Below are 55,754 nucleotides of genomic sequence, written 5' to 3' on the forward strand. Positions count from 1 at the left end.
TGTAATCCAGCCGACTTCGACCATGCCAAGACCCTCCGCATTCTCGTGAAGTTGATAATACGCTTCCTGCAAAGTCAAATACTTCGACCCAGTCGCTCCGGGCTCATTCCTGCCTTTCGCTGCAGTGCGGCCCATAGACACCTGCGCGGATATAAAGCCGGCTTTCTCATGTCTGGGTAGTACAGGTGCGGGCGCTGTTTGCGTCCCGCAGCTGTCGTGCTTGCGCTTTGCGGCAAGCGTCAAGCTGGTGCTTCGGCCGGAGCCACAAATGTCATGCCAACTTTCTCCGCGATGGATAACACTGAAGGAATATCCGGTTCGCTGGGTTCCGGCAGTTCGCTTTGGCCCTCGGGAAGGGGTTGTCCGATTTCAGTGAAAAACCTGTCGTGCATGTGTCCGGGCGCGTTGATGATCAAGAGGCGGGCCGGCTTGTCTCCGACAGCTTGGAATGCGTGAACGGCCCCATCGGGAATTGCGACGTGATCGCCTGGACCAGCCAGGATTTCCTTGCCATCGACCATGAAACCAATCTCCCCATCGATGACATAGAACGCCTCTGTCTCGCCTGCGTGGTGGTTCGGCGGCGCACCGGCCCCTACCGGGACAAGGCATTCGACAAAGCAGAACTTGTCCATCGTCTCGGACGGAAAAGCATGGAACTTCATGAGTATGTTCAGAACGTTATAGGTGCGAGGGCGATCCAGCATCTTGATCCTCCTTGGGCTGATCGTTGGAACTGATCGCAGGCTACTCGCACGCAGATAATCTGTTAAATCGATAGATTGTATGATATCAATTGGTATGGCGAATTTATCCAGTTTCGATCTAAACCTTCTGCGTGTGCTCGATGCGCTGCTGATTGAGCATTCCACCGTTAGGGCTGGTGCGCGTTTGGGCCTGTCCCAGCCAGCCGTATCCGGAGCGCTGAAAAGGCTTCGCCTGTCTCTCGGCGACGAGTTGTTCTTTCGGAGCGGACAGACGCTCGAAGCGACCGAGTTCGCCCTCTCGCTCAAAGAACCGCTTCAAGATATTCTGAGCCGTGTCGAAGCGCTGATCCGCGCACAGGATGCGTTCGTCCCTGCGACCGCAGAACACAGTTTCCGGATTTCGGGCAGCGACTTCTTTGCTGAAATGCTCCTGCCAGCATTGGCCGAGCATTTGGCAGCACATGCTCCTTCACTGCGTGTTCACCTCGTTGACCTTGTCCCAGACGACCGTGTTGGCACCTTGGCAAGCCACGACGTAGATTTTGTCTTGCTCCCTGAAACGCCTTTGCCCGACTGGGCAGAAGGCCAACCGGTATTCAGCTCATCCTTCTCTGTCATTGCCAGGAAGGCTCATCCAAGGACAACCGAGCTTGCGCCAGGCGATGTCATGCCGCTCGATCTTTTCTGCGACCTGGGGCATGTCCTGTTTTCGACCGAAGGCAAACCAAAAGGCCTTGGGGATGAGGCCCTTGCGCGGATAGGGCGCGCACGTAGTGTGGCAATGACCATGCCATTTTTCTCTGGAGTATACCGCGCCGTCGCTGGTTCGGACCTCATTGCCTTGCTTCCAACCGCGTTGGCACATCGCGTTGCCAATTCAGCAAATCTCAATGTGTTTGAGCCTCCGATCCCCGTAGATCCGGCCCGCTTGGTTCTGATCTGGCACCGTCGGTTTTCTGAGAGTCCGCCACACCTATGGTTGAGAAGCCGGATAGCTGAGCTGTTGCACCCCTTGAATGTTTGAAGGAGGCAATGACAGCAGAGCGCTCAAGTGTCGATTTCGGGCTCGAAGCTGCAGTTCGCTGCACGTAGCGCGAACGTCTGTTTGGGCCGACATCACCACTGACAGTTTGGGCGGGAAGCAGACCTTTGCTGCGTTACAGGCCAAGGTCAGCTTTGCGGACAAACCTGCCATTCGCTGCAATACGGCGGTTTGCACGAAGTTGTGGTTCACGAAAAGCCTCTGTCTGCCATCGTAGGTGACAATCGTGACACCTTGGATCATGATCTGGGTTCTAAGTGGCCTAGGGAGTGAAAGGATGCTGATCCAAGTAGATGGGATTGACGTCAACTTCGAGGAACGCGGCTTAGGGTGGCCGATCCTCATGCTTCATGGCGGGTATCTAGACCATCGACACATGATGGACGAAATGGAGCCTGCGTTCCAACACCACGACGGATGGCATCGGTTATACCCCGACCTTCCTGCCCATGGACACACTCCCACCCTACCAAGACCAATGACTTTCGACGCAATCTTGGAGCACGTGATCAGGTTCATGGACGCCGTCGTGCCTGGGCAGCGATTTGCGGTTGCGGGAATGTCGGCCGGCGGACACCTTGCACGGGGGCTTGCAGCCAAATCCCCGGACAGACTTCTCGGTGTATTCATCAATGCCGCCCCTTTTGTCATTGACTATGAAAGGCGAGATCTACCCGAACCTTCGACGATTTTCGAAGAAGATGGGTTCGCAGATAAGGCGGGAGACAGAACTGATACGCTACGATTTCTTCAGCCAGTGCGCGACACCGCTCTTGTTGAGTGGGACACCTTATGCCTTCGTCCCGCGTTGTCCCTGCTTGACGAGGCGGCTGCTTTGGAAAGCTGGCAACCTGAAAACTATGCTTTCAGTTTTAATCCGGACGAGTCGGGCGTGCCGTTCTCTGCCCCATCACTAATACTTGCAGGCAGGCAAGATACCGTTGCCGGATACCGCGACACATGGAAGTCTGTTGAACATTTTCCGAGAGCAACGTTCGCTACTCTGGACGGCTGCGGACACTTTATCGCGCCAGCCAAAAGAAACCTATTCAGATCGCTAATCATTGACTGGCTGGAACGCATGGAGCGTGATGGTGGCGGGTAGTGTCCGCTCTGGGTCGAGTGCCGTCCAGCATTCAATGACTCTTGAAGGTCTGCTATGCGGGACGTAGCAGACCTTCAAACGGCCGCAGTGTCGCATCGAACCTCACCCACTTGTCGCGCGATCTCGGCGATATGACGGCCATCCGTTCCACAACATCCGCCCCAGACTTTGATATGCGGGAACCGTCGCGCGATTTCGGCCATCTGGCCCCCTAGCTCTTTCGGATCACCGTCTTCAAGATGACCTAGTTTGCAAAGATCGAGTGTTTCCATGGCGACGGCGTTCGGCATGAAGCCGCCCAGCCGGTTGGTCCAATCGCCAGCGGTCAGGGCCGGCGCGAACTCGGTCGGGTGCGTGCAGTTTATCATGTAATAAGCTGGCGCATTATCGATTGCAGCGTCAACGGTGGCAATTGCCTCTTCGAGGGTCTCGCCCCCTTTCAACTTTCCACCTTTTGCGATGAAGAAAGAAATGACGACCGGCATGTCCTCGGCCTTTGCGGCTTTCGCAAGGCCAATCGCCTCTTCGACGCTTGAAAAAGTCAAAGCACTGACAAGATCAGCACCGGCCTTTTTGAAGGTCTGAATTTGCTCGGAGTGGTAATCCTCCGCTTCGGCGACATTCGGGGTCCGACCGACATTGTAGGCGTCCCCTCGTGGGCCAATTACGCCGCCGACGAGCATCGGCGTTTCAGGGCTTTCGTATTCCTTGGCGATGTCTCTGTAGAACTCGATGCCACGGATGTTGATTTCTTCGAGGGCCTCACGGGAAAATCCGATCAATTCTCCCCAGTCGCGGCTTGCACGGTAATGTAGGCCCTCGTTGATGACGCCGAAACCGTTTTCAACAGCCGCCTCAACCAGCTTACGCTGATAGTCGGTTAGGCACGCCAGACCGCGTTTATCGTTGACCAGCTCGAAGGCACAGAAGTGTCGCAGCTCGAACCCGTCGACATATTGAAGCCAGGTCTCGAACCCACCTCCGCAGGTCATGTTCTGACCGTTCAACTGTGGCAAACTGTCTGCTTGTGACATATTAATTTTCTCCCTTGTCGCTTTGGAAAATGCGTCCGAATATGGTTTTGCTCCCTTGGTCGCAGGCGGAGGAGCCATTCTGATGCAGCTTTTCATCATACCACGAAATGCCGCATCACGCCGTTCAGCGGCAACTGAGGATATAGAGGCCCGTTGCTGCATCGGCCGCGCAAGGTGCCTTCGTTAAGGGCCTAAAACTGTAGCGCTTTTCACCCTTGGGCCCGGCTGCAAACCAGCCAACGATACGGGTTGCGAGCGCCGCTACGACCAGTCTCAGGTCAGACGTTTTGGTAGCGTGGGACAGGTATTTCTGAGCATGTGCCATAGTAGTCTTTCTTCGTTTTGGCTTCGATGAATGAGATCGATAAACCAACCATGCCGCACGGCTTTGATCTGGGGATAGTGCAGGAATTGGAGCGATCCCAATACAACTTCTGTACTAGACCCGCTCCCTGCGTAGCCCTTAGCATCACAGGCGAGGAGGATGCCGTTGTGAAACAGAAACCGTATGGTCTGATTTGCCCCATCACGCGTGCCTGCGAATTGCTCGAACCGCGCTGGACAATTGCGATCCTTGTCGGGCTGTGGTCGGGTGCGACCAAATTCAATGAGCTGCGGCGGGAGGTTGGCAGTATTTCCCCGACGCTACTCTCGCGCCGACTGAAAGAGCTTGAGCAACTCGGCCTTGTGGAGCGCGTCTCGGACCCTGCGACAGGGTCTGTGGACTACCTCAGGACCGAAACAGCCATCGCACTAGAGCCTGCGTTGAAAGCCTTGGGAGAATGGGCTCAGTGCCATGTTGACGCAGAAACAGTTATGGATTCGGGCAGTTCGGCCAGCCTCATGTGGGACATGCGAAAATATTTTGTCGTCGATGAACTGCCAAGGCGGCGTGTCGTCCTGCAATTTCGGTTTTCAGATGAACCGTCGGAATATGACCGCTACTGGGTGGTCATCCAGCCGGGTGCCCCCGTCGAGGTATGCACGTCGATTCCTGGCTACGATGTCGATCTCTATGTCGAAACCAGCGTGATTTCGTTGCTTGGCATCTTCATGGGACGTTCGACATTCGAAAGAGAGGAAGATCTGGGAGAGCTTTACTTTAGTGGCGACAAGCTTTTGTCGAAAACAATCAACCGCTGGCTACGCCCACACAATTACGCATCTTTCGATGGGATCAAACAGCTACCCGCCGATAGGCGTCGCGCGAAGCAAGCTGTGGGATAAGGTTCGTATGCCGACTACGCCGGGCAGGAGAGAACTGCTGCCTGCTCTGACGATCACAGGCCCAATCTCAAAAAAAACGGACGTTTCGTGTCCGCAGATATGCAGCCAAAGGAACGCTAAGGATACACACCCGATGGTTAATGCCAGTGGCAGTTCCTTGCGCTTGTTGGTCTCAAACGCTGCAAGGGGGAAGTGGAATGGCGCAATTTTCGGGGAAGTCAGTGTTAATAACGGGCGCAAGCGGCGGTCTCGGGCAACAACTAGCCGTGGATTTTGCACGCGAAGGTGCAAAAGTTGCTCTCAACTATCTGAATTCCTGGAAGATGGCAGAAGAAACGGCTTCCCGGATTGAAGCGGAAGGCGGCGAAGCAATCACCTGCCGAGCGAACATTTCCTCTGCCAGCGAGGTTGCCGCCATGGTTGATCGTGTTGTGGCGGAACATGGCGGGGTGGATGTTCTGATAAACAACGCCGGTCTTAGCCTCGATGCTCCCTTTCTGGAATTGAGCGAGGACGCATGGGATAGCGTGGTTGCCGTCAACCTTAAAGGACCCTTTCTTGTGTCGCAGGCTGTCGGGCATCATATGGTGGCTGCCAAGTGCGGGCGTATAGTAAATATCTCGGCAACGTCAGCCCTGCAGGCCAGAGTTGGAAACGCTAATTATGCTGCTTCGAAGGCTGGTCTGAACATGTTGACCCAGTGCAGTGCATGGCAGTTGAACTTAGTCCGTATGTTAACGTCAACACTGTTGCTTTGGGGTTCGTGGACAGCGATTTGGTTCGTCGGTTGTTTTCAACTGATGAAATTGCACAAGTTGAAGCCAACGTTCCATTGAAAAGATTAACATCATATCAGGAGACCTCGTCCTTCGTTGTAATGCTGGCGTCGGACACAGCTTCTTTCGTGACTGGTCAGACTATTCCTTTCGATGGGGGAAGGGTCATGCGCTGAACCTCGGCAGGTGTCGTTCGTCCATTACCGTAGGACAGCTCATTCGCCGAACGGTTAGAAGTATGGATGATCAATGACCGCGATGGGCTCATAGCTGCCGTTCGCTGCGAATGTCATGAAGGTCCGCTATGGGCCGATAACGGAACTTCGCTGCAGTGTGAGCCAAGGTCAGCCGTTCGGACAATTGCTGCCGTTTCAAGTACAAGACTGAATGGCCGTTTTCCGACATCCAGAGCATCTCAACGAGATATCAGAAACTAATGATCTTCCGCGCTTCGTGGGCGATCTCATGAACGATATCTGCTGCCGGTTGCACCTTTTGAACCATTGATACGCCCTGACCGCACCACATCGAAAGAGCCTCGATATCGCCCGTCGTTCCCGTATTCGGTGTCGTGCACGCATAGCGGTCGAGTTCACCTCTGCCCGGTGTGCTCGCGACGATCGCCCCTTCCCCCGGTCGTTGTCCTTGTTTGGGGCGCCCTGCAGCTTCCCATGCTTTTGTTGTCGAATTTTGCAGGGCGCGATGGGGCGCATTGGGCCAGCCGCCATCGAAAAGGTCGTCGTAGTAGCCGGTGTCCGTCTCGCAGGCATCAATGAGCCGCGCAACGTAGTCCGGGTGAATGCACGTTTCCTTTGCGGACAGAAACCGCGTGCCAATCCATGCAGCGGATGCCCCCAGAGCCATCGCGGCAGCGAGGCCCCGTCCATCGGCAATTCCCCCTGCCGCAATGACCGGCGTTTCACCGACGGCATCCACGACTGTCGGCACAAGTGCCATGGTCGATACCGTTCCACGAACATGGCCGCCTGCCTCCCAGCCCTGCGCGCAGATGGCGTGTGCGCCGTGGTCGACCGCTTCCACCGCACTTTCGGAATCCCAGGCCGTAAAGATCACTTTCGCGCCGCCGGACCGGGCGTGGGCAATGAAATCTGGCGCCCGCCCCCAGAATAGTGAGATCACGGGCACGCCTTCTTCCAAGCAGGCGTCGAGTTGTTCCATGCTCGGAAAATCCATGTTCAGGTTCACACCAAAAGGCGCGTCAGTCAGGGCTTTAACCCGGCGAACAAAGTCCTTCACGTCTTTCGCATCACCACGCCAGAGGGGAGCCAATCCCAAACCTCCCGCGTTTGATACGGCCGCCACTAGCTCCGGTGTCGTCGCACCGCCCATCGGAGCGAGTACGATAGGAAGCTTGATATTGACAAGGTCGCAGAACCGCGTCGGCATTCGATATTCTCCTGTTTTCAGTGCCCTGAGAAGATTACATTTGATCCGGATTGCGCAAGCGAACCGACTGAAGGGTCGAGGCTCTGCCGAAGCAGACATTCGCGTTTTGCGTAGCATTCAGTAGTTTTGGGCTCTAAGGCGACCTTTGCTGCGTGGCTTTTGAAAGACCGCCTTATGCCGCGAGTGACGATGTACTGTTTTAGCCTCGCGAAGCGATACTTCGGAGCGGAGAAGGTCAGCAACACCGGACTAGGTGTTCAGTCCCGGCATTTGGTGGATCGAATTTAGGATGAATCGATCAGGCTCTGAAGTCCATATCTTGCAGATGTATTCGTGAGGCGTCAGCCCGCTGAGAGTTTTGAGCCTGCGGGCAAAGTTGTAGGCTGCCATGAAGTCGGCAATCTGCATCGCAGCGACCTTCATCTTTTGGTTATTGGTGCTGACCCTAATTTTTTGACCGACAGAACATAGCCCGTCCAATCTTCCATTACCTTTCGTCTTTGTTCCAAAAGATCTGAACGTGCATATGACCGCTCAACGATACCTCCGATACGATGGCCCAACGTCATTTCAGCAACCTCGTAGGAGCACGCATTGGTATCCTGGACCCAAGTTCTGAAGGATGTCCTGAACCCGTGAGGGGTTCCTCCGACATCCATGACACGCAATGTTTTCTCGACGGCGACATTGGATATCGGGGATCCACTGCGGTAGCCGGGGAAAAGAAGATCCATCCCCATTTCTTTGCGTTGGAGCGCCATGTCGATCAGGGTTGGAACCAGCGGGACACGGAAGTCTGTGACCTTGCCTTTCTGTCCCTTGATCCTGTCGGCGGGGACTGTCCAGGTTGCGGTCTCGAAGTCGATCTCCGAGACACGGGCAGCCCGAGCTGCTTCCATGCGGACGCAGGTCAGGATGATCCAGCGGTTGCAGTCTCCTCCGACTGTCTTTGGGAGACGGGCATACAATTCGGGAATGTGCTGCCACTCGACTGAGGCCATATGTTGGACCTCATGGTGAACCACTCCAAGCGTTTCTCTGGCGGATTCAGTAAGGAAGGGATCTGTGGGGAAGCCCATGAGCTTGGCAGAGCGCAGGACAATTCTGGTTCTCTGGATTGCCTTCTCTGCGGTGGGGGGCTTGGTCTTCCAGATTGGCTTGAGGGCATCGACCACATCACGCTGGGTGATCTGGGAGGCACGCTTCTTGCCGAAGGCGGGGATCATGTAGAGATCGAGAGGACTGCGCCATCTGCCTCTGGCTCCATCCCCACGAAGCGAAGCCTTCTTGGCCTCGAAGACGATATCGACAAGTTCCGAGAATGTAGGGTCATCCCGTTTGCTCTCTTCAAGCCTCTCGGCTTTCTGTGCATCCCGGACATCTATGGGATCCTGCCCGGAGGCGAGGACCGTGGCCCAGGTGTCCCTGATCTTCCTGGCTTCGGCCAGGGTGACGATGGGCCAGTTGCCCAAACCCATCTCTCTGCGTTTACCGAGGTGGGAGTAGCGATAGACCCACTTGCCGGACTTTCCCTTCTTGACGAGAATGAGCCCTCTGCCATCCTGTAGCTTGCTGTCGGGAGCTTTCTGAATGGTGGCGTTGAAGAGCTTGCTCATCGAGTCGGTCCCCCAGCTGGTCCCCCAAGTGTCCTTGGGATCGCTATATCCTAGATGGTACGACATGAGACAAGTGAGCAGGTGTAAAAACCTGCAAATACTTGTAAATAAAGGGGTTTGGGGACGGGATGGGAGAAGATGGGACAGGAGGTCTATTCAGACCACCCGCACCATGGGCAGCGTGGACCGGCCTGGCGCCTGACGCCTGGCGGTGTTCCTGTAAGGCCTGTGCCGCACAAGGCCGGGCGGGCATCAATCCGGCAGGCATCAATCCGGGGCCGTAACCGCAAGATCGGGTCATGAACCTGGCCCCCTGACATGTGCCGCGGATCACCATGCTTCGACAGGTATCCGCGAATCGTTTTGCGCCTGTTCGGACCAACGATCCGCCATTGGATGCAATCGCTGACACCGCAGCCCATTGCACTGAAAGCGCGAACAATTGCCCTGGGGCAGGTGATCATGAAAACGTCATGATTGGGCGCGCGACCCAGGCTTGGCCTTGTTCCGCATATGGAAACGATACTTTGCGGCTGAAAGTCGAAAATATTGAAAAAAATCAAGTCATGATGCGATTTAGACCATTTCAGCGTTTAGATAGTGCCTGAACTGTTGCCAATTCTAAATTAAATTTTGGGGGCGATGCGGCCCTGCAGGCCAAATGTGGCGAAACTCTGGCTTTTCTTGGTTAAACTTTTGTTGGTGCTTTCAGGGCGTTGCGCTATCCACGGTGAAGACCCGCTGAGGGTGCAAGTCGATTGGACAAGAGGCGACTGCTGACCTGAACCGACCCATCAGGGTCGCAAGGCAAAGCTGTCCCAACCGTTGCTGAAGCCGGCCTGTTCCTGGTTGATGCTTGTCGAAAAACGGCTTGGGCCGGTGCGCTTTTGGCAGGTCCGGCCCCTTGCGTCCTGCCGCTCAGGCTGCGGCGCAAACGCGGGTGTCACGGTGCTGTTCCTGTCAGGGGACAGGCCAGTTGCAGATGTCGTGTCGGTGTCTGCCCCGTCGCGGCAGAGGAGCAAGGTTATGAACGTTGGAATTTCCAAGACTGTGACGACCGCTGCATCGCAACAACTGCATCGCGAGGTTCGGAAATGACTGTTTCGGGCACGAACGGAAACGATTTGATCAATACCGGTTACAACGGCGACCCCGAGGGGGACCGGATCGATGCCGGTGATGCCAGCCTTCCGGGCGCGCAGGGTGATGACGACCTGGTTCTGGCTGGAAATGGGAAAGATACCGTCTTTGCCGGGGCCGGCAATGACGAGATCCACGGTGGCAATGGCGATGACAAGCTATATGGCGAGACCGGCGACGATCTGATCTTTGGCGACAACGGCGATGATGTTCTGTCTGGCGGCAAGGGCAATGATACGCTGGACGGCGGCAACGGCTCCGACGTTCTGTACGGGGGATCGGGTAACGACCTGATGACAGGTGGCCAGGGGCCCGATGCGCTATACGGAGGCGCTGACCGCGACACATTCACGGGGATCACCGTCGGCGACAGGATCGACGGCGGCGAGTGTGGCGATGATTTCGACACGCTTGACCTGCGCGGCAGCGGTCCGCTGATCATATCCTATGACGCGCATGACCCGGAAAAAGGCACGATCACCTTTCTGGATGGCAACGGCAAGAGCATCGGCACCGCGAGTTTCACCGAGATCGAGAATGTCATCCCCTGCTTCACGCCCGAAACCGCCATTGCCACGATGCGCGGCGAGCGCCTGGTCAGGGAGTTGCGGCCAGGCGACAAGATCATCACCCGCGACAATGGATTTCAGGAAATCCGCTGGATCGGAACCACGACCTTGCATGCGGCCGATCTGATCCGTGCGCCGCATTTGCGGCCGATCCTGATCAGGCGCGGTGCGCTGGGTGACAACCTTCCCGAACGGGACATGATGGTCAGCCCGAACCATCGGATACTGGTCGGCAATGACAAGACCAGGCTGTATTTCGATGAAAGCGAAGTGCTGGTCGCGGCCAAGCACATGACCGGAACAGCCGGCGTGTCCGAGGTCGAGGTTCCGAAGATCACCTATACCCATTTCATGTTCGACCGGCATGAGGTTGTGCTGGCCAACGGGTGCTGGACCGAAAGTTTCCAGCCCGGCGATCACACGTTGCGCGGGATAGGCAATGCACAGCGCACCGAGATCCTGGAGCTTTTCCCGGAACTCAAGACGACACGGGGGCTGGCCGGCTATCACGCGGCCCGCACCACGCTCAAGCGCCACGAGGTCAGCCTCCTGACACGCTGAGAGCCACGGTTGCAGCTGCCCGGACCGTCTTTGTGATGGTACGGGCTTGACGGAGAGGGGGCAGGGGGCTGCGCCTTCTCCGAAAAACACGATTGGCCCGCAGGACAGGCGTCTTGCGGGCCATGTCATGTGAACCGAACGCCTCCGATCTCCGATCGTCATGCCGATCCGCCCGCGCGGCTGCCACCCGCCCGCGCCGCTGATCATGCGGCGGCGCGTGCGCGTGTTTGGCTGCTACCGCTACTGGCGCGCGCGCCAGCCGGCCCAATCCTCTGGCGTGTCCAGATCGGTGGTGGCGTGCCGGTCGGGCAGAGGAATGTGCAGAACCCTGTCGGCATGTCTGTGCAGGACATCCCGTGCCCCGCCATCACCCTGCACAGTGGCAAGTTCAGGGAACAGATCGGCGGGAAAGACCACCGGATGTCCGGGCTTTGCGTCATCATCTGTCGCGCGCAGGATCGCCGCGGGATGGGCGCTGTGCATGGCCTGCATCATGGCCAGGTCATTGGCGGTCAATTCGGGCAGATCGGCAGGCAGGATCATTGCGGCGGTTGTCTGATCCGGCAAGGCCGTGATCCCGGCCCGGATCGAGGCGCCCATGCCTTCCGCCGCATCCCTGACAAACACAGGGGTCACCGCCAATCCCGCCAGGCAGGCGGCACGGGGATGATCCGGCGCGGGCAGGGTGCACAGCACCGGACCCCGCGCCACGGACAAGGCGCGTTCCAGCAGGACCCGCAACAGGGGCTGGCCCGCGACCTCTTCCAGCAGCTTGTCGCCGCCCCGCATCCGGGCGGACGCACCTGCCGCAAGGATCAGGATCGCGCAGCCGGTCAAGCCCTTACCCCCGCATCCTTGCGCCATCCGCATCGAAAAGCGGGGTGGTGATCAGACGCGCGGGGCGCATCTGGCCCATGATCTCGATCTCGACCTCCAGCCCCGCCGCGGCGCGATCGGTCGGCACGAACCCCAGCGCGATCGACTTGCCCGCATGGTGGGCATAGCCGCCCGAGGTGCAGAAGCCCTGCACCTTGCCATCCAGCCAGATCGGCTCATAGGCGACGACATCCGCATCCAGCGCATCGACCTCGAAGGCGCAAAGCTTGCGTTTTGCACCGCGTTCACGTTCCTGTTCAGCCGCCGCACGGCCGATGAAATCCACGTTCTTCCGGAACGAGATGAAACGGTCCAGCCCGGTTTCCGCCGCCGTGTAATCGGGCGAAAACTCGTTCAGCCAGCTGCCGAAGAACTTGTCCAGACGCAGGCTCATCATCGCGCGCATGCCGAAGGGTTTCATGCCATGTTTCTGGCCTTCCTCCCACAGAACGGACCAGAGCGCGCGCTGCGCCATCGGATCGCAATAGATCTCATATCCCAGATCCCCGGTGTAGCTGACGCGCTGCACGGTGCAATCGGCCATGCCCACGGTCATCGGGCGCACATCCATGAAGGCCATGTCGCCGATATCGGTGCGCGTGCAGGCGGCCAGCACATCGCGCGCCTTTGGCCCCGCGATCTGGAACCCGGTCAGGCGGTCGCTGATATTCTCGACCCGGACACCCGCATCCGCATTCTGTTCGAACCAGCGCGTGTGATAGGCCTGCGCGCCATAGCTGGCGGTCAGCTGGAACCGGTCTTCGGCCAGGCAGGACACGGTGAAATCCCCGATCAGCCGCCCCTTGGGCGACAGCATCGGCGTCAGGCTCAGGCGTCCCGGCTGCGGGATGCGGCCTGCCATGATCCGGTCAAGCCAGGCGCGCGCGCCCGTGCCGGTCACAAGGTATTTGCCGAAATTCTGCACCTCGTTGATGCCCACACCCTCGCGCACGGCCTTGACCTCGCGCGCGGTGGCCGCGAAGGCGTTGGAGCGGCGGAAGCTGGGGGTCTCATAGCGCGGCTCGTCGCCTTGGGCGAAGTAGTTGACCACCTCCAGCCCGTATTGCGCGCCCCAGACGGCGCCCATCTTGTCGAAGACGTCATACATGGGTGTGGTGCGGAACGGGCGCGCGGCCGGCAGTTCTTCGTTCGGGTAGCTGATCGAAAACCGCTTCTGATAGTTCTCGATCACCTTGGGGCGGGTATAGCCCGGCGTGGTCCAGTTGCCGAACCGCGCGCAATCCATGGCGAAGGTGTCGCGCTCGGTCTCGCCCTCGATCATCCATTGCGCCAGCATCAGGCCGACACCGCCACCCTGGCTGAAGCCTGCCATGACGGCACAGGCCGACCAGTAGTTACGCATGCCCGGCACCGGCCCGACCAGCGGGTTGCCATCGGGGGCAAAGGTGAAGGGGCCGTGGATCACGGTCTTGACGCCCGCGCGTTCCAGGATCGGAAAGCGGCGATAGGCGAAAGCGATGCTGTCCTCGATCTTGTCCAGGTTGTCGGGCAGCAGCTCATGCCCGAAGGTCCAGGGCGTGCCATCCACGGCCCAGGGGCGGCAGGGCTGTTCGTAGAACCCGATGCACAGCCCGCGCCCTTCCTGGCGCAGATAGCTTTCGCCGGCCGGGTCCATCACATGCGGATGCTCGGTCGCGCGCTCGTAGATTTCGGGCAGATCATCGGTGACGATATACTGGTGCTCCATCGGGTGCAGCGGGAAATAGACGCCCGCCATGGCCCCCACTTCGCGCGCCCACAGACCGCCGGCGTTCACCACGTGTTCTGCATGGATCGTGCCCTTTTCGGTCACCACGTCCCAGGTGCCATCCGGGCGCTGGTTCGTCTCGATCACCTTGCAATGGGTCTCGATCGTGGCGCCGCCCATCTTGGCCGCGCGGGCATAGGCATGGGTGGTGCCCGAAGGGTCAAGATGCCCGTCAAGCGGATCGTAGAGGCCACCCACGATGCCATCCAGATTGGTGATCGGCGCGATCTTCGCGATCTCCTCGGGGCTTACGATCTCGGTCTCCAGGCCCATGTAGCGATGCTTGGCCCGTTCCGCGACCAGCATGTCGAAGCGTTCGCGATTATCGGCCAGGGTGACGCCACCCACGTGATGCAGGCCGCAGGACATGCCGGTGATCGCCTCAAGCTCCTTGTACAGGCGGATCGTATAGCCTTGCAGCGCCGCCATGTTGGTATCGCCGTTCAGCGTGTGAAAACCGCCCGCCGCATGCCAGGTGCTGCCCGATGTCAGTTCGGAGCGTTCGATCAGCATCACATCCGACCAGCCCAGCTTGGTCAGGTGATAAAGGACCGAACAGCCGACAACGCCGCCGCCGATCACGGCTACTCTGGTGGTGGTCTTCATGAAAGCATCCCCTGCTGATTTGCCGTCAGAGTTTGCCGGGCGCGGCAAAAGGGCAAGCAGGAACCCGACATTTTTCTGTCGTAAAAATCACCGCAGGGACAAGCCCGCCCCAAAGCGCGCGGCTTTCGCGGCTTAAAGCGGGCGGATCTTCAGCTTGGTGATGCGGTTGGCCTTGCGGCCCGTCACCTCGAAGCGGAACCCGTGAAAGCTGAAGACCTGACCCACGGCGGGAATCATCTGCGCCTCGTAGATCACCAGACCCGCCACGGTATTGGCCTCGTCATCGGGCAGGTTCCAGTCCATCGCGCGGTTCAGGTCGCGGATCGTCGTCGCGCCATCCACGCTGAAATGGCCATCCTTCAGCTTCTGCACCGCGTGTTCGGCGGCGGTGTCGAATTCGTCGGTGATCTCGCCCACGATTTCTTCCAGAATGTCTTCCAGCGTGATCAGGCCCTCAAGGCTGCCGTATTCATCCACCACCATCGCGAAATGGGTGCGGCGGCGCAGGAACTGGCGCATCTGGTCGTCCAGGGTCGTGGTGTCGGGGATGAAATAGGGCGGGCGCACCACGTCGAGGATCTTGAAATCCTTCAGCCCGTTGGGCGAGGGGGCAGGGCCGAACATCATCTTGTGCATCGCGCGCAGCAGATCCTTGGCATGGATCACGCCCACGATATTGTCGGGATCGCCCTGGTAGACCGGCAGTCGCGTATGGGCGCTGTCCAGCAATTGCTGCAACAGATCCTCGGGATCGCTTTCGGCATCCAGCATCTCGATCCGGCTGCGATGCAGCATGATCTCTTCGACCGTGCGCTCGCCCAGGTCCAGCGCGCCCAGGATCCGGTCCCGGTCCTCTTTCTGCACCACGCCTTCGGACTGGCCCAGATATAGCGCGCCCGCGATTTCCTCGCGCACGGCCAGGATATGGCTGTCGGGGTCGGTCTTGACCCCGAAAAGGCGCAGCACGCCGCGCACCAGCAGGCGCACCGCGCTGACCACCGGCGAGAACAGTTTGACCACCAGCTGGATCGGTGCCGACACCTTGGCGGCCGCCGTTTCGGCATTGGTGATCGCATAGGTCTTGGGCAGCACTTCCGCGAAGATCAGCACCAGCAAGGTCATCACCAGCGTGGCCACGGCCACACCGCTTTCCCCAAAGAGCCGCGTCAGCAGCGCCGTCGCCAGCGATGTGGCCAGGATATTGACCAGGTTGTTGCCCAGTAGCACCGACCCGATCAGCCGTTCGTTGTCCTCGGTGATCACCAGCGCGCGGGCCGCCCCCTTGGAACCCTTGTCGGCCTGCGCGCGCAATTTGCCGCGCGACGCGGCCGTCAGCGCGGTTTCACTGCCCGAAAAGAAGGCCGACATCACCAGCAACAGACCGATGCCACAGGCGGTGATCCAGAAAGCGGCGTCGAGTACCGAGGTATCCATCAAAAAAACTTCCCTGAGAGGTTCACAGCGTTATGGGGAGCAAGCGGCCCATGTTCAAGGGGCCGACATGCACGAGGCGGGCCAGCATCCTCAATCGCGGGCCAGCGGATGATGCTCCAGGACCAGCGCGCTCAGGCGTTCGTCCAGCACATGGGTGTAGATTTCTGTCGTGGCCACATCCGCATGCCCCAGCAAGGTCTGGATGGCGCGCAGATCCGCCCCGTTGGCCAGAAGATGCGTGGCGAAGGCATGCCGCAGCGTATGTGGCGTGACCTTGCCCGGTGACAGCCCGGCATGCACGGCCATGTCCTTGATCAGCTGATAGAAGCGGTGCCGCGTCAGATGGCCCGATCGCCCCGACGCGGGAAACAGATGCCGCGATGCGGGCTTGCCCTTGGCGCGGGCTGCCTCCTGCGCGGTGTCGCGCAGGCCCAGCCATGCGGTCAGCGCGGCACGGGCAGGGGGCGACAGCGGCACCATCCGTTCCTTGCCACCCTTGCCCAGGATCAGCAGCATCCGAGGATCGCCCCGCGCCGCCGAGACCGGCAGCGAGACAAGCTCGCTGACCCGCATCCCCGTGGCATACAGCAACTCCATCAGGCAGGTGTTGCGTACCCGGTCCTCGCGGCGCTGGCCCATCTCGCGGGCGGCGGCCAGAAGGCGATCGACCTCTTCGATGCTCAGGATCTTGGGCAGGCGCTGGTCGCGCCCCGGTCCGGTGATCTGGATGGCCGGATTGTCGGTGCGCCAGCCTTCCTCGAAAGCAAAGCGGTAAAGCTGCCGGATCGCCGACAGCCGCCGCGCCCGGGTGGATTTCGCCAGACCCTGCGCGTCGCAATGAATCAGATAGGCCTCGACATCGTCGCGGCTGGCAGAGGCGAAATCGGATCGCCCGTCAAGCCAGTCGGCAAAATCCTTCAGGTCGCGCCCATAGGCCAGCAGCGTGTTGGTGGCCGCCCCGAGTTCGGCGGCCTGCGCCTCCAGAAAGGTCGAGATCCAGCGTGCGCTGTCATGTCCGGTCATCCCCTCAACTCCGCGGTCCCATCAGGATCAGTTGCAGGGCGGCGCGCCGCGCGGTATCTTCCAGCCCGACCGCGCGCAGCGTGGCAAGCCCGCCCGCCAGGTCCACCAGCTCGCCCTCGGTGGCGCGCTGGATCATCCGGATGGTCTGCAGGATCGCCTCGCCCAGCCGTTGCGCGCGCAGCAGCTCGACCTGGGCCGGGGGCGGTGTCGTTGCGGCGAAACCCTCGCGGATGGCGGCTTGCAGCGGCCCTTCGGGTTGCATCCGGTCCGCCTGGCCGCGCGCGACCGCGGTTGCGAATGCCATGTCGGGATGCCTGTCACCCCTGGCAATGGCGGCCGCTTCGTAATCGGGGCCCAGCAAGGCAATCCGGTAGGAAAGCTGGTCCGCGGACCCTGCCAGCGCAATCCGTTCCAGCGCGGGGCTGTAAAGACTGGCAAAGGCCACGCCCAGATCCGCAGCCCCCATGGCCGCCCAGACAACCGGCAGGCTGGCCCCGACCGCGCCGGCATCGCCCGACCGGATCGCCGCGTCAAAGCGCTGCACGGCCTCGACGCGGTCCCACACCCCTCCCGAGGCGGCAGGCTTGCGTTCGGAATAAAGCCCCAGCAGCCGGTTCGGCGCAAGCGCGCCCGAGCTGGCCAGCCGCTCTGCCGCCTCGATCTGCGCGCGCCAGCCCGCCGTATCGCGCAGATCGGCGACGGCAAAGGCCCGCGGCAGCGGCGCGGTGATCAAAGGCTCTCCCAGGGCCTCATAAAGCCGGAACACCAGCGGGCTGGGTCTGACCGGCGCACGCGGCAGGGGCGTATCTTCCAGCAACTCAGGGTCCATGAAACGCGCCAGCAGATCGGCCTCGGTCTCGGGCATGGCGTCAAGCGCGCGGGCCGTGTCCAGCATCAGCATGGCCCCGTCCCAATCGCCCCGCCGCGCGCTGCAAAAGACCTGCGCGCCATAGGATGGCGACAGATGCGGCGCGCGCATCAGCGCGGCACAGGCGGTATCCTCGGCCCCGGTCAGCATGGTGGCGTCGAACCAGCGCGAAAACAGCGCCGGGTTCTCGGGTCCGGCCCGTTCCAGCAGCGCCTGCGCCGGTTCGACCGCCCCCAGCCGCATCAGCGCATCGACGCGGGCCTGCAGTAGAAGACTGTCACGCCCCGCATCCGGTGGGGCATCGGCCTCGGCCAGAAGCAGCGTGTAAAGCAGCCCCTGGATCGCGGGCAGTCCCAGCCGCCCCGGCTGGCTGATCAGATCAGCAAGATCGGCCGTAAGGCTGCCCTGCCACAGCGACAGCGGCAGGCCGGATACCGCACTGGGCAGCAGGCCCACCGCGTCCAGACCGGCCTGTTCAAGCGGGGTGACCGTGACATCGGGGCTCTGCGCGCTGTTGACCACGGGTGGCTCTGCCAGCGGGGCCAGGCCTTGTGGCGGCAGCCGTAGGGCGCCCTCGGGAAAGGCGGGGGCGGCCAGACCGCGCCCCCGATCCAGCCAGTCGATCGCCGACAGCGGTTGCGCGACCGGCTGGCTCAGGACGCTCAGTGCCGACAAGGGGGTGTCTTGCGCCGCGGCGCATAAGGGCCAGGCCAAAGCGCCGGCCAGGGCCGCTGTCGTGACAGAAGCCCGGATATTCCGAAATCCGGCCATGGTCCGGTCAATCGGCATCAAGCGTGACCGTGGACCGGATCTCCTGCTGGGGGCGCGAGAAATCTTCGCCAAGATGGGGTCCGACATAGGCGTAAATGACAACACCGATTGCTCCAAGGGCAATGAGATAAAACAGATATTTCAAAATACGTTTCATGATGTCCTGCCTGTCAGCCTCTGTGCGCGGGCCTGTTGATTGCAAGTTATAACTGGCATTTTCCGCAAGATCACGTCATTCAGGCGTCAAACATTAAAAAACGGCACAACTTGGCCGAAACAGGCATGTGATGGGCTGGAAACTGAAGAAGACCGTAGTCCTTGTGGGCATGATGGGGGCGGGAAAGACCGCCGTGGGCAAGGCCCTCGCCGCGCGGTTGCACGTTCCTTTCCTTGATTCGGATGCCGAGATCGAAAAGGCCGCCGCCCGCAGCATCCCCGAGATTTTCGCACGCGATGGCGAAACCTTCTTTCGGCTGAAGGAAAGCCAGGTCATCGAACGTCTGCTGGATGGCAATCACGGCATCCTGTCCACCGGGGGCGGGGCCTGGATGTCGGAACGCAACCGGGATGCGATCTCTGGGCGCGGGGTGGCGGTCTGGCTGGATGCGGACCTGCCGCTGCTGTGGCAGCGCGTGCGCCACAAGGACAGCCGCCCGCTGCTGCGGACCCCCGATCCCCTGGGCACGCTGCGCGATCTTTTCGAGGCGCGCGTACCTGTCTATGCGCTGGCCGATCTGCGGGTGAAGGTAAAGCCGCGCTACACGATTGATCAGACTGCGGATCAGGTGGTGCAGGCGCTGCTGACCCGCCCCGATGTCCTGGAGGCCGCGTAATGCCCGAACTGCCAAGCGAAACCGTCCATGTGCCCCTGGGGGATCGCGCCTATGACATCCATATCGGTCCTGACCTGTTGTCACGGTCGGGGGCGCTGATCGCGCCGCTGTTGCGCCGCCCGCGCGTGGCGGTGATCACCGATGAAAACGTGGCCGCCCTGCATCTGGACAGCCTGCGGACCGGGCTTGCCGCCGAGGGCATCGCGATGGAGGCGTTGATCCTGCCGCCGGGCGAAGCCACCAAAAGCTGGGCGCAGCTGACACGATGCGTCGAATGGCTGCTGGAGCAGAAGATCGAACGCAAGGATGTGGTCCTGGCCTTCGGCGGCGGGGTGATCGGCGATCTGGCGGGCTTTGCCGCTGCGATCCTGCGGCGCGGCGTGCGTTTCGTGCAACTGCCCACCAGCCTGCTGGCCCAGGTCGACAGCTCGGTCGGCGGCAAGACCGGCATCAACTCGCCCCATGGCAAGAACCTTGTCGGCGCTTTCCACCAGCCCAGCCTGGTGCTGGCCGATACGGCGGTGCTGGGCACGCTCACCGAACGCGATTTCCTGGCCGGCTATGGCGAGGTCGTGAAATACGGTCTGCTGGGGGATCACCAGTTCTTCGAATGGCTCGAAGCCAACGCCGCCCGCGCCGCTGCCGGCGACATGGAGGCCCGGATCAGCGCCGTCACCCGCTCGGTCCAGATGAAGGCCGCCATCGTGGCCCGCGACGAAACCGAGGAAGGTGAACGCGCGCTTCTGAACCTCGGGCATACGTTCTGCCATGCGCTCGAAGCCGCGACCGGCTATTCCGACCGGCTGCTGCATGGCGAAGGCGTGGCGATCGGCTGCGCCCTGGCTTTCGAACTTTCCGCCCGCCTGGGTCTATGCGCGCAAGAGGATCCAAGCCGCCTGCGCGCGCATCTGCGCGACATGGGCATGAAGGTCGATCTGTCTGATATTCCGGGCGCATTGCCGGATGCCGATGGGCTGATCGCCCTGATGGGGCAAGACAAGAAAGTCTCGGACGGCAAGCTGACCTTCATCCTGGCCCGCGAAATCGGCCAGGCCTTCATCACCAGCGATGTGCCGCGCGATGTGCTGCACAGGCTGCTGACCGATGCGCTGGCCACGCGCCTCTGACGCCGGCGCCGTTCTTCTTGCATCAAATATCCTCGGGGGGTGTCCCGCAGGGACGAAGGGGGGCAGACAGCCCCCCTTTGACAGGTCTCAGCCCGCGATACGCACCAGGGCGTGGCGCTTCTTGCCCGCACTCAGCTTGACCGTGCCGTCAAGGCTTGCCAGATCCAGCAGCAGGCCCGCATCGGTGACCTCGGCATCGTTCAGGCGTGCGCCGCCTTCGGCGATCAGGCGCTTGGCCTCCTTGCCCGAGGCGGCCAGACCGCTGCGCACGATCAGCTGCACGATGGAAATGCCGTCACCCACCTCGGCCGCCGTCAGGTCCAGCGTGGGCAGATCCTCGCCCACGCCGCCCTTCTCGAAGACCTCGCGCGCGGTGGCTTCCGCAGCCGCTGCCGCCTCGGCCCCGTGCAGCAGGGTTGTCACCTCATTGGCCAGGATGATCTTGGCCGCGTTGATCTCGGACCCCTGCAGCGCGCCCAGGCGGTCGCATTCCTCGACCGGCAGATCGGTATACAGCTTCAGGAAGCGTCCGGTATCGGCATCGGTCGTGTTGCGCCAGAACTGCCAGAAATTGTAGGGCGACAGCATATCGGCGTTCAGCCAGATGGCACCCCCCGCCGACTTGCCCATCTTGCGCCCGTCCGAGGTGGTCAGCAGCGGCGTGGTCAGGCCGAAGACCTGCGCGTCGATCACCCGGCGCGTCAGGTCGATCCCGTTGACGATATTGCCCCACTGGTCCGACCCGCCCATCTGCAACCGCACGCCGTAGCGGCGATTAAGCTCCATGAAATCATAGGCTTGCAGGATCATGTAGTTGAATTCGAGAAACGACAGAGACTTGTCCGGGTCGTTCAGCCGCGACTTGACGCTGTCAAAGCTCAGCATCCGGTTGATCGAGAAATGCCGCCCGATGTCGCGCAGGAATTCAAGGTAGTTCAGGTTGTCCAGCCATTCGGCATTGTTCAGCATGATCGCCCCGGTGGCGCTGTCGCCGTAATCCAGGTAGCGGCCGAACACCTGGCCCATGCCGGCGATATTCTCGTCGATCTGGGCCGGGCTCAGCATCGGGCGCTCGTCCGAGCGGAAGCTGGGATCGCCCACCTTGGTGGTGCCGCCGCCCATCAGCGTGACAGGCTTGTGGCCGGTCTTTTGCAGCCAGCGCAGCAGCATGATGTTCAGAAGATGCCCCACATGCAGCGATTTCGCCGTTGCGTCATAACCGATATAGGCCGGAACCACCCCCGCGATCAGCGCATCGTCCAGCCCTTGCAGGTCGGTGCAATCGGACAGAAAACCGCGCGCGGTGATGATGCGCAGGAATTCCGATTTCGGGCGGTAGGTCATCTCTCTTGTCCCTCGGTGGTTTGCGCGGCATGTATAATGACCAGGGCGGTATATGCAAACCGCTATTGAAGGCTGAAACGGCCAGTCTGGGCAGGGGGCAAGGGATGCGAGAAGCAAGGGTGATCCGCGCGCTGGGGGCCATGTCCGGCACCTCGCTTGACGGGGTGGATGCCGCCGTGGTCGAGACCGATGGCGAGGTGATCGCGGCCTTCGGTCCCGTGGCCTATCGCGCCTATTCCGCTGACGAACAGGCCGTACTGCGCGGCGTCTTGGGCAAATGGCCTGGCGATGACGGGCTGGAGGAGGCGCAGGCCCTGGTCGAGGCGGCCCATCACGAGGTTCTGTCAGGCTTTGCTGACGTGGACCTGGTGGGCTTTCACGGCCAGACACTCGCCCATGATCCCGAGATGCGCGGCACGCATCAGCTGGGCGATGGCGCGGCGCTGTCGGAACGGCTGGGCCTGCCGGTGGTGTGGGATTTCCGATCCGCCGATGTGCGTCTGGGCGGGCAGGGCGCGCCGCTGGCGCCGTTCTTCCATTTCGCCTGCGCCAAATGGATCGGGGCCAGCGACCCCCTGGCCTTCCTGAACCTTGGCGGCGTGGGCAACCTGACCTGGATCGACCCAAGCCACGCCCGCCCCGAGGATGAAGGCGCGCTGCTGGCCTTCGATACCGGCCCCGCCAATGCGCCGATCAATGATCTGGTCCATGCGCGTCTTGGCCTGGCCTATGACAAGGGCGGCCAGCTTGCCGCGCGCGGCAAGGTCGTGGATGGCGCGCTGGAGCTGTTCCTGGACGAGCCGTATTTTCTGAAAATGCCGCCCAAATCGCTGGATCGCGACGCTTTCGCCGACATGCTGGAACTGGTGCGCGAACTGGATAACGCCGATGCCGCCGCCACCATGACCGCCATGGCTGCCGCCGCCGTGATGCGCGGGATGGAACATTGCCCCATACCGCCCGCGCGGCTGCTGGTCACCGGGGGCGGGCGGCACAATCCGGTGATGATGCAGATGCTGCGCGCGGGGCTTGATTGCCCCGTCGATCCGGTCGAGGCGGTGGGGCTGGATGGTGACATGCTCGAGGCGCAGGCCTTCGCCTTTCTTGCCGTAAGGGTTGCGCGCGGCCTGCCAACATCCTGCCCCGCGACCACGGGCGTCCGCGCCGCCGTCGGGGGCGGCATCCTGAGCGGAAAGCGTTAGCGCTAACATATTTTGTCGGCGCGCGTTTGCGGCCATTGTGCCCCAGACCAGTCGTGATAGAGTCCGGCCCGATAGGCACAGGCCGCAGGCGCTGGCGGTCACTGTGCAACCTGTTGAAACACAAGGGCTGTTCTGATGGCATCTCGGGTCATTCCGGTCGATCCTTTCGATCTGGTCATCTTCGGCGGCACCGGCGATCTGGCGCGGCGCAAGATACTTCCGGCCCTTTTTCGGCGGTATTGTGCCGGACAGATGCAACCCGGCACGCGCCTGATCGGTGCCGCGCGCGCGGACATGTCTGATGCCGATTACCGCGATTTCGTGGCCCAGGCGCTGGATGAATTCGACACGGCCCATGGCCACACAGCCGACCAACGCGCGGCCTTTCTGGCCGATCTGCATTACGTGACGCTGGACGCGATGGGCGATGAAGGCTGGGATCGGCTGGCGGGTTTGATGTCGCGCGACCGCATTAAGGCCTATTACTTTTCGGTCGGACCGGGCCTGTTCGGGCCGCTGGCCGAACGCCTGCACCGTCACGGGCTGGCGGATGAGGGTGCGCGGATCGTCGTGGAAAAGCCTTTCGGCCGCGATCTGGACACCGCGCGCGCCCTCAACCGCACCCTGGCCCAGCATTTCGACGAAAGCCAGATCTACCGGATTGATCACTATCTGGGCAAGGAAACCGTCCAGAACCTGATGGCGATCCGCTTCGGCAACATGCTGTTCGAACCCTTGTGGAACAGCCAGTATGTCGATCACATCCAGATCACCGTGGCCGAAACCGTGGGCGTGGGCGGGCGCGGCGATTACTATGACCGTGCGGGCGCCATGCGCGACATGGTGCAGAACCACCTGATGCAGCTTTTGTGCCTGATCGCGATGGAACCCCCCGCCAAGTTCGACCCTTCGGCGGTGCGGGACGAAAAGCTCAAGGTGATCCGGGCGCTGGATCCGGTCGCCCCGGCCCAGATCGTGCGCGGCCAGTACCGTGCCGATGGCGACAAGCCGGGCTATCTTGAACATGTGGGCAATCCGGCATCGACCACGGAAAGTTTCGTGGCGCTCAAGGCGCATATCAGCAACTGGCGATGGGCGGGCACGCCCTTCTACCTGCGTACCGGAAAGCGGCTGCGCGCGCGCACCTCGGAAATCGCGGTGGTGTTCAAGGAAGCGCCCCATTCGATCTTCGGGGCCGAAGCGGGGCGTCACCGCAACATCCTGACCATCCGGTTGCAGCCCAACGAGGGGATCGACCTGGACGTAACCATCAAGGAACCGGGACCGGGCGGGATGCGCCTTGTCGATGTGCCGCTGGACATGACCTTTACCGAAGCGCTGGGACCCGATGCCGAGGATGTGCCAGACGCCTATGAGCGGCTGATCATGGATGTGATCCGGGGCAACCAGACCCTGTTCATGCGCGGCGACGAGGTCGAGGCCGCCTGGGCCTGGACCGATCCGATCATCGCCGACTGGGAAGCGGCAGGAACCGATCCGGTGCTCTACGATTCCGGCAGTGCCGGCCCCGAAGAGGCCCTGGCCCTGATGCACCGCGACGGCCGCCGCTGGAGGGAGATACGCACATGACCCTGAACGAATACCCCGATGCCGAGATGCTGGCGATCAACCTTGCCAATGTGCTGGCCGGCAAGCTGACCGCCACGCTGATGCATGAGGATCGTGCCACGCTGGTGGTGCCCGGCGGCACCACGCCGGGGCCCATCTTCGATGCGCTCTGCGATGCCGATCTGGACTGGAGCCGCGTCAACGTCATGCTCAGCGATGAACGCTGGGTGCCCGAGGACGATCCGCGCTCCAATACCGCGCTGGTGCGGCGGCGGTTGCTGACCGGGCGGGCGGCAGCGGCGACATTCCTGCCGTTCTATGCGGGTGGTGACGATCCCGAAGACGTGCTGTCCGAGGTCGAGGCGATGATCCTGCCGCATCTGCCGATCTCGGTCGCGCTGCTGGGGATGGGGGTGGACATGCATACCGCCAGCCTGTTTCCACGCGGCGACAACCTGCGGCTGGCGCTGGACCCCGCTGCGCCGATTCTGGTCAGCATGCGGGCGCAGGGGCTGGACTGCACCCGCGTCAGCCTGAGTGCGCGGGTGCTGCGCGATGCGCTGAACCTGCACCTGGTCATCACCGGCGCCGAAAAGCGCGCCGCGCTGGACCGCGCGACCCGACTGCCACCGCAAGAGGCCCCGGTGGCGGCGATCCTGGACGAGGCCGAAGTTCATTGGGCAGAGTGACAAGAAGATGACGATGACGATTGACGCGTGCTGGACACGCCTTGACCAGTTGAAAGGGGCCGCGACAGCGCGCCCGATCCTGTCGCTGTTCGACGATCCTGACCGCGCCTCCGGGTTTTCGGCCGGTTTCGACGGGATGCTGTTCGACTATTCCAAGACCGCCATTGACCATGTGACCCGTCAGGCGCTGCTGGATCTGGCGCAGGCCGCGGATCTGCAAGCCCGGCGCGCGGCGATGTTCGCAGGCGAAAAGATCAACGAAACCGAAGGCCGGGCGGTTCTGCACACGGCGTTGCGCGCACAGGGCGACGAGGTGATCATGGTTGACGGGCAGGATGTCATGCCGCAGGTGCGCCGGACGCTTGCCCGGATGGGCAGTTTCGCCACGGACCTGCGGTCAGGCCGCATCAAGGGGCAGGGCGGGGCGATCACCGATGTGGTCAATATCGGGATCGGCGGCTCTGATCTGGGGCCGGCCATGGCGGTTCTGGCGCTGGCACCTTACCATGACGGGCCGCGCTGCCATTTCGTGTCGAACGTGGACGGGGCGCATATCGCCGATACGCTGGAGCGGCTGGACCCGGCGCGTACCCTGGTGATCGTGGCGTCAAAAACCTTCACCACCATCGAGACGATGACCAATGCCGCGACCGCCCGCGACTGGATGGCGGCCAGCGTTGCCGATCCGGGCGCGCAATTCGTGGCCCTGTCCTCGGCCGGTGACAAGGCCGCTGCCTTCGGAATCGCGGCCGATCGCGTCTTCGGGTTCGAAGACTGGGTCGGGGGGCGCTATTCCATGTGGGGGCCGATCGGTCTGTCGCTGATGCTGGCGATCGGGCCCGAACGGTTCCATCAGATGCTGGCAGGGGCGGCGGCGATGGACGCGCATTTCCAGCAGGCACCGCTGGCGGAAAACCTGCCTGTCCTTCTGGCCCTGACGGGGGTCTGGCACAGGCAGGTTTTGGGCCATGCCAGCCGCGCGGTGCTGCCCTATGATCAACGCCTGTCGCGGCTGCCTGCCTATCTCCAGCAGCTTGAGATGGAAAGCAACGGCAAGCGGGTGGCGATGGACGGCAGTGACCTTGCGCGGCCGTCGGGGCCGGTGGTCTGGGGCGAGCCGGGCACCAACGGGCAACACGCCTTCTACCAGTTGATCCACCAGGGCACCGACGTGATCCCTTGCGAATTCCTGATCGCAGCGCAGGGGCATGAGCCGGAGCTTGCCCATCAGCACCGCCTGCTGATCGCGAATTGCCTGGCCCAGTCCGAGGCCTTGATGCGGGGCCGTTCGCTGGATACGGCGCGCGCCATGATGGCCGCGAAAGGGCTGTCGGGAACCGAACTGGACGCCCAGGCGCGCCACCGGGTCTTTCCGGGCAACCGGCCTTCGGTCACGTTGGCCTATGACCGGCTGACCCCGCGCCGCCTGGGCCAGATCGTGGCGCTTTACGAACACCGCGTCTTTGTCGAAGGCGTGATCCTGGGGGTCAACAGCTTCGATCAATGGGGGGTGGAACTGGGCAAGGAACTGGCCACGGCGCTGCAACCCCTGCTGGAGGGGGCTGATGCGGCGGCCAAGGACGGATCGACCCGTGGTCTGATCGGGTTTCTGACGGGGCGCTGAGGGGCGCTGACGGGGCGCTGAGGGAGCGCTGACGGACAGCCCTCCAGCGGTCTGGCGCAAGGGGACTGGCTTGGGGTTTCTGGCGCAAGGGGTTGGCCGCGCTCAGCCATGCAGTGCCAGCACCCAGCCAGCGGCCATCAGAAGCGCCAGCAGGGCAAGGCTCAGAACCTCGCCGCGTTGCAGGCCGCGCGGTCCTTTGGCCTGCGCGGGCTTGGCGCGGGCAGGATCCGGATGATCGTTGTCAGTCGAGGTCTGTCGCATCTCGCCTCCCTCTGGAACCGGGGCGGGGATCTGCTGCCACAGACACCCGACCCCGCCGATGACCGCCCGCCGCTGGAAGAGCCGGACAGGCGGTCAAACCTTCGGATCACTTGGGCACAAGCACCGCGTTCACCACATGGATGACGCCATTGGACTGCACCACATCCGAAATCGTGACGCGCGCGGCATTGCCGCTTTCGTCATAGACATAGAGGTTGCGCCCCTTGACCTGCGCCGAAAGCGCATCGCCCGAGACGGTGTTGAAGTGGTAGAACCCGTCGGCGCTGGCACGGGCGCGGGCCGCGATCTGCGCGGTGGACATGCTGCCCGCCACCACATGCGCGGTCAGCACCTTTTGCAGCATCCCGAGGTTTTCGGGCTTCAGCAGCGTCTCGACCGTACCGGCGGGCAGGGCGTCGAAGGCGGCATTCACAGGGGCGAAGACCGTGAAGGGGCCGGGGCCCTGCAATGTCTCGACCAGGCCCGCGGCCTGTACGGCGGCAACCAGCGTGGTGTGATCTGCCGAATTCACGGCGTTTTCGACGATGTTGCGGGTGTCGAACATATCCGCGCCGCCGACCTGCGGATTGGCGGCCATGGCGGTGGATGCGGCGGTCAGGCTTGCGGCCAGAACGAGGGCCTTGAAGGTCTGTTTCATCGTGATCTCCCTTTTCATGTGGTGCCCCTGTCGAAGCGGGCATGTCACAGTCACGGGCGGGGAGAGGCGATAGTTTCAGCGCAGGCGCTATTTTTTCGAACGGTCAGCCCGGCGGCAGGGTCGGCACGCCTTCGGCGAGGATATTTGAAGCAAGAAGAAACCGGCAAAAAAGAAGGGCGGCCCGCCAGGGGACCGCCCGTTTTCCATGTCAATCCGGTGCGATCAGCGCAGGATCGAGCGGCCTGCATAGATAGCCGTGTCGGCCAGCGATTCCTCGATGCGGATGAGCTGGTTGTATTTTGCCAACCGATCCGAGCGCGCCAGCGATCCGGTCTTGATCTGTCCGCAATTTGTGGCGACGGCCAGATCGGCGATGGTGGCATCCTCGGTCTCGCCGGAACGGTGCGACATCACGTTGGTCATGCGGGCGCGATGCGCCATGTCCACGGCGCGCAGGGTTTCGGTCAGCGTGCCGATCTGGTTGACCTTGACCAGCATGGAATTCGCGCAGCCGCGCTCGATCCCCATGGCCAGACGCGCGGGGTTGGTCACGAAGAGGTCGTCGCCCACAAGCTGGACCTTGGCGCCCAGCCGGTCGGTCAGCGCGCGCCAGCCATCCCAGTCATCCTCGGCGCAGCCATCTTCGATCGAGATGATCGGGTAATCGGCGCAAAGTGCCGCCAGGTAGTCGACATTCTGGTCGCTGGACAGGGTCTTGCCCTCGCCCGACAGGACATAGTTGCCATCGCGGAAATATTCGGTGGCGGCGCAATCCAGCGCCAGGCAGATGTCGTCGCCCGGACGATAGCCCGCCTTTTCGATGGCCTTGAGGATGAAATCCAGCGCCTCGCGCGTGCCCGACAGGTTGGGGGCAAAGCCGCCCTCGTCGCCCACGCCGGTGGCCAGACCCGCAGCCGAAAGTTCCTTTTTTAGGGTATGGAACACCTCGGCGCCCATGCGTACCGCGTCACGGATCGAGGCGGCGGCGACCGGCATGATCATGAATTCCTGGATGTCGATCGGGTTGTCTGCATGTTCGCCCCCGTTGATGATGTTCATCATCGGCACGGGCAGGACGCGCGCCGAGGTGCCGCCGATATAGCGGTAAAGCGGCTGCGTGGTGAAATCGGCGGCCGCCTTGGCCACGGCCAGCGAAACGCCCAGGATCGCATTCGCCCCCAGACGCGCCTTGTTGGGCGTGCCGTCCAGTTCGATCATGCTGAGGTCGATGGCGACCTGTTCGGTGGCATCCATGCCCAGCAGGGTTTCGGCAATCTCGCCATTCACGGCGGCGCAGGCCTCAAGCACACCCTTGCCGAGATAACGCGCCTTGTCGCCGTCGCGCCGCTCCACCGCCTCATGCGCGCCGGTCGAGGCACCCGAGGGCACCGCCGCGCGGCCCATGGTGCCATCTTCCAGGATGACGTCCACCTCGACCGTGGGATTGCCCCGGCTGTCCAGGATTTCGCGGGCGTGGATGTCGATGATCGTGCTCATGGTGGCGTCCCTTCGGGATGTGAACTGCGTTGCGCGCGCTTTTAGAGGGCGCATGGCCCAAGGGAAAGGGGGCGCGGGGCAGGTTTGCGCTAACCTTTTCTGTATTTTCCGGGGTTTGCGCTAACCTTTGGCCGCACGTGCCGCGATGCGGCGCAACCGCGCCTCTCGCCAGAAGGTGTAGATGCCCGAGGCGACGATCAGCGCGGAACCCGCCAGCGTCGCCATGTCCGGCCGCTCGCCGAAAAAGAGCACGCCGAAACACAGCGCGAAAACAAGGCGGGAATAGCGGAAGGGCGTGATCACCGCCACATCGCCCATCCGCATCGCCGCCACGATGGCGTAATAGGACAGCACGCCAAAGGCCAGCGCCGCCGCGATCAGCAGCCATTCCAGCCCGTCCAGCAGGCGCGGCGCATCGCCGGTGAAGGCCAGCATGCCCATGCCCGCAGGCACAAGCGTCAGGAAGGCATAGGTCGACAGCTGCATCGACGAGATGGAGCGCGGCACGGTGCGCGTTGCAAGATCGCGCAGCGCCAGGCCAATCACGCCCATGACCGCGAAAAGCGAGGCAGGCTCGAACGCGTCAAACCCCGGTCGGATGATCAGGATCACCCCGGCGAAACCGACCAGGATCGCGCTCCAGCGGCGCCAGCCCACCTGTTCGCCCAGAAACAGCGCGGCCCCCAGCGTTACCACCAGCGGCGTGGCCTGCAGGATCGCCGAGGCCGAGGAGAGCGGCGTCAGCGCAATCGCGGTGATGAAGCCGACAGTGCCGATCAACTCGCCCGAATTGCGGATCAGGACCGACCGCGCCATCAGGTCGCGCGAAAACAGTGCGTCGCCGCGCAGCAGCGCCAGCGCGGCAAAGACCACCGCGCCACCCGCGCCCAGCAGGATCAGCACCATCCCCAGCGGCACCGTCGCCGCCAGCAGCTTGATGAACATGTCCTCGATCGCAAAGCCCAGCATGGCCGCGGTCATCAGAAGCGAACCACGCAGGTTTTCCATCCGGTCGGGCCTTTGTCGGGGGGCGTGACGCGGGGTGCGTCACCGGGGTCGGGTCCGGATTAGTCCTGACGCGGCACGGGCGCAAGGGGGGCGCTGTCGCCGTTCGGCGCGCAGGGCGGCATCTCGGCTGTGGTGGCTGTCAGCCCGTAGGGGGCAACCAGGCGCCAGACATGGGCGGGCACCATGTTCTTGAGGCGCGCGGGATAGGCCCGGCGCAGGTGCAGCACCGTCTCGATCGCCTTCATCTCGACCCGCGTGCGGGCGAATTCCAGCCCCCGTGGTCCGGTGCGCGGTTGCAGGAAGGACACCAGCGGACGCAGCCAGTCGGGCATGCGGCGCAGCGGCAGACCGCCCGCGGCGCGTTCGGTATTGGCCAGAAATCCGCGCACGGCACCCGCGCGCTTGCCCTTGTCCGTCAGGGGCGCGGTCTGCAACTGCCCCTTCAGCCGCGCCAGCATCTCGTCGCCGCGCGCATTGCGACTGAGGATCCATTGATCGCCGTCACCGCCCATGTAGCCCACGGTGATATCGGCCAGCCGGTTGGTGTAATCGACGCAGGTCTTGCAGGTCATCGGAAAGAAATCGGCAGGAAGCTGCGAGATGGGCAGTTGCAGGAACGGGATCATGCGCGCCTTGCGCCCGTCGTCGAAACGCAGCTCGACCCGGTAATCGGCGCGGAATTCCAGATAGCTGATGGTCTCGGGCGCCGGGTCCAGCAGGGACAGGAAGCGATGGAAATTCTCGGTCGTCGTGTTGTCAGAGCAGGGCGTGCCGATCACGTAGATCCGGTCGAAGCCAAGTTCCGCCTCCAGCGCGCGCAGGGCATAGACCTGGCAGGGAATGCCGATCAGCGCGATGCGGCGGTGCCCGACGGCGCGGGCGGGTTCCAGCAGCGCCAGCAGCGGGGCATAGCCCATCCGCATGCCGCGGCATTGCGCCAGCGCATCGGGGTCGGTCACGATGACGGGCAGGGGTTTCCAGCGATCGGCGGGATCGGGGGCCATGGTCAGCACCGCGTCAACCGTCCCGTCGCGCAGCAGCGCCGCGGCAAGCGCGGTTGTGATGCCGGTCCATTGCGCGCCGGGGGCAGGCGGCGCAAGACGCGCGCGCATCATCTGGGTATAGGGGCCGAAAAACGCCTCTTCCCCCTGTGCGGGGTTGGCCTGCCGCCCGTGCGCGGCCTGTTCCAGGCCGGGGTAGTCGGGCTTGATGAACTGGCAGGCCCGCCCGCAGGCGCGCCCGTCGCCCATCCGCGAGACGCCGCAATCGGTGCACAGGCCCGGTCGCGCGGCACCTGTCAGCACAGGGGCGTCAAGGCCATGAAAGAGGGGCGCATCGCGTGTCATGCCCCAGACCTAGCCCAGCTTTGCAGCGCCGTCAGGTCTTTTCGCCACGCGCCTTGAGGGGCACGCCGTAAAGTTCCAGCTTGTGGCCTTTCAGCGCATAGCCAAGCCGGCGCGCGATCTTTTCCTGCAGCGCCTCGATCTCGGGGTCGCAGAATTCGATCACTTCGCCGGTCTGCATGTCGATCAGGTGGTCGTGATGCTCGCGCGCGCCATCTTCGTAGCGCGCCCGCCCGTCGCCGAATTCCAGCTTGTCCAGAATCCCCGCCTCTTCGAACAGTTTGACCGTGCGATAGATCGTGGCGATGGAGATGCGCGGGTCGATGGCGGATGCGCGGGCATATAGCTCCTCGACATCGGGGTGATCATCGGATCCCTCCAGCACGGTGGCAATGGTGCGGCGCTGTTCTGTCATGCGAAGACCCTTGGCCTCGCAGCGGGAAATGATCGTATCAGCCATGCGCTTGCCCCGTCGGGTGAAGTCCGTGTTCCGTGGATGCGGGTTTAGCGGCACCTGCGTCGCAGTTCCACCCTGTTTTGGCATGGCGGGTTGACTTCTGGGTGGCGGACGCGCATATGACCACTCAAGCAAGGACCTCTGCCGCGTGAGCAGACAAGCAAGACCCCTGCGTCGGCCCCCGGGCCCTGGCGCGAAGGGCGGAACAGGACCTTGGCCGATTTTCCCAAGATCACGCGTGGGGATCAGCGCTGCGGCGGCTGATCGGACATGTCGTTCGATGGTCAGGCCCGGCGTGAAACCACGAGCGTTCCCGCAGGGGGACGTGACACATATCGTCATGCCGGATGCGTCCGCATGGCGTAAAAGGACATGACGTTGAACGAATTTGAAATGATGGGCCTGCCGGCCAGCCTGGTGAAGCGCCTCAAGGAAACCGGCATCACCGAACCTACCCCGATCCAGAGCCGGGCGATCCCCCATGCGCTGGACGGCAAGGATGTGATGGGGCTGGCGCAGACCGGCACCGGCAAGACCGCGGCCTTCGGCCTGCCGCTTCTGGCGCAGCTGATGGCGGATCCCAAGCGCCCGATGGAAAAGCATGTGCACGGGCTGATCCTGGCGCCGACGCGCGAACTGGCCAAGCAGATCGCCGATACGCTGGCGGCCCTGGTCAAGGGCACGCCGATGAAGGTGAACCTGGTGGTGGGCGGTCAGTCGATCTCGGCCCAGGCCGGGCGCCTGCTGCGTGGCACGGATATCCTGGTGGCGACACCCGGGCGTCTGCTGGATCTGCTGGACCGGCGCGCCGTGCGTCTGGACGCGACCCGCTTCCTGGTGCTGGATGAGGCTGACCAGATGCTGGACCTGGGTTTCATCCACGCGCTGCGCCGCATCGCGGGCCTGCTGCCCGCGCAACGCCAGACCATGCTGTTCTCGGCCACGATGAACAAGCAGATGTCGGAAATCGCCGCGGCCTATCTGAACAACCCGATGCGGGTCGAGGTCAGCCCGGCCGGCAAGGTGGCCGACAAGGTGACGCAGGCCGTGCATTTCATCGCCAAGGCGGAAAAGACCGCCCTGCTGATCGAACTGCTGGACAAGCACCGCGATGAGCTGGCGCTGGTCTTCGGCCGCACCAAGCATGGTTGCGAAAAGCTGATGAAGACGCTGGAAAAGGCCGGTTATGCAGCCGGTTCGATCCATGGCAACAAAAGCCAGGGCCAGCGTGATCGCGCACTCGAGGCGTTCCGTTCCGGCAAGATCCGTGTGCTGGTGGCGACGGATGTGGCCGCGCGCGGTCTGGATATCCCGGACGTCAAGCATGTCTACAACTACGAACTGCCCAATGTGCCCGAGAACTACGTGCACCGGATCGGCCGGACTGCGCGTGCCGGCAAGGACGGGGCGGCGATCGCATTCTGTGCACCCGACGAGATGAGCGAACTGCGCGACATCCAGAAGGTCATGAAGATCTCGATCCCCGTGGCCTCGGGCCGCCCGTGGGAGGCGCTGGATGCGCCGGACGCCCCGAAATCGGGCGGCGGTCGCGGCCGCGGTGGCCCGCGTGGCGGTGGCCCCCGTGGTGGCGGTGCGCGTGGCGCAGAAGGCGGTGGCAAGCCCGGCACGACCCAGCCACGCCAGAGACGGCGTTCGGGTGGCGGCAAGCGCGGCCCCTCGGCCAGCCAGGCGGCCTGATCAAGACAAAAGGCACCCTTCGGGGTGCCTTTTTCATTGTTTTGCGCGGCTGGCACGGTGTGGCGGCAGGTCAGACGCAGGTCAGACCCTGTGCGCGATCTCTGCCCAGACCGGCAGATGGTCCGATGCGACCCGCGCCGGTTTGCCCAGATAAGCCCCCTGATCCAGCGCCTCAAGCTCGTCCGACAGGGCGAAGCGATCCAGCCGCGCCACGGGTCGGGCGGCCGGAAAGCTGGGCAGCCCCGGCAGAAAGCGCAGGCCCTGCGCCATCGTGTCCAGGGCCATGACCGATCCCCATTCGTTGAAATCCCCCGCCATCACGGTGGGCATGTGGCGCAATTCGCGCAGGCAGCGCATGATCGCGGCCACCTGAAGGATCCGGTAGCGCCGGATCAGGCCCAGATGCAGGCCGATCACACGCAGCGGGCCGATCCCGGTGTCCAGATCGACGCGGATCGCGCCGCGCGGTTCAAGCCCCGGCAGGTCCAGATGCGCCGTGGCCAGCACCTGCACATGCGGCCGGATCAGCATGGCATTGCCGTGCCAGCCCAGCGATCCGCCGGGGCGATGCCCGCCGGTGCCCACGGGCACGATCCGCCAGCCGTCATCCTCGATCATGCCATGGGGCAGGGCGGCAGGGCGCGGCGGCAGGCGCTTGTCCGCCTCTTGCAGCACAACGACATCCGCGCCCAGCCCCTCGATCACCTTCAGGCTGCGATCGGGGCGGCGGCGCAGATCAAGGCCCACGCATTTCTGCAGGTTGTAACTTGCAATTTTGAGACGGGATGCGGACATGCTAGGGATATAGCCGCCGCAAACGGGAGCGTCACCAGGTGTTTGCCGATCAGACATGGCTGGCCCGGATCATCTGGGTCCTGCTGGCGCTTTTTGCGCTGGATGCGGTGATGCAGGGTAACTGGCCGCTGGCCTTCGTGGCGCTGGCCACGCTGGGCCTGTCGCTGGTGCCGCTTTACGCCGCCCGCTGGGCCGATGTCGTGGTGCCGCCCTCTTTCATCGCGGCCATCGTGGTCTTTGTCGGCGGCACGCTGTTTCTGGGCGAGGTCTTTGACTTCTACAACCGCTTCTGGTGGTGGGACATGGTGATGCATGCCGGCAGCGCGATCGGCTTCGGCCTGATCGGATTCGTGCTGGTCTTCATGATGTTCCAGGGGGATCGCTACGCAGCCCCGCCCCTTGCGGTTGCCTTTTTCGCCTTCTGCTTCGCCCTTGCCATCGGTGGGCTATGGGAGATCTTCGAGTTCGGGATGGACCAGATATTCGGCCTGAACATGCAGAAATCCGGCCTGATGGATACGATGGCCGATCTGATCATGGATTTCATCGGCGCGCTGATCGGCGCAGGCGCGGGCTATGCTTACCTCAAGGGGCGCGCCAAGGGCGGACTGATGGGCCTGATCGACGATTTCGTGCAGCGCAATCCGCGCCTTTTCAACCGCCATCGCAAGAGGCGTTGATCCGTCCGGGACGCTCTTGACGATACCTGCGGTTTGGCGTCCACTCCGCGGCATGGATCGCAAGGACAGGATAGACGCCATCGGGGCGCTGGCGTTGACGGGCTTTGCCACGGCCATGGCCTTCAACCAGGTGGTGATCAAGCTGGGCAACGGCGGATTTCAACCCGTTTTCATGGCGGGGCTGCGCTCGATCGGGGCGCTGGCCGTGCTGCTGATCTGGATGCGGCTGCGCGGGATACGTCTGGAATTCAGCCGTGACACGCTGGGGCCGGGCCTGGCGCTTGGCGCGCTGTTCGCGGCGGAATTCCTGTGCCTTTTCTGGGCGCTGGATCATACCACGGTCGCCCGCGCCTCGATCCTGCTTTATTCGATGCCCGTGATCCTGACGGTATCGGCGCATTTCCTGCTGCCCGGCGAACGGCTGACGCGGCGGCGCATCCTGGGCCTAGTGCTGGCCATGGGAGGTGTCGCGCTGGTGCTGGCACAGCGCAGCAGCGGGCAGGCCTCGCTGATGGGGGATCTGGCAGCGCTGGGGGCGGCCTTCGGCTGGACAGGGATTGCGCTGGTGGTGCGGATGACCGCGATCCAGCGCGCCGTCCCCGAGATGCAGCTGTTCTGGCAACTGTCCGTCAGCGCCATCCTGCTGATGATCGCGGCCCCCTTGTTCGGCCCGCTGCTGCGCGATCCGCAGATCATCCATCTGTTGGGGCTGGCCTATCAGATCGTGGCCGTGGCCAGTTTCGGCTTTCTGTTCTGGTTTTTCCTGATGAAGATGTACCCCGCGTCGGGCGTTGCCAGTTTCTCGTTCCTGACGCCGGTCCTGGCGGTGGGCTTTGGCTGGTTGATCCTGGGCGAAGAGATCGGACCCGCCGTGCTGGCTGGCCTTGTCCTGGTTGCCGTGGGGATCGTCCTGATCAACCGCAGGCCAAGGGTGCCGGCCTGAGGCGCGTCACGTCCCGCAAAAGGTCTGCGCGACGATCTCATGCCCCAGCGGCGGATGGGTCAGATCCTCTTGCCCCGGCTGATCGGTGAAGGGATCGGACAGCACGGCAAGCAGCCGCTCGAACGGGGCCATGTCGCCGGCCACGGCGGTCTGGATCATCTCTTCGACCCGGTGGTTGCGCGGGATATAGGCGGGATTGGCGGCCAGCATCCGCGCCTCGGCCCCGTCTTCATCCTGCAACCGTTCCCGCCAGCGGGCATCCCAGGCGTCATAGGCCGCACGATCCGTGAACTGATCGCGCGCGCGTCCCTGCGCCAGCGCCCGGAAGGTATTGGTGAAATCGGCCTGTCCGTCCTGCATCAGCGCCAGCAGATCGTCGATCAGCGCGGCATCGGCCGGATCGTCGCCGGTCAGCCCCAGCTTGGGGCGGAAGGCGGCAAGACGGGCGGTCTCGATCAGGGCGGGCATGGCGTTGATGGCATCGGTGAACTGGCTGATGGCCGCATCGGTATCAGGCATCAGGGGCACCAGCGCGGTGGCAAGCTGCGCCATGTTCCACACGATCACCCGCGCCTGGTTGTCATAGGCATAGCGCCCATGCGCGTCGATCGAGCTGTAGACCGTCATCGGATGGTAGGTATCCATATAGGCCGCCGGGCCATAGTCGATGGTTTCCCCTGACAGGCTTGTATTGTCGGTGTTCATCACCCCGTGGATGAAGCCGATCGACAGCCATTTCGCGACCAGCCGCGCCTGCGCGGCAATCACGCCTTCCAGCATCCGGGCGGGGCTGTCCGCCTGCGGGTCGTGTCGCGCGCGGGTATGGTCGTAAAGCGCCTGCAAGCCTTCCATGTCGCGGCGCGCGGCGAAATACTGGAAGGTGCCGACGCGGATATGGCTGGCGGCCACGCGGGTCAGCACCGCGCCGGGCAGGGCGGTTTCGCGGTAGACGCTTTCGCCCGTCAGAACGGCGGCCAGCGCGCGGGTCGTGGGCACGCCCAGGGCATGCATCGCCTCGGACAGCAGGTATTCGCGCAGGACCGGACCCAACCAGGCGCGCCCGTCGCCCATCCGGCTGTAAGGCGTCTGACCCGATCCCTTGAGCTGGATGTCCCGGCGGTGGCCTGCGCGGTCCACAACCTCGCCCAGCAGCAGCGCGCGCCCGTCGCCCAGCTGGGGCGAGAAGCCGCCGAACTGGTGCCCGGCATAGACCTGCGCCAGCGGCGCCGCCCCTTCGGGCAGCGCGTTGCCCCCGAAGACCGCAGCCATGTCCGCAGGATCACCAGGGGTGATGCCCAGATCCGCCGCAAGGGCCGCGTTGAAGGCCAAAAGGCGCGGCGCGCGCACGGGTTGGGCGACCTGCCGCGTGTAAAAGCGCGGTGGCAGGCTGGCATAGCTGTTGTCGAAGGGAATATGCAGGGTCATGAGACACCATATAGGGCAGGGCGCACGGGGTTACAGCACCCGCGACATGAACATCGTATGATCGCGCGGGGCAAAGCGCGCGCGGGCATAGAATGCCTGCGTGCGCGCGTCATCGCGGGCCACTTCAAGGTGCAGCGCGCGCACGCCGCCTGATGCCAGCGCCTTTGCAATACCGTTCAGGGCTTCAAAGCCCATGCCGCGCCCGCGCACGGCGGGGCGCACGAAGATCTCGTCCACGATCCCGTCCAGCCCGCCATATTCCACCGACCAGCCGAAAGAGATCACGACATAGCCGACCGGCGCGCGGCGCGGCCCGATCAGCCAGACGGCGCCATGGGGCGAACCTTCCAGCAGGGGGGTGATGGCGCGGGTGTGATGCGCGGCATCCGTGTCATATCCCATCTCGGCGTGAAACGCCGCGATCAGCGGCAGCACGCGGTCCCGGTCTTCGGTGTCGGCAAGGTGCAACAGGCTCATAACCGGGCCAGCCTTTCTGTCAGCAGGTCAAAGAACCCGTCCGCATCCACATCGCCCATGAACAGGGCGTTGGGTGCGCGTTTCGTCACCCGCCACCAGTCTGCCACGGTCATGCCCATGGTCAGCTCCGATGCGGTTTCGATCTCGACATTGATATGCCGCCCGCTGAACAGATCGGGGCGGATCAGCCATGCGGTCACGCAAGGGTCATGCAGCGGCGCGCCGAGAGAGCCGTATTTTTCCTTGTCGAAACGCTCGAAGAACTCGGTCATCTGGGCCACGGCGACCCCCACGCGCGTGCCAAGCGCGCGAAAACGGTCGTTGCGTTCGGCGGTGACAAGCGCCTTGTGCGTCACGTCCAGCGGCATGACCACCAGCGGCGCGCCCGAGCGGAACACGATGCGGGCGGCCTGCGGGTCCACATAAATGTTGAACTCGGCCGCAGGCGTGATGTTGCCCACCTGGAAATAGGCGCCGCCCATCAGCACGATCTGACGGATGCGCGGGATGATGTCGGGGGCCTTCTCCATCGCCATGGCGATATTCGTCAGCGGCCCCAGAGGGCACAGCGTGACGCTGCCCGACGGTTCGGCGCGCAGCGTCTGGACAATGAAATCGACCGCATGCTGATCCTGCAAGGGCATCTGCGGCTCGGGCAGAACCGGACCGTCCAGACCGCTTTTGCCATGCACATGTTCCGCCGTCACCAGATCGCGCCCCAGCGGGCGGTCGCAGCCTGCAAAGACGCGCATGTCTGGCCGTCCCGCCAGTTCGCAGATCATCCGCGCATTGCGCTGTGTCAGGGCCAGCGGCACGTTTCCCGCGACGGCGGTGATCCCCAGAACCTCGATCTCTTCCGGGCTGGCCAGCGCCAGCAGGATCGCCACGGCATCATCCTGTCCCGGATCCGTGTCGATGATGATTTTCTGCGGGTTTGTATGCAGCGTCATGGCCATCCTTGATGAGGGGCGCGTGCCTGCGCCTGCCCCGGTCAAACGGCCATAACGCACGGGGTCCGCCGGTGCAAACCGTTGCGCCCCAAGGATGCGGCAAAGCCCGGCCGCGCGCAATCCCTCGGGAGGCGCCGCGCCGGTCCGTCACCGTCTTTTTGCAGGTTTCAGCCGATCTTCTTCTGATCGGCATCCGGCAGGATCAGATGCATGGTCTGGATCAGTTCCTTGAGCTTCGTGGTCGAGATATTCTCGGTGCGCGGCAGATACAGGACATCGCAATATTGCCGCAGCTCGTCGAACTTGCCCTCCCAGTCGTCGCCCATGGCGAACAGATCGACATTGTAGGTGGCGATATCCTTGGGCTTCTGTTCCCAGCAGGTTTCCGGGATGACCATGTCGACATACTGGCAGGCCTCCAGCACCTCGACCCGGTGGGCATAGGGGATCGCGGTGCGCTTGCCCTTGAGGGTGTTGAACTCGTCGGTAGAGCAGGCGACGATCAGCTTGTCGCCCAGATCGGCCAGCCGCTTGAGCAGGCGCACATGGCCCACATGGAACAGATCGAATGTGCCATAGGTCAGGATCGTGCGCCCGCCCGTCGTTGATGCCTCGTTACTCATTCTCACCACCTTTTCGGTTACCGCCGAGCGCGTCCATGAATTTGCGAAACCGCCGGTTGGCGCGGTTCCAGCGAAAGGAATATCCCGGATCGGGTTCGCGCCAGCCCGCGCCGTAGTTCACCATCAGCAGATCTTCCGCCCGCGCCGGAATGGGTAGGCCAGTGACCGGGCAAGGCGCCAGCGGCATCAGCGCATCGCCGGGCAGGTCCCCGCAGGTATGCGGGTAGACGTGCAGCCGGCCATCACCGATCCAGGCCGGAAACAGGTCGATGTTGTAGACGCCTTCGGATTGCAGCTTGTAAACGCCCGGATTGGGCAATTGATCGCGCGCCAGAAGGCCCGCGTTCTTCAATTGGTGATGGATTTCCTGCCAGGCGCGCGCGGCGCTGTCATGGCTGTCTGCATCCAGCAGCACGGCCAGATCCACGTCGTCGTCATGCGCGATCAGGCTCTTGTCGCGCACCACCCCCAGAAGCGTGCCGGAATTCAGAAAGACCGGCCCGACGACCGTCTTGACCTTTTCCAGCACGGCGCCGACATCGGCCCATATCTTCGCGTGATCCTGCGTTTGAAAACTCTGCGGGAAATAGATCCCGGCAAGAGAGATGCCGCGTTCACTCGCGTCTTTCAGAATATCCGTGAATCTGTGGAATTCGGCCATCTGCCCGGCGGCCACCCGTTTTCTGTAAAGCCGATAGAGCGACTTTTGCGCGCGCCGCGGGCGCTTGCCCGTGCCGATGATCAGCAGAATGAAGGCTTCCAGGTAATCGGTCGAAAAGGCATCGCCCAGAACGGCGACCATGCCTTCCAGCTCCGTGTGGTATCCGGCGGCGACAAAATCGTCCTGCGGAAGAACCAGCTGCGCCAGCGCGATCTCGCGGATTTCCGCGACACGGGTATCAAACGGCGTGTTTGGCTGCGCGTCTGTCTTGTTCATCACCTGTTCCAGCACCTTTACTCCTTACACCGCTACCCCGGGCACGGACGCCCGGTTTGACACCGCTTGGTGAAGACATCCTGGCAGCACCTTGATGCACCCGCAGACCGCCCGTCAGCCAACCCACAAGCCAAAGCCCAGGCTCGCGCAAGCTGCGATGCCATGTGATGTGCCGCCATGTTCTGTCTTGTGAACCATACTGCCCGATATCTTCTTTTTTTCATGACTATGCGGCAAAACCCTTTTGAGTGGCAACAAAAAACCCCCCGGACGGGGCGGCCCGGACCGGATTGACGGGGGCCTCGGGCACAGGTGTTGCAAAGGGGCCGCGCAAACGGCACTCCGGCGATGCCGCGGACTTGCCGGTGGACATATCTTGATTGACCACGGGTAATAAACGCATAGTGCTGCGCGAGGCGGCATGGCGTTCAAAGTGTAATAGGTGCTGCGGGTAAAGGAATAAGAACCATGGATAGTCGTCGATTGATCAACAACCTCAAGCGGGTCCTGTCGCCTTACAGGCTCAGCGTCTACAAGCTGCTGAAAGAGCGTTCGGTCGCTGAATCCGCCACTTACGCAGAGCAGCATCTTGGCACTTCGATGATCTTTGCAAAGGATGTGGAGCTGTGGAACTACGCCGCATCCACCGCGAAGGTGGAGGGCGGCTCGATCCTTGAGTTCGGTGTCTTCAAGGGGCGGTCGATCAATCATTTCGCCGAAGTCTTCAAGGATCAGACCCTGCACGGCTTTGACAGTTTCGAAGGCCTGGCCGAAGACTGGACCGGGTATCATCTGCCCAAGGGGACCTTCAACCTGGATGGCAAGCTGCCGCAGGTGAAAGAGAACGTGACCCTGCACAAGGGCTGGTTCGACAAGACCTTGCCCGCCTTCCTCAAGGGAAAGCCCGCCAATATCCGCCTTTGCCACATCGATTGCGACACCTATGAAAGCAGCCTTTACGTCTTGCAGAACGTGGCGCCATTGCTGGTCACGGGCAGCGTCGTGGTGTTTGACGAATACTATGGCTATCCCAACTGGCGTTTCGGCGAATATCGCGCATGGCAGGAAGTCTGCGCCGACAAAGGGCTGAAATACAAATATATCGCCTTTTCGGAAATGCAGGTCGCCGTCGAGATCCTGTGATCCTTTCCGCGTACCGCCTGCGCGTCTTTTGGGGCGGGAAAGGGAAAAGGGGCGGCCTGCGGACCGCCCCTCTGAAAAGCGTCAAGCCTGTCTTCTGATCAGCCGTCGAAATCAACCGTTTCGGTCAGGCGCAGCGCCGCGCCGCGCAGCTTGGCCAGATCCATCAGGTTCACGTCATCGGCGGTGAAATCCCCCCAGCTTTTCACAAGGTCATCGGGTTCGATGCCCGGTGCGATCGGGTATTCGGCATTCGCCTCGGCATAGATCTGCTGCGCCGCGGGCGAGGTCAGGAATTCCATCATCTTCAGCGCATTCTCGCGGTTCGGCGCCGCCTTGGTCATGGCCACGCCCGAGATGTTCACATGGGTGCCGCCATTCTCGAAGGTCGGGAAGACGATGTTCACGGAATTGGCCCATTCCTGCTGTTCCGGATCGGCCAGCATCTGCGCCATGTAATAGGTATTGCCCAGGCTGATGTCGCATTCCCCGGCCCAGATCGCGCGAACCTGCGCGCGGTCATTGCCTTCGGGCTTGCGCGCCAGATTGGCCTTGAGCCCCTCAAGCCATGTCTTCGCGGCCTCTTCGCCGTGGTGGTGGATCACCGCCGAAGTCAGGCCCAGCGTGTAGGAATTCGTGCCCGAGCGGGTGCAGATGCGCCCCTTCCACTTGGGATCGGTCAGATCCTCATAGGTGGTCACTTCACCTTCGGCCACACGGTCCTTCGAGGCATAGATGATCCGCGCGCGGGTGGTCAGACCCCACCAATGCCCCTCGGGGTCGTGATAGATGTCAGGCACATTGGCCCGCAGCGTATCGCTTTCGACGGGTTGGGTCAGGCCCGCTTCGACCACTTCGGCCAGGCGCGAGATGTCGACCGTCAGCACCAGATCGGCAGGCGAGCGGTCGCCCTCGGCGGTCAGACGCTCGACCATGCCCTTGTCCAGAAAGGCCACGTTCACGGCAATGCCGGTTTCGGCGGTGAAGGCATCGGTCAGCGGCTTGATCAGCTCTGGCTGGCGGTAGGAATAGACATTCACCTCCTGGGCAAAGACGGGCAGGGCCAGCGAGATGGCGGTCGCGCTCAGCAGGGCGGTGGTCAGGTGTCGGGTCATCGCATCCTCGTTCGGGCATGGTTTCGATGCCGTCTGTAAACTTGAGTTTTTTAGTCAGGTCAATACCCGAATAAAACAGTCGGGAAAAAATCTGCCAACCTCAAACCTGCCGGCCTAACCGTCAGCCTTGGCGGCCTTGTCACGTCTCTTGGCCGCGTTCCACAGCGCGTCCATTTCGGCCAGATCGGATTGCGCCGGTGATGATCCACGCGCCGCAAGCTCTTGTTCAATATAATGAAAACGCCGCACGAATTTCGCGTTTGCCCCGCGCAAGGCCGCTTCGGGATCGATATCAAGATGCCGGGCCAGATTGGCCATGACGAACAGAAGATCGCCGAACTCCTCCTCGATTTCGGCCTGCGACAGGGTATCGCGGGCCTCGGTCAGTTCGGCGGCCTCCTCGACGATCTTGTCCAGAACCTGGGTGACATCGGGCCAGTCGAATCCCACGCGCGCCGCGCGTTTCTGCAACTTGACCGCCCGCAACAGGGCAGGAAGCCCCACGGCGACACCGTCCAGAACGCCGCCCTGCGCGGATGCCGCGCGTTCGGCCGCCTTGATCCGTTCCCAGTCCAGCGTTTGCTGTTCTGCGGATTTGTCGCGGCTCTCATCACCAAAGACATGCGGATGCCGGGCCACCATCTTGTCAGAGACGCGCCGCGTCACGCTGTCAAAGCTGAACAACCCGGCCTCATTGGCCATCTGGCTGTGATAGACCACCTGCAACAGCAGATCGCCCAACTCGCCTTCAAGCTCGGGCCAGTCCTGCCGTTCGATCGCATCGGCCACCTCATAGGCTTCCTCGATCGTGTAGGGGGCGATGGTCGCGAAATCCTGTTCGATATCCCAGGGGCAGCCGGTTTCGGGATCGCGCAGGCGCTGCATGATCCGTAAAAGACGGGGCAGGCCGCCATCTGGGTCATGGATCAGGCTGTCATCGGTCATTGCGGCGGCTCCGGATTTCAGGTTTGGTGCAACCGTGACCGCAACCGCCAAAGGAGTCCAGAGATGGCCGTGATCAACCGCATTGCCGGATATTCAGAGGATATGACCGGCTGGCGGCGCTATCTGCACCAGCATCCGGAACTTGGCTTTGATTGCGTGAAGACCGCAGCCTATGTCGTTGAAAGGCTGAAAGAGTTCGGAATAACCGATATTCACGAAGGCATTGCGAAAACCGGTGTTGTCGCGATCATCGAAGGTCAGGGGCCGGGCCCCGTGATCGGTCTGCGCGCCGATATGGACGCCTTGCCCATCGCCGAGGAAACCGGCGCCGCATATGCATCGACCGTGCCGGGCGTGATGCATGCCTGCGGTCATGACGGGCATACGACCATGCTGCTGGGGGCCGCGCGCTATCTGGCCGAAACGCGGAATTTCGCAGGTTCGGTCGCGCTGATCTTTCAGCCCGCCGAGGAACAGGGCGGCGGTGGCGGCGTGATGGTGCAGGAAGGCGTGATGGACCGCTTCGGTATCGACGAGGTCTATGCGATCCATAACGCCCCCGGCTTTCCAGAGGGCGCATTCTACACAACCCCCGGCCCGATCATGGCGGCGGTGGATACGTTTCACATCAATATCAAGGGCTTGGGCGGCCATGGTGCCATGCCCCACGCCACGCGCGACCCGGTGGTCGCTGCCGTGGGAATCGTGCAGGCGATCCAGACGATTAGCAGTCGCAACCATTATGCGCTGGATGATCTGGTGATCTCGGTCACCCAGATCCACACCGGCAGCGCCGAGAATATCGTGCCTGAAACGGCCTATGTCGGTGGCACGGTGCGTACCTTCGACAAGGCCGTGCAGGCCATGGTGATGGACCGCATGAAGGCGATCGTCAGCGGTCAGGCGGCCAGCTACGGCGTCGAGGCCGAGCTGGATTACGAGGTCTGGTATCCCGCCACGGTCAACGATCCGGCCCGCGCCGCCTTTGCCGCAGAGGTTGCGGCCGAAGTGGTGGGCGCGGCGCTGGTCACCCCCGAGGCCGGCCGCGAGATGGGCGCCGAGGATTTCGCCTATATGCTGGAGGCGCGCCCCGGTGCCTATCTGTTCCTGGGCCAGGGCGAGAGCGCGGGGCTGCATCAGGCGGGCTATGATTTCAACGATGCGGTGGCCCCGATCGGAGCGTCGTTCTTCGCCCGGCTGGTCGAACGGGCCGCCCCGCTGAAGACCTGATCCGCGCGACCGCCCCGGCGGTCACGCCTGATGCATAGGACGGAGTTTGAATATGGCGCTGGAAGATGCCAAAACACAAGTAGATCAAGCCTTTACGCGGAAAGAGCTGCGCGGCCTGAGTTATGAGAACGCCTTTGGCGGGGCCACGTCTTTCCTGCGCCGGCGCTACAGCAAGGATCTGTCCGGTGTCGATCTGGCGATCACCGGCGTGCCCTTCGATCAATCCGTGACCCATCGCCCCGGCACCCGCTTCGGCCCCCGCGCCATCCGCGAGGCGAGCTGTCTGCAACCCTATGATCCGCCCTATGGCTGGGGCTATGATCCGCTGGGGCAGTTCAACATCGTGGATTACGGCGATCTGGCCTTTGACTATGCGCGTGTCAGCGACTTTCCGGACGCGGTCCGCAATCATTTCCGGACCATCCTTGCGGCGGGGCCGGGCACCGTGATGCTGGGGGGCGATCACTATTGTACACTGCCGATCCTGCAGGCCTATGCCGAGAAATACGGGCCGATGTCGGTGATCCAGTTCGATGCCCATTCCGACCTCTGGGCCGATGATGACATGTCCCGCATCGACCATGGCACCTTCATGTACAAGGCCGTGAAATCGGGCGTGGTGGATGCAAGCCGCTCGATCCAGATCGGCATTCGCACCGAATGCGATGACTATCTGGGGATGGCCTATATCGACGCCCGCCATGTGCACGAAAAAGGCCCCGCAGCCGTGGTGCAACGCGTGCGCGAGGTGGTGGGCGACAATCCGGTCTACCTGACCTTTGACATCGACGCGCTGGATCCTGCCTTTGCGCCCGGCACCGGAACGCCCGTCTGGGGCGGGCTGCACAGTTGGCAGGCAGCGGCGATCCTGCGCGATCTGGCCGGGATCAATCTTGTGGGCGGCGATGTGGTCGAGGTATCACCCCCCTATGACACAACGGGCGCCACCGCCGTGGCTGGCGCTCATGTGGCGATGGAACTGATCGCGCTCTGGGGCTGGACCCGGCGTTAAGCCCGCGTCCATGCGGTAATGAAAGATCAAGGTCGAGACGATGAAACTGGTGTTGCTTGTTCTGCTGGCGGTTCTGTCCTTCGGGCTTTGGGTGCGGCTGGCCCCCTCGGACCCTGCGCGCTGGCATGTTGCGGTCGGCGATGCCGGAAACCGTGATTTCCCGGGCGCGGTGATCCGCAGCATTCCGGCAGGGCCGGGCGACATGTCGCGGCTGGACAGGATCATCCGTGACACGCCGCGCACTGCCGTGTTGGCTGGCACGCCCGAAGAAGGGTTGGTGACCTATATCACCCGCTCGCGCCTGTGGGGCTTTCCCGATTACACCACGGTCGAGGCGCGCGCCGGTATGATCGTGATCCATGGCCGATTGCGGTTCGGCGGGTCCGACCTTGGGGTGAACCGCGCGCGGGTCGAAGGCTGGATTGCCGCACTTGCTTCGGGGCGATCCTGACCGGACCTTGACCGGAGTGCCGGTTTCGGCAAGAGAAGCGGGATGATTTCAGCGGATAAACTTGACCAGATCACCCAGCGCTTCCAGTTCCTCGAGGCGAAGATGGCCCAGGGTGGCGGCGACATCGCGGCTTTGGGGCGCGAATATGCCGAATTGCGCCCGGTGGTGGCCCAGATCGACCTGTGGCGTCGCCTGCGCGACGACCTGGCCGAGGCCGAGGCGATGCTGTCCGATCCCGAATTGCGTAAGCTGGCCGAGGAAGAACTGCCGCAGCTGCGCGCGCGCCTGCCCGAGATCGAGCGCGCGCTGCAACTGGCGCTGCTGCCGCGCGATGCCGCGGATGCCCGCCCCGCGATGATCGAGATCCGCCCCGGCACGGGGGGCGACGAGGCCGCACTGTTCGCCGCCGACCTCTTGCGGATGTATCAACGCTATGCAGAGGCGCGCGGCTGGTCCTTCCAGATCATCGAACTGCAGGAGACCGAGCTTGGCGGCATCCGCGAGGTTGTGGCCCGGATCGCGGGCGAGGGCGTCTTTGCCCGGCTGAAGTTCGAAAGCGGCGTGCACCGGGTGCAGCGCGTGCCCACGACCGAAAGCGGCGGGCGGATCCATACCTCTGCCGCGACCGTCGCGGTGCTGCCCGAGGCCGAAGAGGTCGATGTGACCATCGACCCCAACGACATACGCATCGACACGATGCGGTCGTCCGGGGCGGGGGGGCAGCATGTGAACACCACCGATTCCGCCGTGCGGATCACCCATATTCCCAGCGGAATCGTTGTCACCAGTTCGGAAAAGTCCCAGCACCGCAACCGCGAGATCGCGATGGGCGTGCTGCGCGCGCGGCTGTTCGACCTGGAACGCCAGAAAGCCGACAGCGCCCGCGCCGCCGACCGCAAAAGCCAGGTCGGCAGCGGGGATCGCAGCGAACGCATCCGGACCTATAATTTCCCGCAGGGACGGATGACCGACCACCGTATCAACCTGACGCTGTACCGGCTGGACCAGATCATGCAGGGCGATCTGGACGAGGTGATCGACGCGCTGATCGCCGAACATCAGGCCGGGCTGCTGGCCGAGATGAACGGATGACCCGCAGCATCGCCGAGACGCTGCGCGATGCCGTCAGGCGGCTTGATTCGGCGGGGATCCAAGAAGCTTCCGCCGATGCGCGCCATCTTCTGGCCCATGCGCTGGGGGTCGGGCGCGACCGTCTGATCCTGATCGGGCCTGATCCGATGCCGGACGATGCAAGGGTGGCATTCGAAGCGGCGCTGGCCCGTCGTCTGGCGCGCGAGCCTGTGTCGCGCATCATCGGGCAACGCCTGTTCTGGGGTCGGATATTCGGCGTGACTCCGGATGTGCTGGATCCGCGCGCCGATACCGAAACGCTGATTGCCGCGGCGCTTGCGGGACCCGTCCCGGACAGGCTGCTGGATCTGGGAACCGGCAGCGGTGCCATCGCGCTGACGCTGCTGGCCGAATGGCCACGCGCGCGCGCCGTCGCCACCGATATCAGCCCCGCGGCACTGGCCGTGGCCGCGCAGAACGCGCGGGCGCTGGACGTCGCGGACCGTGTGGAGCTACGCCTGTCGGACTGGTTTGCCGATGTGACCGGCCGCTTCGATCTGATCCTCAGCAACCCGCCCTATATCGCGGCCGATGAAATGCCGGGCCTCGCGCCTGAGGTGGTGCTGCATGATCCCGCCCTGGCCCTCAGTCCCGGTGGTGACGGGCTTTCGCCCTATCGCATCATTGCAGCGCAAGCGGCGGCGCATCTGACGCCCGAGGGGCGCGTGATGGTCGAAATCGGCTGGACTCAGGGCGCCGATGTGCTTGCGATCTTTGCGGCCCAAGGCTGGCGTGATCTGCGTCTGATCCGCGATCTTGAAGGGCGTGACCGGGTGCTTTGCGCCCTTATTCCCGCTGATCTGGCTGAAATGACACGAAAATAGCGATAATTCGCCATGTGGTGCCGCTTTCCTCTTGTCTTGCGCGCGTGGTCATGTTTACTCAATCCCAGTCGAGATGCAGGACGCCACCCATGCTGTCCCGCTCGACGCCAAGCCAAAAATAGCGTGGACCCGGTTTTTCAAGACAGAACGCATGAGGCGTGAAACGGGTCGCACGAAGCCAGAAGACGAAGGCTGGACTGCTACATATGAGATCATCCAAATCCAGGTCGCGCAAGTCGGGCCGCAATAATGCCCCCAACCGCAGTGTCGGGAACATCATCAACCGGGTTTTCGACAGCTCGGGTCCCGAGGGCAAGGTCCGCGGCACGCCGCAACAGATCATTGACAAATACAACCAGCTGGCGCGCGATGCACAGCTTGGCAATGACCGCGTCGCGATGGAGAACTTCCAGCAACACGCCGAACATTACCTGCGGCTTCTGGCCGAGGCGCAGCGCGAGATCGATCAGCGCCGCGAACAGCAGGAACGCGAGAACCGCGACCGCCAGTCCGAGCGCGATCAGCAGCAGACGCAGCAGGGTCAACGGGACCAGTCGCGTGACCAGGGCCGCGATCAGGGCCGCGATCAGTCACGCGACCAAAGCCGCGATCAGGGCCGCGATCAACGTGACCAGACCCATGAGCGCCCGGCGCGTGGGGATCAGGACAGTGCAGACCAACCATTCGAGCAGCGCCGCGACACGCGCCGCCATGCCGCATCCGACCAGGACGAGGGCACCGCGCAGGATGTGCTGGATCTGGGCCGTGACAGTGGCCTTGTGGAAACGCCCGAAAGCAAATCCGAAGAACCCGCAGCCAAACCTGCCGCCAAGCCTGCGGGCCGTGGTCGTGGCGACGCGCGCCCCAAGGCAGAGGGCGACGATCAGCCCAAGCCGAAACCCCGCAGCCGTGCCCCGCGCAAACCACGCGAGCCGCGCGCCGAGGGCGGCGATACGCCCGGCACGCCGGAAGCCGCCGAATAAGGCAGCCAGCCGGACAGAATGAAAAAGGGCGCGCCGTCTATAGCGGCGCGCCCCTTTCGTTGCTGCCCATCTCCCGTTGCGCTTATCGCGCGGCCTTGACCGATCGGGCCAGCGCACAGAACTGCTCCAGCCCCACGGTTTCCGCCCGGTCCGTCGGCTTGATACCCGCGGCGATCAGGTGATCCTCCAGGTCAGGCACAAGGCCCTTGCAGGCCGCCCGCATCATCTTGCGGCGCTGGTTGAAGGCCATGGCGATCACCTGCTCCAGCACCTTGGGATCCGCAGGATAGCGCGGCGCGGGCAGGGCGGTCAGATGCACCACCGCGCTGGAAACCTTGGGCGGTGGGCTGAAGGCTTCGGGCGGCAGGTGCAGCACGATGCGCGCGTCGCAGCGCCATTGCGCCAGCAGGGCCAGCCGGCCATAGGCCTTGCCGCCGGGCTGCGCCACGATCCGTTCGGCCACCTCGCGCTGGAACATCAGGGTCAGGCTGTCCCAGAACGGCGGCCATGCGGGCGGTGTCAGCCAGCGGATCAGCAATTCCGTTCCCACATTATAGGGCAGGTTCGCCGCCACGCGGATCGGCGGCGTCAGATGCGCCAGCGGATCAACCTCAAGCGCATCGCCCAGGATCACCTGCAAGCGGCCCGGATAGGCGGCGGCGATCTGATCCAGCGCGGGGATGCAGCGGGGGTCCTTTTCGATGGCCAGTACCCGCCGCGCCCCTTCGGCCAGCAACCCGCGCGTCAGCCCGCCGGGGCCTGGACCCACTTCCAGCACGTCGCATTCCGTCAGATCGCCCGCCTGGCGCGCGATCTTGGCGGTCAGGTTCAGGTCCAGCAGGAAATTCTGCCCCAGCGCCTTTTTCGCGGCAATCCCATATGTCTCGATCACGTCGCGCAGCGGCGGAAGGCTGTCGATCCCGCTCATGGCTTCACTGTTCCCCAAATACTCATTGCGCGCCCCGCGCCCGCGCCATGACATCCGCCATTTTCAGCGCGGCGATCAGCGACGAAGGATCGGCCAGGCCCCGGCCCGCGATGTCGAAGGCCGTGCCATGATCGGGCGAGGTGCGGATGAACGGCAGGCCCAGGGTGACATTCACGCCGCCCGCGAAATCCAGCGTCTTGATCGGGATCAGGGCCTGGTCGTGATACATGCAGATCGCCGCGTCATAGCGGGCGCGCGCGCCCGCGTGGAACATCGTATCGGCGGACATGGGCCCCGCGATATCCAGACCCTCGGCGCGCAGCGCGTCCAGGACGGGGGTGATCATCTCGATCTCTTCCTGACCCATGGCGCCACCTTCGCCCGCATGGGGGTTCAGCCCCGCCACGGCCAGGCGCGGGTTGTCCAATCCGAAATCACGCCGCAGGGCGGCATGGGTGATCAGGATCGTGTCGGTCAGCAGCGACGCTGTCAGGGCCTGTGGCACCTCGGCCAGCGGGATGTGGATCGTCACCGGCACCACGCGCAGCGCATCGCAGGCCAGCATCATCACCACACGGTCGACACCGGCCAGCGCCGCCAGATATTCGGTATGGCCGGGATAGGCGAACCCCGCCCCGTCCTTGAGCGCCTTCTTGTGGATGGGCGCGGTGCAGATCGCCGAGGCCGCGCCGGAGTGCACCAGTTCAACCCCACGCGCAATGGCGTCGATGACGCCCTGGGCATTCGCAGGATCGGGGCGTCCCGGCTGCGCCTGCGCCGCAAAAGCCTGCGGCAGGACGGGCAGGGCGTCATGGCTCGTTGCAACCGCTTCGGACGGGTCCCGAATGATGCCTATAGGCGTACCCTGCGGCAGGTGGCGTGGGTCACCGATCCAGAAGAAGGGCAGGCTGCCTTTCAAGGCTGACCATGCCGCAGCCGCGATCTCGGGGCCGATGCCCGCAGGTTCGCCGCAACTCAGCGCGATGGGGGCCGTCATTGGGGGGTGATGCGCGCGTCGGATACAAGCTGCGCCAGGTAGCCACGCGCATAGGCATCAAGCCGCTGGTTGCGTAGCTGGTTGGTCACCTCCTCGCGTGAGGCGTCCTCGGCCCCGGCGGCAGTGCGTCCGCACAGCATCAGCACCATCAGCGCCTCGCCCCCGTCGGCAGAGGGCCGCGTCAGGTTGGCCGAGATTTCGCCCCGGTCCAGCCTGGCCAGTTCCAGCGCCACGTCACGCGGCAGATCGGCGGGCGTGCTGGCCAGCCGTTGCAACGTCTCCTCGGGTTGCCCCTTCGCCAGCCCGTAAAGATCGTTGCAGGTATCGACGGTGGCGCGGATCTGCGCGACCTGGGCCATGTTCGCCTCGGTCCGGCCACCGGGCAGGTAATAGGCCGCGTAATCGATGGCCGAGAATTCCGGCGTGGTCACACCGGTTTCCTGGATCCCGCGCAGCTGGAACAGGGCGATGGCCCCTTCCAGCGGAATCGGCTGCGTGACCTCGCCGACCGCCAGGCCCAGGATCACGGGGCGCAGCGGTTCTGGCAGATTGGTCAGCGCCATCCACTCAAGCCGCCCGCCATTGCCGCGGCTCTGCGTGGCCGAGACCCGCGCCGCTTCGGCCGAGAATGCCGCGACCGAGGTGATCTGGCTGATCTCTTCGGCAAGCGCCTGCGCCTCGGCGGCCTGTTCGGGCGGGGCAGGCAGGATGATTTCGGACAGCAGCACGCGCACGGTGCTGCCGCCGGTGATCGCGCCCAATGCCTTGTCGATATCCGCCTCGGTGACACGCACACGCGACAGGAAGCGCGCGCGGACCAATTCGCGCCAGCTTAGCGCCGAGATGATGAAATCACGAAAGCTCTGTTCGGCGACACCCGCTCCGGCGATAGCGCTGATGAATTCCTCGCGCTCCAGATTGGCGCGGGCCGCGAATTCGGTCATGCCGTCGATGATGCCCTGCTCGGTGACCTCGATCCCGTTGGCGCGTGCCTCGGCCACCTTCAGACGATCCTCGATCAGTTGCTCGCGGGCGACCTTTTCCAGATCGCCGGGCGTGCGGAAGATCCGCAACAGGGCCATGCGCTGTTCGACCTCGTAACGGGTCACAACGCTGTCGTTGACCGTGACGACCGGGGCGAACAACCCCTGTGCCTGGGCCGACGGCGCCAGCCCGATCCAGCCGGACAGGGCCAGAAGGGCGGCAATCGCGATGCGGACAGCGGCAAGCGAGAGGGGGCTTTTGGTCTTTGTCATCAAGGCGCGTTCCTGCAAGTCCGTGTATAGCTGTCATCGGCGGTGCCGACGCCAAATCCCCGGATGGAGACGGTCAGACCTACATCCGTCGATGGCTCGACGATAGCCGATGAGGTGAAGCGGCGCGAGAGGGAAAGGCGCAGATCCACGCATTCGTTTCGGTAGCGCAGACCAACCCCGGCCTCGGCGGCACTGTCGGCCACCACGTCATAGCGCAGGTTGGCCGAACCCGTCCAGTGACGCGACAGCCTGTAGCCGCCTTCGATGGACCATTCCGATTGCGTATCGGGCCGGTCCTCCTCGGAATCCGCGCCCAGCCACACATAAGAGGCGGACAGATTGAAGTCGGGCCGCAAGAGCATCAGCCGCGCCTCGGCCTTGGACAGCGACACGGCATCGTCAAAAAGGGTGCGCGCGCCCAGTGACAGCCCGCCCGCGGTCTTGATCTGCCCCGCCACCAGAAGGTCGGATGTCTGGCTGGACAGGCCCGAACTGAGGCTGAAATCGCTGTCCACGCTGTCGCGCCAGACCTGCCCAAGGGTCAGCGTTGTCTGCAAGCCTTGCGGCGACAGGCGCAACCACTGCAAGCCATAGGCGGCCATCAGGCCGCGTTCGCGCCGGTCCGGCGCCGGAAAGCGCGACAGGGTCAGCAGGTTGCCCTCGTCGAATTCGACGCGCGTGCTTTCGTCATTGGGCAGGTCGCGGCGGGTGCCGCCGGTCCATCCCAGCATCGCCACCGGTTCCAGCAGGTGCCGCACACCAGAGGCACCCTGCCGGGCCAGGGGCCAGCGCAGCGTCAGCGAGGTCTGCGGCACGACTTCGGTCAGGTCACCGTCGAAGGTATCGTCCTGCAATGTGCGGAACCCGTCCACCGAAACGCCCCCGCGAAAGCTGGCCTGCACGCCATGCGGCAGTGACAGGTTGCGTAGCCAGAACATGTCCGCCGTCACCCGGCTGACGTCGCGCCCGATCCCGTCGACCGGATCGTCCGAGGAACGGTAGCGCGAATTTGCCTCAAGCCCCATACGCAACTCGCCGCCCAGCCGCGCCGGGAAGAAACGCCGCTCATAGGTCAGATCCCCGATGATCGTGGGCAGGGTGCTGTTGCTTTCCGAGGCGCGCAGCGTCTCATAGCTGGTCAGGCTGACGTTGGAATATTCATCGCGCCGGGTGCGGGTGATCGCGATGGCGCTGTCCAGCCGGTCCTTCTCGGAATAGTCGTAATCCAGCAGATAGGCCGCATCGCTTGTCATCTCGAAGTCAAAGCTCAGCTGGTAGTCGCGCGGCAGGAAAAAGCGCCCCTCGCCGAACAGGTAGCTGCGTCGCCCGCCGGGACCGATGCTGTCATCGGATACAGCGCCGTTCAATGTGATATCGCCGCGCCGGAATGCCTGACGGTATCGCAGCTCAAGCGTGCGGGTCTTGGGCGACAGGTAAGGCGTGAACGTGAGGTCGCGATGATCGCCCAGCGTCACGAAATAGGGCATCTTGACGCCCAACCCCAGCAGCGAGGTCTGGCGCAGCTCCGGGATCAGAAAGCCCGTCGCGCGTTCCAGCGTGGGATCGGGCAGGCGCAGGCGCGGAAACCACAGCACCGGCACATCCAGCACGCGCAATTGCGCGTTCTCGAAGTAAAGCTGCTTTTCCTGCTGGTCATGCACCACGCGTTTGGCCCTGATCTGCCACAGCGGCGGCGTGCCATCGTCACAGACCCGGCACGAGGTGGCGGCGGCCTTGTATAGCTGCGTATAGCGCCCGCCGACCCGGTCGATCCGGTTCGCCGCAAGTTGCACCTGCTGATCCAGCACCATGCGCGCGCCGCGCAGCAACCCGTTCTCGAGCGTGGCATCCAGGTCGCCGCCATCGGCCAGCACCACGATCCTGTCATCCTGAACCACGGTGACGGGCCCCTCAAGGATCAGCCGGTCGGTGGTGCGGTCATAGATCACCCGCGCCGCCTTGAGCCGGGTAGAGCCTGACAGCGCCTCGACATTGCCCTCAGCGATCAGCCGGTCGCGCCCTTCCAGCCGCAGGCTGTCGGCGACCAGCGTCGCGGGCGCGCCCGTGGTGGCAGGGTCCGTTTGCAGCCCTTGCGCGGTCTGCGCCTGCAGGGGCAACTGGGCAGGCAGCGTGAGGGTCGACCCTGCCAGCAACAGGGCCGCCAGGCGCAGCGCAGGTCGTGTCAGGCGGCGCGCGCGCATCAGCCATCCTCCATGTGCAGCAAAAGGCCCATGGCCAGCAGGACCGATGCGACAGGTGGCGCCCAGGCCGCCAGCATGATCGGGATCTGCCCGTTCTCGCCCATGATCTGCGCGAAGTTGCGGATGTAGAACAGCGTGAAGCCCAGCATCACCGCCGACAGAACCGCGATGCCGGTGCCGCCCGCGCGCGCATGGCGCATGGTAAAGGCCGCGCCCAGCAGCACCATCGCGGTCAGAAACAGCGGGCGGGCCAGTTCCATCTGGAACCAGACAAGGTGTCGGCGGGCAGAAAAACCGGCCTCTTCCAACTCGGCCACATAGGCGGGCAGATCCCAGATCGAGATCGCGTCGGGCCGTCCGAAACTGTCGCGAATGCGTTCCTGGGTCAGGTCCGACGGTATGGTCAGCGTATCATGGGTCTGGGCCATGCCCTCGGGGTTTTGATCCAGGCCCAGCGGCCAGACCTTCACGTCACGCGCCTGCCAGGCCCCCGGCGTCAGCGCGGCCTCTGCCGCCTCGATCCGTCTGATCGGCCCGTCGCCGGACGCATAGCTGAGAAAGGTCACGTTGTAGAACACCGTGCCGGTCTGATTTGCGCGCGTCGCGCGGATCACCGTCTGGCCCTCGGCCCCGCCCTGGCGCAGCCACAGCCCCTCGCGCGAGATTGACAGGACATCGGTCACGCCCGAGCGATATTCCTCGAACAGGGTGGAATAGCGCTTTGAGGTCGCCGCCACCAGCGGGTTCAGCATCGCCACCGCCAGTGCGCCGATCAGCATCGCCACGATCACCGGCGCCAGCAGCGCGCGCAATCCCGACCGCCCCGAGGCGCGCGTCACCACCAGCTCGCTGCTGCGCGCAAGGCCCAGAA

General features: G+C 63.4%; 53 protein-coding genes and 1 pseudogene (1 of these 54 running past the window's edge). 23 read left to right on the plus strand and 31 right to left on the minus strand.

What is annotated here, in order from left to right; translation table 11 throughout:
- Window positions 1-239: 239 nt before the first annotated feature.
- Window positions 240-707, minus strand: coding sequence for a cupin domain-containing protein (locus ACFQ3C_RS14760; protein ID WP_380793374.1), 468 nt, complete (start codon window positions 705-707; stop codon window positions 240-242).
- A gap of 94 nt (window positions 708-801) precedes the next feature.
- Here ACFQ3C_RS14760 and ACFQ3C_RS14765 point away from each other — a divergent pair, with 94 nt between their 5' ends.
- Both ACFQ3C_RS14765 and ACFQ3C_RS14770 read left to right on the plus strand, forming a co-directional pair.
- On the plus strand, window positions 802-1,731 hold the full coding sequence (locus ACFQ3C_RS14765; RefSeq protein ID WP_380793376.1) for a LysR family transcriptional regulator: 930 nt from the start codon (window positions 802-804) through the stop codon (window positions 1,729-1,731).
- Window positions 1,732-2,092: 361 nt separating this feature from the next.
- Window positions 2,093-2,854 carry an alpha/beta fold hydrolase gene (locus tag ACFQ3C_RS14770; RefSeq protein ID WP_380794105.1) on the plus strand — a complete coding sequence of 254 codons (762 nt, stop codon included), beginning with the start codon at window positions 2,093-2,095 and terminating at the stop codon, window positions 2,852-2,854.
- A 74-nt stretch (window positions 2,855-2,928) separates the two neighbouring features.
- Here the strand turns inward: ACFQ3C_RS14770 and ACFQ3C_RS14775 are convergent, their stop codons facing one another.
- Window positions 2,929-3,888 (minus strand): homocysteine S-methyltransferase family protein, encoded by a 960-nt coding sequence (locus ACFQ3C_RS14775; protein ID WP_380793378.1) that lies wholly within the window; start codon window positions 3,886-3,888, stop codon window positions 2,929-2,931.
- Window positions 3,889-4,239: 351 nt separating this feature from the next.
- On the opposite strand from ACFQ3C_RS14775, the gene ACFQ3C_RS14780 reads away from it, so the two are divergent.
- The 3 genes from ACFQ3C_RS14780 to ACFQ3C_RS14790 all read left to right on the plus strand — a co-directional run bounded on the left by ACFQ3C_RS14780 (window position 4,240) and on the right by ACFQ3C_RS14790 (window position 6,067).
- Window positions 4,240-5,115 (plus strand): winged helix-turn-helix transcriptional regulator, encoded by an 876-nt coding sequence (locus ACFQ3C_RS14780; RefSeq protein ID WP_380793380.1) that lies wholly within the window; start codon window positions 4,240-4,242, stop codon window positions 5,113-5,115.
- Between the two features lie 197 nt (window positions 5,116-5,312).
- Window positions 5,313-5,951, plus strand: a complete 639-nt coding sequence (locus ACFQ3C_RS14785; RefSeq protein WP_380793382.1) for an SDR family NAD(P)-dependent oxidoreductase — start codon at window positions 5,313-5,315, stop codon at window positions 5,949-5,951.
- Window positions 5,870-6,067 carry an SDR family oxidoreductase gene (locus ACFQ3C_RS14790; RefSeq protein WP_380793384.1) on the plus strand — a complete coding sequence of 66 codons (198 nt, stop codon included), beginning with the start codon at window positions 5,870-5,872 and terminating at the stop codon, window positions 6,065-6,067. The genes ACFQ3C_RS14785 and ACFQ3C_RS14790 overlap by 82 nt, the downstream gene beginning before the upstream one ends.
- Before the next feature lie 250 nt (window positions 6,068-6,317).
- On the opposite strand, the gene ACFQ3C_RS14795 is transcribed toward ACFQ3C_RS14790, so the two are convergent.
- The 3 genes and pseudogenes from ACFQ3C_RS14795 to ACFQ3C_RS14805 all read right to left on the minus strand — a co-directional run bounded on the left by ACFQ3C_RS14795 (window position 6,318) and on the right by ACFQ3C_RS14805 (window position 8,914).
- Window positions 6,318-7,298 (minus strand): NAD(P)H-dependent flavin oxidoreductase, encoded by a 981-nt coding sequence (locus ACFQ3C_RS14795; protein ID WP_380793386.1) that lies wholly within the window; start codon window positions 7,296-7,298, stop codon window positions 6,318-6,320.
- A gap of 249 nt (window positions 7,299-7,547) precedes the next feature.
- Window positions 7,548-7,700 (minus strand): annotated as a pseudogene (locus ACFQ3C_RS14800) (IS481 family transposase); the annotation flags it as partial.
- A gap of 17 nt (window positions 7,701-7,717) precedes the next feature.
- Window positions 7,718-8,914, minus strand: a complete 1,197-nt coding sequence (locus tag ACFQ3C_RS14805) for a tyrosine-type recombinase/integrase (protein WP_380793388.1) — start codon at window positions 8,912-8,914, stop codon at window positions 7,718-7,720.
- 335 nt (window positions 8,915-9,249) lie between these two features.
- Here ACFQ3C_RS14805 and ACFQ3C_RS14810 point away from each other — a divergent pair, with 335 nt between their 5' ends.
- Window positions 9,250-9,522, plus strand: coding sequence for a hypothetical protein (locus ACFQ3C_RS14810; RefSeq protein ID WP_380793390.1), 273 nt, complete (start codon window positions 9,250-9,252; stop codon window positions 9,520-9,522).
- A gap of 516 nt (window positions 9,523-10,038) precedes the next feature.
- Window positions 10,039-11,184, plus strand: a complete 1,146-nt coding sequence (locus ACFQ3C_RS14815) for a Hint domain-containing protein (protein WP_380793392.1) — start codon at window positions 10,039-10,041, stop codon at window positions 11,182-11,184.
- A gap of 240 nt (window positions 11,185-11,424) precedes the next feature.
- Here ACFQ3C_RS14815 and ACFQ3C_RS14820 read toward each other — a convergent pair whose 3' ends face one another.
- From ACFQ3C_RS14820 to ACFQ3C_RS14845, 6 genes are all read right to left on the minus strand, one after another.
- Complete coding sequence (locus tag ACFQ3C_RS14820; RefSeq protein ID WP_380793394.1) at window positions 11,425-12,048, minus strand: nucleotidyltransferase family protein; 624 nt, start codon at window positions 12,046-12,048, stop codon at window positions 11,425-11,427.
- The gene (locus ACFQ3C_RS14825; protein WP_380793396.1) at window positions 12,026-14,434 is read right to left on the minus strand and encodes a GcvT family protein; all 2,409 of its coding nucleotides are present in this window, start codon (window positions 14,432-14,434) and stop codon (window positions 12,026-12,028) included. Before ACFQ3C_RS14825 ends, ACFQ3C_RS14820 begins: the two co-directional genes overlap by 23 nt.
- A 132-nt stretch (window positions 14,435-14,566) precedes the next feature.
- Window positions 14,567-15,868: an HlyC/CorC family transporter gene (locus tag ACFQ3C_RS14830; protein WP_380793398.1), complete on the minus strand. Its 1,302-nt coding sequence runs from the start codon at window positions 15,866-15,868 to the stop codon at window positions 14,567-14,569.
- A 90-nt stretch (window positions 15,869-15,958) separates the two neighbouring features.
- Complete coding sequence (locus ACFQ3C_RS14835; RefSeq protein WP_380793400.1) at window positions 15,959-16,891, minus strand: site-specific tyrosine recombinase XerD; 933 nt, start codon at window positions 16,889-16,891, stop codon at window positions 15,959-15,961.
- A 4-nt stretch (window positions 16,892-16,895) separates the two neighbouring features.
- A complete protein-coding gene (locus tag ACFQ3C_RS14840) occupies window positions 16,896-18,530 on the minus strand; it encodes a hypothetical protein (protein ID WP_380793402.1) in 1,635 nt (544 codons plus the stop codon).
- A 7-nt stretch (window positions 18,531-18,537) separates the two neighbouring features.
- On the minus strand, window positions 18,538-18,687 hold the full coding sequence (locus tag ACFQ3C_RS14845; RefSeq protein ID WP_380793404.1) for a hypothetical protein: 150 nt from the start codon (window positions 18,685-18,687) through the stop codon (window positions 18,538-18,540).
- A gap of 130 nt (window positions 18,688-18,817) precedes the next feature.
- On the opposite strand from ACFQ3C_RS14845, the gene ACFQ3C_RS14850 reads away from it, so the two are divergent.
- Window positions 18,818-19,363, plus strand: coding sequence for a shikimate kinase (locus ACFQ3C_RS14850; protein WP_380793406.1), 546 nt, complete (start codon window positions 18,818-18,820; stop codon window positions 19,361-19,363).
- Window positions 19,363-20,490, plus strand: a complete 1,128-nt coding sequence (aroB, locus tag ACFQ3C_RS14855; RefSeq protein ID WP_380793408.1) for a 3-dehydroquinate synthase — start codon at window positions 19,363-19,365, stop codon at window positions 20,488-20,490. Before ACFQ3C_RS14850 ends, aroB begins: the two co-directional genes overlap by 1 nt.
- An 87-nt stretch (window positions 20,491-20,577) precedes the next feature.
- Here the strand turns inward: aroB and tyrS are convergent, their stop codons facing one another.
- On the minus strand, window positions 20,578-21,834 hold the full coding sequence (gene tyrS / locus ACFQ3C_RS14860) for a tyrosine--tRNA ligase (protein ID WP_380793410.1): 1,257 nt from the start codon (window positions 21,832-21,834) through the stop codon (window positions 20,578-20,580).
- Between the two features lie 104 nt (window positions 21,835-21,938).
- Here tyrS and ACFQ3C_RS14865 point away from each other — a divergent pair, with 104 nt between their 5' ends.
- The 4 genes from ACFQ3C_RS14865 (at window position 21,939) to pgi (ending at window position 26,918) form a co-directional block, all read left to right on the plus strand.
- Window positions 21,939-23,036 carry an anhydro-N-acetylmuramic acid kinase gene (locus ACFQ3C_RS14865; protein ID WP_380793412.1) on the plus strand — a complete coding sequence of 366 codons (1,098 nt, stop codon included), beginning with the start codon at window positions 21,939-21,941 and terminating at the stop codon, window positions 23,034-23,036.
- 135 nt (window positions 23,037-23,171) lie between these two features.
- Window positions 23,172-24,626 (plus strand): glucose-6-phosphate dehydrogenase, encoded by a 1,455-nt coding sequence (gene zwf / locus ACFQ3C_RS14870; RefSeq protein WP_380793414.1) that lies wholly within the window; start codon window positions 23,172-23,174, stop codon window positions 24,624-24,626.
- Window positions 24,623-25,294 (plus strand): 6-phosphogluconolactonase, encoded by a 672-nt coding sequence (gene pgl, locus ACFQ3C_RS14875; RefSeq protein ID WP_380793416.1) that lies wholly within the window; start codon window positions 24,623-24,625, stop codon window positions 25,292-25,294. Before zwf ends, pgl begins: the two co-directional genes overlap by 4 nt.
- Before the next feature lie 13 nt (window positions 25,295-25,307).
- Entirely contained in the window at window positions 25,308-26,918 is a 1,611-nt protein-coding gene (gene pgi, locus ACFQ3C_RS14880) for a glucose-6-phosphate isomerase (RefSeq protein WP_380793418.1), read from the plus strand.
- A 102-nt stretch (window positions 26,919-27,020) separates the two neighbouring features.
- On the opposite strand, the gene ACFQ3C_RS14885 is transcribed toward pgi, so the two are convergent.
- The 6 genes from ACFQ3C_RS14885 to ACFQ3C_RS14910 all read right to left on the minus strand — a co-directional run bounded on the left by ACFQ3C_RS14885 (window position 27,021) and on the right by ACFQ3C_RS14910 (window position 32,145).
- Window positions 27,021-27,179 (minus strand): hypothetical protein, encoded by a 159-nt coding sequence (locus ACFQ3C_RS14885; protein WP_380793420.1) that lies wholly within the window; start codon window positions 27,177-27,179, stop codon window positions 27,021-27,023.
- A gap of 106 nt (window positions 27,180-27,285) precedes the next feature.
- Entirely contained in the window at window positions 27,286-27,837 is a 552-nt protein-coding gene (locus ACFQ3C_RS14890) for a fasciclin domain-containing protein (RefSeq protein WP_380793422.1), read from the minus strand.
- Window positions 27,838-28,059: 222 nt separating this feature from the next.
- A complete protein-coding gene (gene eno, locus ACFQ3C_RS14895) occupies window positions 28,060-29,334 on the minus strand; it encodes a phosphopyruvate hydratase (protein ID WP_380793424.1) in 1,275 nt (424 codons plus the stop codon).
- Between the two features lie 120 nt (window positions 29,335-29,454).
- Window positions 29,455-30,342 (minus strand): DMT family transporter, encoded by an 888-nt coding sequence (locus ACFQ3C_RS14900; protein WP_380793426.1) that lies wholly within the window; start codon window positions 30,340-30,342, stop codon window positions 29,455-29,457.
- A 59-nt stretch (window positions 30,343-30,401) separates the two neighbouring features.
- The gene (locus ACFQ3C_RS14905) at window positions 30,402-31,688 is read right to left on the minus strand and encodes a Coenzyme F420 hydrogenase/dehydrogenase, beta subunit C-terminal domain (protein WP_380793428.1); all 1,287 of its coding nucleotides are present in this window, start codon (window positions 31,686-31,688) and stop codon (window positions 30,402-30,404) included.
- A gap of 31 nt (window positions 31,689-31,719) precedes the next feature.
- A complete protein-coding gene (locus ACFQ3C_RS14910) occupies window positions 31,720-32,145 on the minus strand; it encodes a Fur family transcriptional regulator (protein WP_380793430.1) in 426 nt (141 codons plus the stop codon).
- Window positions 32,146-32,520: 375 nt separating this feature from the next.
- Between ACFQ3C_RS14910 and ACFQ3C_RS14915 the strand changes: the two genes are divergently transcribed.
- On the plus strand, window positions 32,521-33,840 hold the full coding sequence (locus ACFQ3C_RS14915; RefSeq protein ID WP_380793432.1) for a DEAD/DEAH box helicase: 1,320 nt from the start codon (window positions 32,521-32,523) through the stop codon (window positions 33,838-33,840).
- A gap of 81 nt (window positions 33,841-33,921) precedes the next feature.
- Here ACFQ3C_RS14915 and ACFQ3C_RS14920 read toward each other — a convergent pair whose 3' ends face one another.
- Window positions 33,922-34,692: an endonuclease/exonuclease/phosphatase family protein gene (locus ACFQ3C_RS14920; protein WP_380793434.1), complete on the minus strand. Its 771-nt coding sequence runs from the start codon at window positions 34,690-34,692 to the stop codon at window positions 33,922-33,924.
- Here ACFQ3C_RS14920 and ACFQ3C_RS14925 point away from each other — a divergent pair.
- Together ACFQ3C_RS14925 and ACFQ3C_RS14930 are read left to right on the plus strand one after the other, a co-directional pair.
- Window positions 34,674-35,315, plus strand: coding sequence for a hypothetical protein (locus tag ACFQ3C_RS14925; RefSeq protein WP_380793436.1), 642 nt, complete (start codon window positions 34,674-34,676; stop codon window positions 35,313-35,315). The genes ACFQ3C_RS14920 and ACFQ3C_RS14925 overlap by 19 nt on opposite strands.
- A gap of 52 nt (window positions 35,316-35,367) precedes the next feature.
- Window positions 35,368-36,258: a DMT family transporter gene (locus ACFQ3C_RS14930; RefSeq protein ID WP_380793438.1), complete on the plus strand. Its 891-nt coding sequence runs from the start codon at window positions 35,368-35,370 to the stop codon at window positions 36,256-36,258.
- A gap of 6 nt (window positions 36,259-36,264) precedes the next feature.
- Here the strand turns inward: ACFQ3C_RS14930 and ACFQ3C_RS14935 are convergent, their stop codons facing one another.
- From ACFQ3C_RS14935 to ACFQ3C_RS14955, 5 genes are all read right to left on the minus strand, one after another.
- Entirely contained in the window at window positions 36,265-37,683 is a 1,419-nt protein-coding gene (locus tag ACFQ3C_RS14935; protein WP_380793440.1) for a protein adenylyltransferase SelO, read from the minus strand.
- A gap of 30 nt (window positions 37,684-37,713) precedes the next feature.
- The gene (locus tag ACFQ3C_RS14940) at window positions 37,714-38,160 is read right to left on the minus strand and encodes a GNAT family N-acetyltransferase (RefSeq protein WP_380793442.1); all 447 of its coding nucleotides are present in this window, start codon (window positions 38,158-38,160) and stop codon (window positions 37,714-37,716) included.
- Window positions 38,157-39,110, minus strand: coding sequence for a nucleoside hydrolase (locus tag ACFQ3C_RS14945; RefSeq protein ID WP_380793444.1), 954 nt, complete (start codon window positions 39,108-39,110; stop codon window positions 38,157-38,159). The genes ACFQ3C_RS14940 and ACFQ3C_RS14945 overlap by 4 nt, the downstream gene beginning before the upstream one ends.
- Before the next feature lie 167 nt (window positions 39,111-39,277).
- On the minus strand, window positions 39,278-39,733 hold the full coding sequence (tagD, locus tag ACFQ3C_RS14950; RefSeq protein ID WP_380793446.1) for a glycerol-3-phosphate cytidylyltransferase: 456 nt from the start codon (window positions 39,731-39,733) through the stop codon (window positions 39,278-39,280).
- On the minus strand, window positions 39,726-40,670 hold the full coding sequence (locus tag ACFQ3C_RS14955) for a LicD family protein (RefSeq protein ID WP_380793448.1): 945 nt from the start codon (window positions 40,668-40,670) through the stop codon (window positions 39,726-39,728). Before ACFQ3C_RS14955 ends, tagD begins: the two co-directional genes overlap by 8 nt.
- Window positions 40,671-41,138: 468 nt before the next feature.
- Here ACFQ3C_RS14955 and ACFQ3C_RS14960 point away from each other — a divergent pair, with 468 nt between their 5' ends.
- Window positions 41,139-41,813 (plus strand): class I SAM-dependent methyltransferase, encoded by a 675-nt coding sequence (locus tag ACFQ3C_RS14960; RefSeq protein WP_380793450.1) that lies wholly within the window; start codon window positions 41,139-41,141, stop codon window positions 41,811-41,813.
- 98 nt (window positions 41,814-41,911) lie between these two features.
- Here the strand turns inward: ACFQ3C_RS14960 and ACFQ3C_RS14965 are convergent, their stop codons facing one another.
- Together ACFQ3C_RS14965 and mazG are read right to left on the minus strand one after the other, a co-directional pair.
- Window positions 41,912-42,925, minus strand: a complete 1,014-nt coding sequence (locus ACFQ3C_RS14965; protein ID WP_380793452.1) for a Fe(3+) ABC transporter substrate-binding protein — start codon at window positions 42,923-42,925, stop codon at window positions 41,912-41,914.
- Window positions 42,926-43,039: 114 nt separating this feature from the next.
- On the minus strand, window positions 43,040-43,870 hold the full coding sequence (gene mazG / locus ACFQ3C_RS14970; protein WP_380793454.1) for a nucleoside triphosphate pyrophosphohydrolase: 831 nt from the start codon (window positions 43,868-43,870) through the stop codon (window positions 43,040-43,042).
- A gap of 63 nt (window positions 43,871-43,933) precedes the next feature.
- Between mazG and ACFQ3C_RS14975 the strand changes: the two genes are divergently transcribed.
- The 6 genes from ACFQ3C_RS14975 (at window position 43,934) to ACFQ3C_RS15000 (ending at window position 49,501) form a co-directional block, all read left to right on the plus strand.
- Complete coding sequence (locus tag ACFQ3C_RS14975; protein WP_380793456.1) at window positions 43,934-45,100, plus strand: M20 aminoacylase family protein; 1,167 nt, start codon at window positions 43,934-43,936, stop codon at window positions 45,098-45,100.
- Between the two features lie 52 nt (window positions 45,101-45,152).
- Window positions 45,153-46,112, plus strand: coding sequence for an agmatinase (speB, locus tag ACFQ3C_RS14980; RefSeq protein WP_380793458.1), 960 nt, complete (start codon window positions 45,153-45,155; stop codon window positions 46,110-46,112).
- Window positions 46,113-46,152: 40 nt separating this feature from the next.
- Entirely contained in the window at window positions 46,153-46,563 is a 411-nt protein-coding gene (locus tag ACFQ3C_RS14985; RefSeq protein WP_380793460.1) for a DUF1499 domain-containing protein, read from the plus strand.
- A 42-nt stretch (window positions 46,564-46,605) separates the two neighbouring features.
- On the plus strand, window positions 46,606-47,655 hold the full coding sequence (gene prfA / locus ACFQ3C_RS14990; protein ID WP_380793462.1) for a peptide chain release factor 1: 1,050 nt from the start codon (window positions 46,606-46,608) through the stop codon (window positions 47,653-47,655).
- Entirely contained in the window at window positions 47,652-48,518 is an 867-nt protein-coding gene (gene prmC, locus ACFQ3C_RS14995; RefSeq protein WP_380793464.1) for a peptide chain release factor N(5)-glutamine methyltransferase, read from the plus strand. The genes prfA and prmC overlap by 4 nt, the downstream gene beginning before the upstream one ends.
- A gap of 206 nt (window positions 48,519-48,724) precedes the next feature.
- Entirely contained in the window at window positions 48,725-49,501 is a 777-nt protein-coding gene (locus ACFQ3C_RS15000; protein WP_380793466.1) for a DUF4167 domain-containing protein, read from the plus strand.
- 82 nt (window positions 49,502-49,583) lie between these two features.
- Here ACFQ3C_RS15000 and rsmA read toward each other — a convergent pair whose 3' ends face one another.
- The 5 genes in view from rsmA to lptG are tightly spaced (at most 22 nt apart) and all read right to left on the minus strand, a layout consistent with a single transcriptional unit that may run on beyond the window.
- Complete coding sequence (rsmA, locus tag ACFQ3C_RS15005; RefSeq protein WP_380793468.1) at window positions 49,584-50,429, minus strand: 16S rRNA (adenine(1518)-N(6)/adenine(1519)-N(6))-dimethyltransferase RsmA; 846 nt, start codon at window positions 50,427-50,429, stop codon at window positions 49,584-49,586.
- A 22-nt stretch (window positions 50,430-50,451) separates the two neighbouring features.
- Complete coding sequence (pdxA, locus tag ACFQ3C_RS15010; RefSeq protein ID WP_380793470.1) at window positions 50,452-51,426, minus strand: 4-hydroxythreonine-4-phosphate dehydrogenase PdxA; 975 nt, start codon at window positions 51,424-51,426, stop codon at window positions 50,452-50,454.
- Window positions 51,423-52,682 carry a peptidylprolyl isomerase gene (locus ACFQ3C_RS15015; protein ID WP_380793472.1) on the minus strand — a complete coding sequence of 420 codons (1,260 nt, stop codon included), beginning with the start codon at window positions 52,680-52,682 and terminating at the stop codon, window positions 51,423-51,425. Before ACFQ3C_RS15015 ends, pdxA begins: the two co-directional genes overlap by 4 nt.
- Window positions 52,682-54,883, minus strand: coding sequence for an LPS-assembly protein LptD (locus ACFQ3C_RS15020; protein WP_380793474.1), 2,202 nt, complete (start codon window positions 54,881-54,883; stop codon window positions 52,682-52,684). The genes ACFQ3C_RS15015 and ACFQ3C_RS15020 overlap by 1 nt, the downstream gene beginning before the upstream one ends.
- On the minus strand, window positions 54,883-55,754 hold the 3' portion of the coding sequence (gene lptG, locus ACFQ3C_RS15025; protein ID WP_380793476.1) for an LPS export ABC transporter permease LptG. The gene runs 226 nt beyond the window's last position; only the last 872 of its 1,098 coding nucleotides appear in the window; its start codon lies beyond the right edge, outside the window; its stop codon occupies window positions 54,883-54,885. The genes ACFQ3C_RS15020 and lptG overlap by 1 nt, the downstream gene beginning before the upstream one ends.

Source organism: Seohaeicola saemankumensis, assembly GCF_042678485.1.
Taxonomy (GTDB): Bacteria; Pseudomonadota; Alphaproteobacteria; order Rhodobacterales; family Rhodobacteraceae; genus Seohaeicola; species Seohaeicola saemankumensis.

Bases quoted from the DNA above. Each gene is read 5' to 3' on its own strand.
- ACFQ3C_RS14955 (WP_380793448.1), bottom strand. From the start codon at position 40,670: ATGAACAAGACAGACGCGCAGCCAAACACGCCGTTTGATACCCGTGTC.
- ACFQ3C_RS14905 (WP_380793428.1), bottom strand. From the start codon at position 31,688: ATGACACGCGATGCGCCCCTCTTTCATGGCCTTGACGCCCCTGTGCTG.
- ACFQ3C_RS15020 (WP_380793474.1), bottom strand. From the start codon at position 54,883: ATGCGCGCGCGCCGCCTGACACGACCTGCGCTGCGCCTGGCGGCCCTG.
- prmC (WP_380793464.1), top strand. From the start codon at position 47,652: ATGACCCGCAGCATCGCCGAGACGCTGCGCGATGCCGTCAGGCGGCTT.
- ACFQ3C_RS14820 (WP_380793394.1), bottom strand. From the start codon at position 12,048: ATGGCGCAAGGATGCGGGGGTAAGGGCTTGACCGGCTGCGCGATCCTG.
- pgl (WP_380793416.1), top strand. From the start codon at position 24,623: ATGACCCTGAACGAATACCCCGATGCCGAGATGCTGGCGATCAACCTT.
- prfA (WP_380793462.1), top strand. From the start codon at position 46,606: ATGATTTCAGCGGATAAACTTGACCAGATCACCCAGCGCTTCCAGTTC.
- ACFQ3C_RS14920 (WP_380793434.1), bottom strand. From the start codon at position 34,692: ATGTCTGATCGGCAAACACCTGGTGACGCTCCCGTTTGCGGCGGCTAT.
- pgi (WP_380793418.1), top strand. From the start codon at position 25,308: ATGACGATTGACGCGTGCTGGACACGCCTTGACCAGTTGAAAGGGGCC.
- ACFQ3C_RS14770 (WP_380794105.1), top strand. From the start codon at position 2,093: ATGCTTCATGGCGGGTATCTAGACCATCGACACATGATGGACGAAATG.
- ACFQ3C_RS14830 (WP_380793398.1), bottom strand. From the start codon at position 15,868: ATGGATACCTCGGTACTCGACGCCGCTTTCTGGATCACCGCCTGTGGC.
- ACFQ3C_RS14900 (WP_380793426.1), bottom strand. From the start codon at position 30,342: ATGGAAAACCTGCGTGGTTCGCTTCTGATGACCGCGGCCATGCTGGGC.
- ACFQ3C_RS14865 (WP_380793412.1), top strand. From the start codon at position 21,939: ATGCGAGAAGCAAGGGTGATCCGCGCGCTGGGGGCCATGTCCGGCACC.
- tagD (WP_380793446.1), bottom strand. From the start codon at position 39,733: ATGAGTAACGAGGCATCAACGACGGGCGGGCGCACGATCCTGACCTAT.
- ACFQ3C_RS14975 (WP_380793456.1), top strand. From the start codon at position 43,934: ATGGCCGTGATCAACCGCATTGCCGGATATTCAGAGGATATGACCGGC.
- ACFQ3C_RS14930 (WP_380793438.1), top strand. From the start codon at position 35,368: ATGGATCGCAAGGACAGGATAGACGCCATCGGGGCGCTGGCGTTGACG.
- ACFQ3C_RS14825 (WP_380793396.1), bottom strand. From the start codon at position 14,434: ATGAAGACCACCACCAGAGTAGCCGTGATCGGCGGCGGCGTTGTCGGC.
- ACFQ3C_RS14910 (WP_380793430.1), bottom strand. From the start codon at position 32,145: ATGGCTGATACGATCATTTCCCGCTGCGAGGCCAAGGGTCTTCGCATG.
- ACFQ3C_RS14945 (WP_380793444.1), bottom strand. From the start codon at position 39,110: ATGACGCTGCATACAAACCCGCAGAAAATCATCATCGACACGGATCCG.
- ACFQ3C_RS14775 (WP_380793378.1), bottom strand. From the start codon at position 3,888: ATGTCACAAGCAGACAGTTTGCCACAGTTGAACGGTCAGAACATGACC.
- ACFQ3C_RS14885 (WP_380793420.1), bottom strand. From the start codon at position 27,179: ATGCGACAGACCTCGACTGACAACGATCATCCGGATCCTGCCCGCGCC.
- ACFQ3C_RS15000 (WP_380793466.1), top strand. From the start codon at position 48,725: ATGAGATCATCCAAATCCAGGTCGCGCAAGTCGGGCCGCAATAATGCC.
- rsmA (WP_380793468.1), bottom strand. From the start codon at position 50,429: ATGAGCGGGATCGACAGCCTTCCGCCGCTGCGCGACGTGATCGAGACA.
- speB (WP_380793458.1), top strand. From the start codon at position 45,153: ATGGCGCTGGAAGATGCCAAAACACAAGTAGATCAAGCCTTTACGCGG.
- ACFQ3C_RS14845 (WP_380793404.1), bottom strand. From the start codon at position 18,687: ATGAAACGTATTTTGAAATATCTGTTTTATCTCATTGCCCTTGGAGCA.
- ACFQ3C_RS14985 (WP_380793460.1), top strand. From the start codon at position 46,153: ATGAAACTGGTGTTGCTTGTTCTGCTGGCGGTTCTGTCCTTCGGGCTT.
- ACFQ3C_RS14765 (WP_380793376.1), top strand. From the start codon at position 802: ATGGCGAATTTATCCAGTTTCGATCTAAACCTTCTGCGTGTGCTCGAT.
- ACFQ3C_RS14935 (WP_380793440.1), bottom strand. From the start codon at position 37,683: ATGACCCTGCATATTCCCTTCGACAACAGCTATGCCAGCCTGCCACCG.
- ACFQ3C_RS14785 (WP_380793382.1), top strand. From the start codon at position 5,313: ATGGCGCAATTTTCGGGGAAGTCAGTGTTAATAACGGGCGCAAGCGGC.
- ACFQ3C_RS14840 (WP_380793402.1), bottom strand. From the start codon at position 18,530: ATGGCCGGATTTCGGAATATCCGGGCTTCTGTCACGACAGCGGCCCTG.
- ACFQ3C_RS14835 (WP_380793400.1), bottom strand. From the start codon at position 16,891: ATGACCGGACATGACAGCGCACGCTGGATCTCGACCTTTCTGGAGGCG.
- ACFQ3C_RS15015 (WP_380793472.1), bottom strand. From the start codon at position 52,682: ATGACAAAGACCAAAAGCCCCCTCTCGCTTGCCGCTGTCCGCATCGCG.
- ACFQ3C_RS14850 (WP_380793406.1), top strand. From the start codon at position 18,818: ATGGGCTGGAAACTGAAGAAGACCGTAGTCCTTGTGGGCATGATGGGG.
- pdxA (WP_380793470.1), bottom strand. From the start codon at position 51,426: ATGACGGCCCCCATCGCGCTGAGTTGCGGCGAACCTGCGGGCATCGGC.
- ACFQ3C_RS14805 (WP_380793388.1), bottom strand. From the start codon at position 8,914: ATGAGCAAGCTCTTCAACGCCACCATTCAGAAAGCTCCCGACAGCAAG.
- ACFQ3C_RS14760 (WP_380793374.1), bottom strand. From the start codon at position 707: ATGCTGGATCGCCCTCGCACCTATAACGTTCTGAACATACTCATGAAG.
- tyrS (WP_380793410.1), bottom strand. From the start codon at position 21,834: ATGACCTACCGCCCGAAATCGGAATTCCTGCGCATCATCACCGCGCGC.
- ACFQ3C_RS14890 (WP_380793422.1), bottom strand. From the start codon at position 27,837: ATGAAACAGACCTTCAAGGCCCTCGTTCTGGCCGCAAGCCTGACCGCC.
- ACFQ3C_RS14810 (WP_380793390.1), top strand. From the start codon at position 9,250: ATGCTTCGACAGGTATCCGCGAATCGTTTTGCGCCTGTTCGGACCAAC.
- ACFQ3C_RS14940 (WP_380793442.1), bottom strand. From the start codon at position 38,160: ATGAGCCTGTTGCACCTTGCCGACACCGAAGACCGGGACCGCGTGCTG.
- mazG (WP_380793454.1), bottom strand. From the start codon at position 43,870: ATGACCGATGACAGCCTGATCCATGACCCAGATGGCGGCCTGCCCCGT.
- ACFQ3C_RS14960 (WP_380793450.1), top strand. From the start codon at position 41,139: ATGGATAGTCGTCGATTGATCAACAACCTCAAGCGGGTCCTGTCGCCT.
- eno (WP_380793424.1), bottom strand. From the start codon at position 29,334: ATGAGCACGATCATCGACATCCACGCCCGCGAAATCCTGGACAGCCGG.
- aroB (WP_380793408.1), top strand. From the start codon at position 19,363: ATGCCCGAACTGCCAAGCGAAACCGTCCATGTGCCCCTGGGGGATCGC.
- ACFQ3C_RS14965 (WP_380793452.1), bottom strand. From the start codon at position 42,925: ATGACCCGACACCTGACCACCGCCCTGCTGAGCGCGACCGCCATCTCG.
- ACFQ3C_RS14780 (WP_380793380.1), top strand. From the start codon at position 4,240: ATGAATGAGATCGATAAACCAACCATGCCGCACGGCTTTGATCTGGGG.
- ACFQ3C_RS14795 (WP_380793386.1), bottom strand. From the start codon at position 7,298: ATGCCGACGCGGTTCTGCGACCTTGTCAATATCAAGCTTCCTATCGTA.
- zwf (WP_380793414.1), top strand. From the start codon at position 23,172: ATGGCATCTCGGGTCATTCCGGTCGATCCTTTCGATCTGGTCATCTTC.